Below are 56,118 nucleotides of genomic sequence, written 5' to 3'. Positions count from 1 at the left end.
TCCTCGCCCAGCTGGCCGTCGTCCGCCCCCTCCTCAACCGCAGGTCCGACCGGGTCCTCGCGGGGGAGGAGCTGCCCCGTTCGCACAGCCACCTGTGGTACGTGGCGCTGGAAGTCCTCAAGGCGGCCGGCCTGATCGCCCTCGGCGTCACCCTGCTCACGGCGTGACCCCCGGAGTACACCGGACCGGAACCCGAACGCCCGCCCACCCCGCCGAACGTCCCGCGCGCCGGGTTCGCCCGCCCCGCCGGGCACGCCGACCCGAGGCCCGTGCCCTGGTCGCCCGGGACCCGGATACCGAGCCGGCCGTCGTCGAACGGCTCACCCGTGAACACGGCCCCGAGACCGGGCGGCCCTGGCCCGCTCCCCCCGCGCCTCCCGGCCCCTCGGCTCACGGAACTCCCCGCCCACCCGGAACCCGCCACCCCGCCGCCGCGAACCCGGCCCCGCGCCCGCGGCCGGCCGGACTCGTGCAGACGCGCGGCCGGCTCGTACAGACGCGCGGCCGGGGCCCCTGGTGAGGGACCCCGGCCGCGCACAACACCCCTTTCTCAGCCCTCCTGCTGCACGGGCACCTTCTGCGACGGAGGCGCCACCACGCCGTTGAGCGAGGGCGAACCACCGTTCACCGGCTGCCCGTCGTCCCCCATCGTGGCGAGCAGCTTGCGGGCGAGGCCCAGCCCCGTGCCGCCCATCGTGAGCGCCTTGGCGAACAACTCGCCCATGCCGTCGGCGCCGTTGAGCAGCACCATGTTGTCCACGTTGCCGAACGCCGACGCGCCCGCCTGGACGATCTCCGGCCACTTCTCGGCGAGTTGCTGGGCGACGACCGCCTCCTGGTTCTCCGCGAGGGCCGCGGCCCGGGCCTTGATGGCCTCCGCCTCCGCCAGACCCTGGGCGCGGATCGCCTCGGCCTCCGCCAGGCCCTTCGCCTGCTGGGCGGCGGCCTCGGCCTCACCGGTGGCCCGGGTGGCGTCGGCGGTCGCCGCACCCCGGGTCTTGGTCGACTCGGCCTCGGCCGCGGCGGCGGCCTTCACCCGGGTCGCCTCGGCCGCCGCCGCCAGCTCCGTCTCCTTCGCCTTGGCCTGGGCCGCCGAGATCCGCGCGTCACGCTCGGCCTCGGCCAGCGTCCGCTTCTCGTACGCCTTGGCGTCCGCCGGCTTGCGGACGTCCGCCTGGAGCTGCTGCTCCCGCCGGTGCGCCTCCAGTTCGGCGACCCGTGTCTCCTGCACGACGACCTCCTGCCGGGCCGCCGCCGCGGCGAGCGGGCCGGCCTGCTGGGCCTTGGCCGCCGCCTTGTCCCGCTCGGCCTGGTAGCCGGCCTGGAGGATCTCGCTGTCCCGGGTGGCCTCCGCCATCCGCGCGAACGACTGCTGCTCGGCCTCCGTGGCCAGCCGGTTCGCCTCGGCCTGGGCGATGCGCGCGTCCCGCTGGACGGCCGCCGCGTGCGGCATCGCCAGGTTCTGGATGTACCCGGTCGGATCCTCGATCTCGTGGATCTGCAGCGAGTCCACGATCAGACCGAGCTTCTCCATCTCCGTACCGCAGGCCGCCCGGGTCTGCCCGGTCAGCTTCTCCCGGTCGCGGATCATGTCCTCGACCGTCAACCCGCCCACGATCGACCGCAGATGACCCGCGAAGACGTTGTGCACCCGCTCCGACATCAGCTTCTGCTGGTCGAGGAAACGGCGGGCCGCGTTCGCGATCGACACGAAGTCGTCGCCGACCTTGAAGATGACCACGCCCCGCACCTTCAGCGGGATGCCCTGGTGCGTCACGCAGTCCACGTGCAACTCGGTCTCGTTCAGGTCCAGCGACAGCTTGCGCACCGCCTGCACACCGGGCAGCACCAGCGTGCCGCGCCCGGTGACGATGCGGAAGCCCATGCCCTCCTCCAGGCCCTCGGTGCGGTGCGTGGACCCGGAGATGATGAGCGCCTCGTTCGGCTCGGCGACCCGCCACATCATCTTGAACAGACCGATCAACACGAGGACGGCAACGACAACCGCCCCCGCTACGACGCCGACAACCATCGGCATACGCCCCCTTTGCATGGTGCCCTCTCGGCACCGAACGAAGGGAGTGTGCGCCTGCGCCGAGCTGGGGTGAAGACGCCGGGTAATCCTTGTTGCAATCTTGACGCACGCCGCCCTCACCTGGGGCGACGCACGCTCAACTGTCGTACGCCGCCGTCACGTAGACCGTCCTCGGCGGCAGGTACTCCACCACCATCACGACCGTCCCGGTCGCCATCCGGCCCGTGCCGTCGGCCGGATAGGCGAGGAAGTGCTCCGCGCCGCCGCGCACCCGCACGATCACCTCGCCGACCAGACCGGGCCCGACCGTCCCCGTCACCCGCCCCATCAGCCCGACCATCGACGCGTCGTCCATGGCCCCCAGCGTACGGGCGGAACGCCGTCACGCGGCCGGAGTGCCGGCGTCCGCGCCGGCGCCGACCCCCTCCGGCGGCCACCGCTCGTGCCAGCGCAGCTCCGCCTCCATCTGCGCGGCCAGGGACACCAGGAGCGGCTCACTGCCGGCCGGGCCGAGCAGCTGGGCGCCCACCGGCAGTCCGGGGCCGGCGAACCCGGCGGGCACGCTCACCCCCGGCCAGCCGAGCACGTTCCACGGCCAGGCGTACGGGCAGGCGGCGATGATCGCCCGGTCCGTGGCCAGCCCGCCGAGCCCGGCCAGGGCACCGATCCGGGGCGGGGGCATGGCGGTGGTCGGGGCGAGGACCACGTCGTAGGAGTCGAAGAACGCGCCGATCCGCCGGTGCAGCACCGCCTCGGCGCGCCGGGCCGCCCGGAGCGGGGCACCGGCGAGCAGCCGGCCGAGCCGGGCCGCGCCCCGGGTGCGCGGATCGAGCAGCGCGGGATCCGGGGCCTCACGGACCCGCTCGGCGATCCCGGCGGTGGCCCGGGGCAGGAAGGCCAGCCCGATCTGCCCGTACGGCGGATCGGCCTGCTCCACAACGTGCCCCAGCCCGGCCAGCCGCTCGGCGAGTTCGACGACCCGGGAGCGGATCACCGGGTCGAGCGGGGCGGGTACGGCGGTGAACGGCGGCTTCAGCGACAGGGCGACGCGCAGCCGTCCCGGGTCGCGGCCGACCGCGTCCGCCACCGTCAGCGCAAGCGGCCGGTGCGGGTCCAGGTCGTGGTTGCCGCTCGCCGCGTCGAGCAGCACGGCCGCGTCGGCGACCGTACGGGCCAGGGTGCCGTTGACCGTGATGCCGTGGAAGGACTCGCCGCGCGGCCAGGTCGAGATGCGGCCGCGCTGCGGCTTGATGCCGATCAGGTGCGTCCAGGAGGCCGGGATGCGCACCGAACCGGCGCCGTCGGAGCCGAGGGCGGCCGGGACGAGCCCGGCGGCGACGGCGGCGGCCGAACCACCGGACGACCCGCCGGGCGTGTGCCCGGTGTTCCACGGGTTACGGGTCTCCCCGAACGCCGGCCCCTCCGTGAACGGCCACTGCCCCAGCTCGCACGTGTTCGTCTTGCCGACGATCACCGCGCCGGCCGCGCGCAGCCGCCGTACCGCCTCCGCGTCCGCGGCCACCGGGGGGAACTCGCCGCAGCAGCCGAACGCGGTCGGCTCACCGGCCACGTCCATGTCGTCCTTCACCGCCACCGGCACCCCGAGCAGCGGGCGCCGCACACCGGCGGCCAACTCCCGGTCCGCCGCGTCCGCTTCGGCGAGCGCGGCCTCGGCGCGCACGATCCGGAAGCAGTTCAGCGTCGCCTGCGCGGCCTCGATCCGCGCCAGCGTCCGCTCCACCACCTCCCGCGAGGTCACCTCCCCCTCGGCGAGCGCACGCCGGGTCTCCACGAGTCCTGCGGAACGGTCGGGCGTCATGGACGAGCACCTCCGGGAGACTCCGGGCACGATGTCTACCGAACGGTAACGTCGAAGCGGGGCGGGAGCGTGGTTTTCCCGGGGGTGTTTCCCGGGGGGCGGGGGTTCTTCCGGGGGACGGGGGGTGTTCCCCAGGGCAGGGGCGGTCACGTCCTATCCGGCGCATCAGGGGCGGACCCGGAGGCGCGTGAGAAGCCGCGCTCGGGCGAGGACCCGTCTTCGGGGCGGACGGCCGGCCGTGCAAGGACGTGAGGAGAGCGCGGTCCGCCTCGTCGATCCAGGACCGGGCGTGTCGTGGCCGGGTGTCCCGTGGGGCGTGTGGTGGGGGATCAGTCCAGGAGTCGTCGCAGCCAGGCCAGCCGGGCCTTGCGGGCCGTGCGGGACAGGGTCGCCTCCGGCGCGAGGGCGTCGAAGCCGTGGCAGCCGCCCGGCCAGACGTGGAGCTCCGCCTCGCCGCCGGCCTGCCAGATCCGGGACGCGTAGCCGACCACCTCGTCCCGGAAGGTCTCCGCCGAGCCCACGTCCAGGAACGCCGGGGGCAGGCCGGACAGGTCGGACGCGCGGGCCGGGGCCGCGTACGGGGAGACGTCGGGGCCGCCGCGGCGGTCGCCCAGCAGGGCCGTCCAGGCGGTCTCGTTCGCGGTACGGTCCCACACGCCCCGACCGGCCATCTGACGGCTGGAGACGCTGTCGTTGCGGTCGTCCAGCATCGGGCACATCAGCACCTGGCCGAGGAGACGCGGACCCCGCCGGTCCCGGGCCAGCAGGGCCAGCGCCGCGGTGAGGCCGCCGCCCGCGCTGGCGCCCGCGACGACGATCCGGTCCGGGTCGCCGCCGATCTCCCGCGCGTGCTCCGCGGTCCACACCAGCCCGGCGTACACGTCCTCGATCGGCGCCGGATGCGGATGCTCGGGCGCGAGCCGGTACTCCACCGACACCACGACCGCGCCCAGCTCACGCGCCCAGGCCAGCGGTTCGGTCACCCCGGCCCGGTTGGTGCCGGCCACCAGGCCGCCGCCGTGCACGTGGTACAGCACCGGCAGCGGGGCCCGGACGGCAGCGGCCGTCGGCCGGCACAGGAGGAGGGAGACACCGGGGGCGCCCCGCGGTCCCGGCACCGTACGGTCCTCCGCCTCGAACGCGCCGTCCATGGTCACGTCGACCAGCTCGACGGCCGCGCCGCGCCGGGCGGCCTCGACGTCGTCCGGCGTCAGTCCGGGCCCGATCACGCCCCGGAACGACTCCAGCACGGCGGCGAGTTCCGTATCGAACGGCGGGGGGACCAGGGACATGGCTCCTGCTGCTCCTTGCGTGGGTCGTCCGGGTCATGAGAGGCCATGAGCCGTCTACCCCTCAGCGTGCCGGTCAGCCCCAGGCCGGCCTGGAACGCGCTGCAGCGCGGGCAGCGGGCGCGACGAAGGGCCGGAGCCATGGCGGCTCCGGCCCTTCGCCGGGAACATACGGTGCCGGCCCCCACGGGGGCGGCGGCACGGCTCAGGCGGCGGCAACGCCCACGTTGCCGTGCAGACGCGCGACGACCTCGGTCAGCTGGGCGGCGACCTCGGCGTCGTCGACCGGGTGGGTCTCGGCGAAGCGGGTGACCGAGCCGGGGATGGACAGCTTGATGTCCTCGATCACCTTGCCGCCGGCGATGCCCACGGCCTTGCGGGCCTCGTCCTGCGCCCACACGCCGCCGTACTGGCCGAAGGCGGTGCCGATCACGGCGACGGGCTTGCCGCCGAAGGCGCCGGCGCCGTAGGGGCGCGACAGCCAGTCGATGGCGTTCTTCAGCACGGCCGGGATGGTGCCGTTGTACTCGGGGGAGAAGAGCAGGAAGGCGTCCGCGGCCTGGGCTGCCTCGCGCAGCTTGGCGGCGGCGGCCGGCACCTGGCCCTCGACGTCAACGTCCTCGTTGTAGAAGGGGATGTCGGCCAGGCCCTCGTACAGCTCGACCTCGGCGCCCTCCGGCGCGAGCTTCACGGCCGCCTCGGCGAGCTGGCGGTTGTGCGAACCGGCGCGAAGGCTGCCGACGAGCGCGAGGATGCGAACAGACATGGGAACTCCAAAGGGCTGAAACATCGCTGTCACGATCCGGACCGGGGTCCGTTTAAGTGTGTACCACCCTAACCGGACCGCGGTCCAGTTTTGTTCCGGATGCTTTACGCTGTCGACATGTCCAGCGCTCTGCCGCCCTTCCCGAAGCCTGAGGAGCCCGTCGACACGCCCCGGTTGCTGGAGGTCGGCCCGGCGTCCGAAGAGCCGCTCCTGCGTGCCGACGCCGCCCGCAACCGGGCCCGGCTGCTGGAGGCCGCCGCACGGCTGATCGCGGAGCACGGGGTGGCCGGGGTCACCATGGAGGCCGTGGCTGCGGCGGCCGACGTGGGCAAGGGCACCGTCTTCCGCCGCTTCGGCGACCGCACCGGGCTGCTGATGGCCCTGCTCGACCACTCGGCCAGGCAGCTCCAGGCCGACTTCCTCAGCGGACCCCCGCCCCTCGGTCCCGGTTCGCCGCCCCTGGAGCGGCTGCGGGCGTTCGGCGTGGCGGTGCTGTACCGCACGGCGGAGCAGCTGGACCTCCAGCTGGCCGCCCAGCCGGAGCCGACCCGCCGGTTCGCGCACCCCGCCGCCGGGTCGCTGCGCATGCACGTGACGATGCTGCTCCGCCAGATCGTCCCGGACGCCGACTGCGACCTGCTGGCCCACACCCTCCTGGCCTCGCTGGACCCCGCGCTGATCCACCACCTGACCCGACAGTGCGACATGCCCATGGAACGCCTGGAATCCGGCTGGCTGGACCTGGTCGCCCGGGTGACCGGCACGGAGGCGCGGGGCTAGGGCCTGTCTGACCATTCGCGTCTGCCGGGCGACGACGCGAATGGTCAGGCAGGCCCTAGGGAGGAGTCCGGGCCGGGCCGCGGCCCGGCCGGTCAGTCGCCCTGGCCGGTGAACATGTTCACCAGGCCCTGCGGCGCGTCCGCGCGGAACAGCAGGGACTGGCTGTGGGCCGAGTCCGCCGCGGAGGTCTCGGCGCGGGGGAACATCCGGGACTCGTAGGCGGCCAGCGCGGCCTCCGTGTCCCCGGGGTGCGCGGCCAGGGCCAGGCCCAGTTCGGCGCCGTCGATCAGGGCCAGGTTGGCGCCCTCGCCCGCGAACGGCGACATCAGGTGGGCCGCGTCGCCGAGCAGGGTCACCCCGGGCGCCCGCTTCCAGCGGTGCCCCGGCGGCAGGGCGTGGATGCGGCGGGGCACCAGGGCGCCGTCCGCGTCGGCGACCAGCGCCCGCAGGCTCTCGTCCCAGCCGTCGAACTCCTTCAGCACGGCCGCCTTCGCCGCCTCGGCGTCGGTGAAGTCGATGCCGTCCAGCCAGTCCTCCGGCGCCACCACGGCCACGTACACGTGCAGGCTGCCGTCGGTCTCCCGGTGGGCGAGCAAACCGCGGCCGGGGCCGAGCGCGAAGAACATGCCGCCCCCGACCACCTCCGCGCTCACCGGGTGCCGCGCATCCGCCTGCCGCAGGTCGGCCTCCACGAACGACACGCCGGTGTACGCGGGCCGGGCCGTGGAGACCAGCGGCCGCACGCGCGACCAGGCGCCGTCCGCGCCGACCAGCACGTCGGTGGTGAACTCGGTGCCGTCCACGAGCGTCACCCGGTGCCGGCCGCCGTCCAGCGGGCGTGCGCCGGTGACCTTGGCGCCCCAGCGGACCGTGCCGGCGGGCAGGGAGCGGAGCAGCAGGTCGCGCAGGTCGCCCCGGTCTATCTCGGGCCGGCCGCCGGAGCTGTCGTCGGGCTCGGCCAGCCGGACCGCGCCGTCCCGGTCGAGGACCCGTACGGCCTGGCCGCCGGAGTGCACCCGGGTCAGGAACTCCTCGTGCAGGCCGGCGGCCCGCAGCGCCTCCTGGCCGCTGTCGTCGTGGATGTCGAGCATGCCGCCCTGGACCCGGGCGTCCGCCGACGCGTCCAGGTCGAACAGCGCGGCCTCGATGCCGTGCACGTGCAGCACCCGGGCGAGCGTTAGCCCGCCGAGGCCCGCGCCGAGACGGCGACGGGGTGGTGGGGGAGGGAACCGGGGGTCGTCATGTGGCCTCCTGGCCGTCGGTCGGTACCGGGGCCGGTACGGCGGTCCGTTCGATGCCGTTGACCAGCGTCTGGAAGGCCCACGACAGGCGGGCCTCGGGCGTGCCGGACAGCAGCGCTCCGGCGCCGGCGGCGATGTGCGGATGGGTGGCGGCGGGCGCCTCGCGCAGGGCCCGGGCCGCCGCCTGCCAGTCGCCCTGGGGCTGCTCCCCGGCGTGCTCGGCGGCGGTCGCCGTGGCGTGCTGGAGCAGCAGGTCCACGCCCCAGGCCGCCTGGGCGAGCGGCACCCCGCCCGCCTGGAGCAGCCCCAGCAGGGTCTCGACCAGGCGCAGGTAGTGCGGGCCGCTCGGCCGGGCGGTCAGCGCCGAGCGGGCCAGGGTGGGGTGCTCCAGGAGCATGTGGGTGTAGCCGGTGAGCACCCCCTCCAGCCGCTCCCGCCAGGTGCCCCCGGCCGGTGCGGGGCCGACCGTGCCGAGCAGTTCGTCCAGGACGGCGGCGTGCAGTTCGTCGGTGTTGCGGACGTACACGTAGAGCGAGGCCGGGCCGGTGTCGAGTTCCTGCGCGAGCCGGCGCATCGTCACCTTGCGGAGCCCTTCCGCCCGCAGGATCGCGACGGCGGCGGAGATGATGCCCTCCCGGGTCAGGGCGGGCTTGGCGGGACGCTCCCGGCGGGAGCGGGGGGCAGCGGTCATGCCCGACACTGTAACGAACATGTTCGTCGCGAACAAGTTCGGAGCGAACGTGTTCGTCACCGGGTGTACAGGCGTCCTCTTTGTCAAACGATGAACCACCTTGCCCCGCACGCCCCCGGCCCCCGCCCCTCTGCCAAGATGCGGTCTGTCATGGTGCAGATACCGAACACGCCCACGAGTGCCGATGTGGCCCGCCTGGCCGGCGTCTCGCGCGCGACCGTCTCCTACGTCCTCAACAACACCGGCGCCGTACGGATCAGCGAACCGACCCGCCGGCGCGTGCACGAGGCCGCCCGCGAACTGGGGTACGTCCCCCACGCCGCCGCCCGCAGCCTGCGTGCCGGACGCAGCCGTATGGTCCTCATGCCCGCACCGGCGATCCCGGTGGGCCCCCTGTACAGCCGGTTCCTGAACGAACTCCAGTGGGCGCTGGGCCGTCTGGACTACACCGTCGTCCAGTACGGCAGCGTCGGTCTGCAGGGGGACGAGGCCGCCCGGGCCTGGGCGGAACTGCGGCCGGTCGCCGTCCTGGTGCCCGGTGCCGGTCTCGGCCCCGAAGGCGTCGCCGTCCTCAAGCGGTCCGGCGCCCGGGCCGTCGTCACTCTCGGTCCCGGCCGTGTGGAGGGAGCGCACGCCCTGCAGATGGACCACGACGCCGTCGGCCACTGCGCGGGCGCCCACCTGTACGCCCGGGGCCGGCGCCGGATCGGTGTCGTGCTGCCCGGGGAACCGGGACTGGAGGCGTACTCACGGCCCCGGCTCGCGGGCGTGCGCGAGGCGCTGCGGGGCACGGACGCCACCGTGACGGAACTGCCGCTCGCCTACACCGAGGAGGCCGCCGCCGCACTGGCCGCAGGCTGGTCCCGGTCCGGCCTCGACGCGGTGTTCGCCTACAACGACGAGTACGCGATGCTGCTCATGCGCGCCCTCCAGGACGAGGGCGTGCGCGTCCCCGAGGACGTCGCCGTCATCGGTGCCGACGACCTGATGCTGGGCCGGCTGCTGCGGCCCCGGCTGAGCACGGTCCGCATCGAACTGCCCTCGGGGCAGGACCTCGCCGAACTGGTCGACCGTGCCGTGCGCGACCCGGGCGGCGAGCCCGAGGTGCGCACCGTGCTGGGGGCCTCGGTGATCCGGCGGGAGTCCAGCTGATCCGGACCCGCACCCGGTGTCACCGCGGCCCCGCACGCGTTACTGCTGCTGCCCCTCCTGGGCCTGGCCCTGCTGGGCGGCGATGTCCTTGCGGACCTCGTCCATGTCCAGCTTGCGGGCCTGCCCGATGAGGTCGGCGAGCATGGGCGCGGGCAGGGCGCCCGGCTGGGCGTAGACCGCGACCTGGTCGCGCACGATCATCAGCGTCGGGATCGACTGGATGTCGAAGGCGGCGGCCAGCTCCGGCTGCGCCTCGGTGTCCACCTTGGCGAAGACCAGGTCGGGGTTCTCCTCGGCGGCCTTCTCGTAGACGGGCGCGAACGACCGGCACGGCCCGCACCAGGACGCCCAGAAGTCGATGAGAACGAACTCGTTCTCGGTGACCATCTGGTCGAAGTTCTCCTTGGTCAGCTCCACAGTGCTGCTCATGGCGTCTTTCCCTCTTCCTGGTGTGGGGTGTGCCGACGGCGGAAACACGGCCGCCCGGCCGCCTATTCCACCCGTGCACGCCCCTGTTCCGCGCGCGTACCCGTGTGGCCACGGCGCACACCACCCACCAGACTGACCCCATGACGGAAACGGAATCCATCGCTTACGACGTCGTGGTGATCGGGGGCGGTCCCGTGGGGGAGAACGTCGCCGACCGCACCCGCGCGGCCGGCCTCACCACGGCCCTCGTGGAGAGCGAACTGCTCGGCGGCGAATGCTCGTACTGGGCCTGTATGCCCAGCAAGGCCCTGCTCAGGCCGGTCATAGCCCAGGCCGACGCCCGCCGCCTGCCCGGCCTCGCCCAGGCCGTCCAGGGCCCGCTCGACGCCCCGGCCGTCCTGGCCCGGCGGAACTACTTCGCCGCCGACTGGAAGGACGACGGCCAGGTCGGCTGGCTGGAGGGCACCGGCACCGTCCTGTACCGCGGCCAGGGCCGGCTGGCCGGTCCCCGCACGGTCACGGTCACCGGCCCCGACGGCACGGTCACCACCCTCACCGCCCGGCACGCCGTCGCCGTGTCCACCGGCACCCGGGCCCAGCTGCCCGACCTGCCCGGACTCGCCGAGGTCAAGCCCTGGACCAGCCGTGAGGCCACCAGCGCCCAGGCGGTCCCGGGCCGGCTGATCGTCGTCGGCGGCGGTGTCGTCGCCACCGAGATGGCCACCGCCTGGCAGGCCCTCGGCTCCCGGGTCACCATGCTGGTGCGCGGCAAGGGCCTGCTGAACCGCATGGAGCCGTTCGCCGGCGAACTGGTCGCCGAGGCCCTCACCGAGGCGGGCGTCGACGTGCGCACCGGCACCTCGGTGGAGTCCGTCAGCCGGGAGAACGGCACGGTCGTGGCCGTCACCTCCGCAGGTGACCGGATCGAGGGCGACGAGATCCTCTTCGCCACCGGCCGCGTCCCGCACACCGACGACATCGGCCTGGAGACCGTCGGCCTGGAACCCGGCTCCTGGCTGGACGTCGACGACAGCCTGCGCGTGACCGGCACCGACTGGCTGTACGGGGTCGGCGACGTCAACCACCGCGCCCTCCTCACCCACCAGGGCAAGTACCAGGCCCGCGTCGCCGGTGCCGCCATCGCCGCCCGCGCCACCGGCGGCACGGTCGCGGAGGAACCCTGGGGCCCCCACGCCGCCACCGCCGACCACCACGCCGTACCCCAGGTCGTCTTCACCGACCCGGAGGCCGCCGCGGTCGGGCTCTCCCTCGCCGAGGCGGAACAGGCCGGCCACCGCGTCCGCGCCGTCGACGTGGAGTTCTCCTCCGTCGCGGGCGCCGGCCTGTACGGCGACGGCTACAAGGGCCGCGCCCGGATGGTCGTGGACCTGGAGGACGAGATCCTGCGCGGGGTCACCTTCGTCGGCCCCGGCGTCGGCGAACTCATCCACTCGGCCACCGTCGCGGTCGCCGGACACGTCCCGGTCAGCCGGCTCTGGCACGTCGTCCCGTCGTACCCGACGCTGAGCGAGGTGTGGCTGCGGCTGCTGGAGGCGTACCGGGACAACTGAGCGGCCGGCTACGGCAGTCCGAAGCCCAGGGCCTCGGCCGCCGCCTCCGGCGTCGGCTGGGCCCACAGGGCCAGCGCCGCCTCGTTGGTGGACAGCGATCGGAGCTCCGCGCGGTCCAGGTACAGGGTGCCGTCGAGGTGGTCCGTCTCGTGCTGGACGATCCGGGCCGGCCAGCCGGTGAACTCCTCGTCCAGCGCGCGGCCGTGTTCGTCCGCGCCGCGCAGCCGTACCCCGGCGTGCCGGGCCACCACCGCGACCCACCCCGGCACGCTCAGGCAGCCCTCGAAGAACGCGGCCCTGGCGGTGCCGAGGGGCTCGTACGAGGGATTGACCAGGACGCGGAACGGCTGCGGCACCCGGCCCCGGGCCACCGCCACCTCCTCGGGCACCTGCGCCGGGTCCTCGATGACCGCGATCCGCAGCGGCACACCGACCTGCGGGGCGGCGAGACCCACACCGGGGGCCGCGTGCATGGTGACGCGCAGGGCCTCGACGAACCGGGCGAGCAGCGCGGGGCCGAGCTGGCCGTCGTACGGCTCGGCGCCGCGCCGCAACACTGGTTGTCCGGCCGCGACGATGGGCAGGGGGCCGCCGGCGGCGAGGAGTTCCTCGACCCGCTCGGCGAGCGGTGCGTGATCACGGGGAGGTGCCATCGCGTCAGCATGCCACGCCCGCACGCCGCCCCCTGTGGCCCAGGTCACCAACACCCTGGGGAACCCGGCCCTTTCGCGGTCCGGCTACTGGACGGCCCTCGCTTTTTTCGCCCGAGCCCCGGAGAACCCCGCCGATGACCACCGCTCCTGCGGCCACCCCGGCCGAGGTGTCGCGCGCCGCCGCCCGCGGCCGCTGGTGTTGCGCCTGCACTTCTACGCCGGCGTGCTCGTCGCGCCCTTCCTGCCCGCCGCCGCCGTCACCGGCCTGCTGTACGTCACCGACACACCGCGGTGCGCCGGCCTCGCGCTGCTCGCGCCCACCCTGACCCTGCTCATCGTCCGGGGCCACCGCGTGTGGCGGCAGCGCGGCCGGGGCACCGCCTTCGGCCGGACGGTCCCGCGCGGCGCCCGGGCGGTCGTGCCGCCGTACCTCCTCGTGCCGGCCCTCGCGGCCGTCGCCGTGCTCGGCTGGTTCGTGCCGCCGCTCGGCGTGCCGCCGGCCTGTCTCCTCGCCGTCGACGTCCTCCTCGGCGAGATCGCGCACCGGTGCGGGCGCCGCGCCTGCGGGAGTGTCAGTGGCGTGAAGTAGCGTGGAACGGCAGGTGAGCGAAGCCGGATGACGGGGGAGGAGCCACGGATGACGAGGGAAGACGGCCGGGTCCGGCGGCGCGGTCAGGGAGAGCTGGAGGGACAGGTCCTCGGCGCGCTGCGCGAGGCGGACGGACCGGTCACCGCGGCCTGGGTGCAGCAGCGCCTCGGCGGCGACCTCGCCTACACCACCGTCGTCACCATCCTGACCCGGTTGCTCGCCAAGGACGTCGTCTCCCGCGAACGGCACGGGCGGTCCTTCCTGTGGACGCCCACGGCCGACGTGGCCCGGCTGGCCGCGCTGCGCATGCGCCGCCTGCTGGACGGCGAACGGGACCGCGAGGCGGTCCTGGCCAGCTTCGTCACCGCCCTGCCGCCCGGGGACGAACAGGTGCTGCGGGCCCTGCTCGACATCCCCGGCCCGGACGCCGGCGGCACGGAGGGCTGACCGCTCATGGGGGTCTTCGTCTTCCTGCCGCTGGTGCTGCCGCTGTCCGCGTGGCCGGTCGCCCGCCTCGCCGAGACCCGGCTGCACCCGCGCACCGCCACCCGGCTGCTGACCGCGGTCGCCGTCGTCATGGCCGGGTGCAGCACGCTCTGCCTGGCGCTGCTCATGGTGGTCGGCACCGCCCAACTGCCCGGCAACCCGCTGCCGGACGGCTGGTCCGACCCGGAGGTGCGGGCGGCCGTCCCGCACGACGAGGTGGCCGGCCGGGCCGCCATCCCCGCGCTCGCCGTCGTCGCCGCCGCCTGCGCCCGCACCCTGTGGCGGCACCGCCGCGTCACCCGCCGCGCCCACCGCGCGCTCACCGGGGTGCCGGGGTCCACGGTCGCGGTCCTCCCCGACGGCACGCCGTACGCGTACGCCCTCTCCGGGGGCCGCGGCCCCAGCGGGGGCCGGGGACGGATCGTCGTCAGCACAGCGCTGCTGGCCGGGCTGGCGCCCGCCGAGCGGCGCGCCCTGTTCGCCCACGAGCGCGCCCATCTGAGCGCCCGTCACCACCGCCACCTGCTCGCCGCGCACCTCGCGGCCCGCGCCAACCCGTTCCTGAGACCGCTGCGCACCGCCGTCGACTACACCGCCGAGCGGTGGGCGGACGAGGAGGCGGCCCGCGCGGTCGGCGACCGGCGCACGGTCGCCCGCGCCATCGGCAAGGCGGCCCTGCTGTCCCCGCGCACACCGGTGCCGACCGTGCCCGCGCTCGCGGCGACCGGACCCGTGCCGCGCCGGGTGGCCGCGCTGCTGGCCCCCGCCCCCACGGTCCGTACCTGGCCGTCGGCGTTCACCTCGGTGGGCCTGGCCGCCTGGGGCGCCGCCGCCGGGGCGCTGGTCTCGGCGATGTCGTCGGCGAACTCCGCCGTCACCTTGTTCCTGATCCTGCACGCCGCGACACCGCTGTGACGAGGCAGGGGCCCGGCGGCTGCGTCCGGACCGCGTGGGCCGGTGCCGGTCGGATCCGGGGAGCCCCGGAGGGACGGCCGGGGCGCCGCCGCCGGGGTGACGGCGGCTCCGCCGCTGCCGTGGGCCGGCCGGCTGCGTGTCCGCCCGCTCGGTGAGCGGGGCGAGCACTTGGCCGGCCACCACCCGGTCCTCCTCGGAGAGGCCCGCGTACAGCCGGGCGGAGACCGTCGCGGCCCCGGTGGCGCTGGTGAACACGCGGGAGGCGTACCGGCCGACATGGCCGGGAGGCGTCTACAGCGCGGCTGCGTCCGGACCGCGTGGGCCGGTGCCGGTCGGATCCGGGGAGCCCCGGAGGGGACGGCCGGGGCGCCGCCGCCGGGATGACGCCGGCTCCGCCGCTGCCGTGGGCCGGCCGGCTCCGCGTCCGCCCGCTCGGTGAGCGGGGCGAGCACTTGGCCGGCCACCGCCCGGTCCTTCTCGGAGAGGCCCGCGTACAGGCCGGGCGGAGACCGTCGCGGCCCCGGTGGCGCTGGTGAACACGCGGGAGGCGTCTACCGCGCAGGGTGTGCCGCGTGTCTCGTGACCGGTGCGCGTGCCGGGCGCCAGGTGGCGACCAGGGCCGCCGCCAGCAGCAGCTCGGCGATGTCACCGCCGTAGTACATGATCTCGGCAGCACCCTGGACCTGGGGGACCGGAGCGTCGACGGTCACCCAGAAGCCGCCGTACATCAGTTGCGCGACGCTAGCGTGCACCGCGATGGCGCAGCCCAGGCAGACCAGCCGGGCGCGCACACCGGGGCGGCCCGGGGCGGGGTCGGGTCCGGCGACGGCGTGCGCGAACAGACAGCCCGCCAGCAGGAAGTGCGCGTGCAGCAGCCAGTGTCCGGCCGGACGGGCCGTGAGGGCGTCGTAGAGCGGGGTGAAGTACAGCGGCACGAGGCTGCCGGCGGACAGCAGCAGACCGGTCACGGGGTGGGCGAGCAGACGGGCCGGGGCGCTGTGCAGGAACGCGGTGAGACGGCGGGCACGGGGTGCCGGCAGGGCGCGCAGCACCAGGGTCATCGGGGCGCCGAGCACCAGGGCGAGCGGCGCGTACATGCCGATGAGCATGTGCTGGACCATGTGGCCGCGGAAGTCACGGTGGGCGAGGGCGGCGACGGGCGGCAGCAGCGCGGCCGCCAGCAGGAGCAGGCCCGCGCAGAAACCGGCCGTGCGCCAGGGGCTCCAGCCCCGGACGGGGTTCCGGCGGCGGACCCGGCGCGCCAGCAGCAGATAGCCGCCCGCGCACACCAGCAGCGCCAGGACGGGGAGCAGGACCTCCCACGCGCCGCCGCCCTCCGCGTGGTGCATGTGCGGCCGCATGTGCGTGCCGTCGGGCATCAGACGGCGTGTCCCGGCCGTGCGGCGCGGGGCGCGGCCGGATCGAAGGGCCGGGCGCCGCGCCGCAGGAGCAGGCCGCCCGCCAGCAGCAGCGCGCCGAGCACGAGGAAGCCGATGTCCCACCACACCTGGTAGGGGCCGCCGTGGACGTGGTGGATGCCGAGGACGTGATGGTCGAGGACGCCCTCCACGAGGTTGAACAGGCCCCAGCCGGACAGCACCCAGCCCCAGAGCACCCGCGAGGCCCACACCTGGCGCCGGCCGGTGGTCACCCGGGCGTACAGGACGGCGAGGCCGCCGAGGACGGCGAGCCAGCAGACGGTGTGGAAGACCCCGTCCCAGACGGTGTTCATCTCCAGCCCGGAGACGGTGTGGGGGTCGTAGTACTTCACCCCGATGTGGTCGTGGTCGGTGCTGGTCAGCATGTGGTGCCACTGGAGGAGCTGGTGCAGCAGGATGCCGTCGACGAATCCGCCGAGCCCCACCCCCAGCAGCAGGCCGGGCAGCCGGAGGCTGGGCGGCGTGTTCTCGGCTCCGGTCTCGCGCACGGTCGCTCCTCGTCTCGGTCGGTCCCCCGGTCGGTCCCCCGCTCGGGCGCGTACGGCGGCGGCTGCCCTACGAGAGCTACCAGCTCCCCGGCTCCACCGCTGCGGCACGCTCGGCCATCTGTGCGGACGCGGGCGGCACGGGGCCGGAACCGGCCTGCCGGACCACGTCCTCTCATGCCGTCCGCCCGCCAGGGGTACCCGCCCGCCACGGGAGGAACCCGGCACGCCCGCGACGGTGCGGGCGCCTGTGACGGCTCGGACGGAAGGGCGGCGGAACCCATGCCCGCTACCACCGACACACCCACCGACGACACGGTCGACCTGCACTTCCTCGGCAACGCGACCGTCCTGCTGCGCTACGGGCCGCTGACCCTGCTCACCGACCCGAACTTCCTGCACCTCGGCCAGTACGCCTACCTCGGCAACGGCCTGCTGAGCCGGCGCCTGACCGAGCCCGCCCTGCAACCGGAGGACCTGCCCCGCCTCGACGGGATCGTGCTGTCCCACCTGCACGGGGACCACTGGGACCGCCGGGCCCGGCGCCACCTGGACCCCTCGGTCCCGGTGCTGAGCACCCCGCACGCCGCGCGCCGCCTGAAGGTGCTGCACGGGCGCGAGCGGGTGGCCGGACTGCGCACCTGGCGGGGGCTCACCCTCCGGCAGGGCCCGGTCCAGGCCACGGTCACGGCGCTGCCCGGACGGCACGCCGGACATCCGGTGCTGCGGCGGCTGCTGCCCCCGGTGATGGGCAGCATGATCGAGCTGGGTCCCGCGGGCGGCCCGCCGCGGCTCCGGCTGTACGTCTCCGGCGACACCCTGCCCTACGACGGCCTCGACGAGATCACCCGCCGCTTCCCGGCCGCCGACCTGGCCGTCCTGCACCTGGGCGGCACCACGCTGCCCGGCGGTTTCCTGGTCACCATGGACGGCCGGCAGGGTGCGGAACTGGCCCGGCGCCTCGGCCCCCGCGCCGTCCTGCCCGTGCACTACGAGGAGTACACGGTGATGCGCTCGCCCCTGTCCGCCTTCCTGGCCGAGGCCGGCCGGCTCGGTCTCGGCGACCGGATCGTGCACTGCCCGCGCGGGCGCCACGCCCGGCTCGCGACCGAGCCGGGAGCGGCGCCCGTCGTCGGCTGACCGGCGCTCCGGAGTGTCAGGGGCGCGGGCTCAGCGGGTCACCCAGTCACCTCGTCACCTCGTGGCGCGCGTCCGGGACGCAGTGCGTCATGGTGAGACCCTCGACGTCCCGCGGCGGGTTCTTGCCGAGGTTCGCCAGCCGCTCCTTGTCCTCCTCGGTGAGGTCCTGGCTGGCCAGCGGCTCCAGGTCGGCGACGTCCTCCGGACGGATGCCGAGGACCTCGCCGACGCGCAGCCCCAGGTCGTTCTCCACCAGCAGGAAGTGCCAGACCATCCGCTCCTGAATGGAACGGTCGCACCGGGAGAGCTGACCGGCCAGGTTCCGCACCAGGTCGTCGCGCTCCCACTGCTCCATCAGCAGGTACCGCTGGCCCGCCTGGAGGTAGTCGTTGGTACGGGGGATGCGCTTGCGGGTGAGCCGGCCGTGGATCTCCGGGCCCTGCTCGTCGTGCGCCGGGTACTCCGCCTCGCGCAGGCCGCCCCGGATCGACGGCTCGTAGTTGACGCTTCGATTCTCCCCGCCGCCGTCGACGTGGTACGTCATCAGCCCGTCGCGCTGGTTGGTGCGCACGTGTGCGTTCTTCGCCTGGTTGACCGGCAGTTGGAGGTAGTTCGGGCCGACCCGGTAGCGCTGGGTGTCGCTGTAGGAGAAGGTCCGGCCGACCAGCATCTTGTCGTCGGAGAAGTCCAGGCCGTCGACGAGCACACCGGTGCCGAAGGAGATCTGCTCGTTCTCCGCGAAGAAGTTCTCCGGCATCCGGTCCAGCACCATCCGGCCCACCGGCTTGGGCGGGAAGTCCTGCTCCGGCCAGGTCTTGGTGTCGTCCAGCGGGTCGAAGTCGAGTTCCGGGTGCTCGTGGTCCTCCATGACCTGCACGAGCAGCTCCCACTCGGGGTACTCGCCCCGCTCGACGGCCTCGTACAGGTCCCTGGTGGCGTGGCCGAGGGAGCCGGCCTGGACGTTGGCCGCGTCCTCCTCGGTCATCGACCGCACGCCCTGCCTGGGCATCCAGTGGTACTTGACGAGCACGGTGTGGCCCTCGGCGTTCACCCACTTGTAGGTGTTGACGCCGAAGCCCTGCATGTGGCGGTAGCCGGCGGGGATGCCGCGCGGGCTGAACAGGTTGACCAGCATGTGCATGGCCTCCGGCGTCTGCGACATGAAGTCGAAGATCCGGTTCGGCTTCTGCTCGAAGTCCACCGGGTCCGGCTTCAGGGCGTGGATGACGTCCGGGAACTTGATGGCGTCCCGGATGAAGAAGACGCCGAGGTTGTTGCCGACCAGGTCCCAGTTGCCGTCCTCGGTGTAGAACTTCACGGCGAAGCCGCGCGGGTCGCGCGCCGCCTCCGAGGAGTCACGGCCGCCGATGACGGTGGAGAAGCGGACGGCGACGTCGGTGCGCTTGCCGCGCTCCTGGAACAGCTTCGCGCGCGTGTAGCGGGCGATCGGCTCGTCGCCCCAGGCGCCGTACGCCTCGAAGAAGCCGTACGCCGTCACGCCGCGCGCGTGCACCACCCGTTCGGGGATGCGTTCGCGGTCGAAGTGGCTGATCTTCTCGAGGAACTGGTAGTTCTCCAGCGTCGCGGGCCCACGGGCGCCGACGGTGCGCTGGTTCTGGTTGTCGTGGACGGGGTGGCCCTGCCGGTTGGTCAGGATCCTCCGGTCGTCCCCGGAGGCGGGACCGGTGCCTGCTGCGTCTGTCATGTCGAGGGCTCCTGGAAACGGGAGAGGCGGTACGACAAGCGTCGCCACGAACACCGGCCGAGTACCCGAAGGCGCGCGGCCATGCCCGTGCCGAACCCCCGTACGGCTCTCGGGCGCGAAAGGGGCGCGGACACGCCGACCGGACCGCCGTATAGGGCAAAAGGCTGAAAAACCATAACTTGCATGTTTACAGCGGCGTTTCCTCCGGTGCGGGTGAGTGCCCGCAACCGTGTCTGGAAGGGCTGGGAACCGATGAAACGGGCTACCCGAAACAGTGTGATCGCCATCGCCGCCGCGTCCGGCGCGATGGCAGTGGCGGGACCGGTGTACGCCGACTCCGCCGCGGACGGTTCCGCGGGCGGCTCGCCCGGGCTGATCTCGGGCAACGGCATCCAGTTGCCGGTGCACCTCCCGGTGAACGTCTGCGGGAACACCGTGAACGTGGCGGGGCTGCTCAACCCTGCCATGGGCAACACGTGCGCCAACGAGGGCGGCGGCCACGCCGGGGGGAAGGAGCAGCCCGCGGCGCCGAGCGGGGCGACGGCCCACGCCCGCACCCAGGACTCGCCGGGCCTGGTCTCGGGCAACGGCATCCAGTTGCCGGTCGACCTGCCCGTCAACGTCAGCGGCAACAGCGTGAACGTGGTCGGTGTCGGCAACCCCGTCTTCGGCAACACCTCCGTGAACGCCCCGGGCCACCCCGAGGAGCCCGGCCGGACCACCCCGCCCAAGCCGCCCACGCGGGTCACCCCGCCGCCGGTGCGTTCCGAGCCCCCGCGGCCCCAGGAACCGCCCGCCACCCACCCGGCGCCCCGGCCGACCCCGCCCGTCGTACGGCACCAGCCGCCCGGCACCCTGGCGCACACCGGAACGGAGACCACGTGGGCGGCGGCCGCCGCGAGCGTGGTCTCACTGATGGGCGGCACGGTGCTGTACCGCCGCTTCCGCACGACGAGGCCCGGCCCGGGGGCCTGAGCGCGGACGCCGCGGGGCACCCTGGCCGGGCGCCCGGCCGGGCCCGCCCGACGCGGAAGGGCCCGCTGCCGCCAACGGCCGTCCCCGGCCACGCCCGGACCGGTGACGGCCGGGCGGGGCCGGGGCTGTCCGTGCCGTGCGCCGCGCGGTCGGACGGCCGGCGGGTGGTGCTGTCCGGCCCGTGCGCTCGGGCGCTCCGGGGACCGTGGCCCCGCCGCCCGCGACGGCCGACGCCCCCGCGGGCCGGTTCACCAGCCGGTGAGCAGGAGGTGGTTCAGCAGGAGTGCGAGCGCCGCCTGGGCGGTGAGCCAGCCGCGTGGGCGGGTGAGGAGCGCGCACGCCGGGAGCAGCCACATCGCGAAGGGCAGCCAGATGCGTTCCGTCTCCGCCTTGCTCATGCCGGACAGGTCGGCGGCCAGCAGGGCGACCAGGGCCCCCGCGACCAGGAGGGCGAGCCGGGACTCGGCGGAGGCGGCCGTGCGGCTGCGGGCGAGGGACACGCCCGTCCGCCGTATCCCCGCCGCCGTGGCCAGACCGGTGATCAGCACCGTGCAGGCCAGGTCGGCCCACACCCAGTAGCCGTAGGGGCGGATGCCGCCGACGCCCTGGTAGTAGCGCGTCACCAGCAGCCGGTACCCCTCCCACCAGTCGAACCCGGCCAGCGTGAACACCGCCGGGACGACCGCCGCCCCGGCCAGGAAGAGGACGATCAGGAGCGGTCGCGGCCGGCGCCGTCCCGCCACCAGCACCGCCGCCCCGATCAGCGCGAAGAGCGTCAGGCCGTACGAGAGGTAGCAGGTCAGGCCGTACAGCAGCCCGCTGCCCGCCGCCCAGGCCACGGACCGCCCGGTGACCGCCAGGGCCAGCAGGGCCACCGACCAGGCGGCGACCGCGGCGAAGTAGCCGTCGGCCGAGACCCCCACCCACACGGCGGCCGGGGCCAGGGCGAGGAACGGAGCCGCCCGCCGGGCCAGGCGCTCGTCGGCCAGCGCCCGCACCGCCACCAGTACCGCCACGCAGGCGGTCGCGCCGACGGTGACGCACCAGGCACCGGCCCAGCCGCCGCCGCGCAGCCCGGCCCGGTCCAGCAGGACGAAGGTGACGGTGGCCGCCGGGGGGTGCCCGGCGACGTGCGCGGGCCAGGGGCCGGGGGAGCCGCTGACGATGTGGTGGGTGAAGTCGCGCAGCGCGACCGGGAGGTCGTGGAAGCGGCCGAGCACCGTCAGGTACTCGTTGCGGGTGGTGAGCCGCCCGGCCACGCCCCGCCGCCAGCCGTCGACCAGCGCCAGCGACCACGTCCAGGCCAGCGCCGCGGCCCAGGCCGCGAGGAGCAGCCCCCGCCACGGCAGCCGTGCGGCGACGGCGGGCCCGTACACCACCACGGCGGCCGCCACCAGGACGGCGGCCGGGGTGCCCGGGCCCACGTGCGGGTCCCACTCGGCGAGCAGCGGCGGCCAGTGCACGAACAGGGTGCGCCGGGTGTCCTGGATGTGCCGGCCGACCAGCACGGCGACGAGGACGAGCAGGGCGGCGGCCGACGCGGCGCGGAGATCGGCGCGCAGGCCGGCGTACCGGTCACGCGGGGGAGGCTGGGTCACACCGGAACGCTAGGGCGGCGACCGGGCGAACGAGCGGACCGGCGGGCCGACGTCAGCGTTTCGTCATGGGTCGCACCCCTGGTCCGGGGTGTCTCCGGCCTACCGTCGGAACATGCGAGACGACGACCCGCGGCTCCCCTCCTCGCCCGGATTCTGGCGCAGCCCGCTGCGCGGTCCGTGGTTCACCTCGGTGCTCGGCGTCGTGCTGCTGGTGGGCATCACGGTGCTGTTCGTGACGGGTCTGGTGTCCTACGCCGCCTACAACCCGGACCTCGCACGGGTGAACGACCAGACGCCGGACAAGGGGATCCTGGGCTTCTACCTCTTCGCCTGGCCGACGGACCCGTACTGGCTGTACCGGCTCACCCAGGGTCTGCACGTGACCCTCGGGATCACCCTGATCCCGGTGCTGCTGGCCAAGCTCTGGTCGGTCGTGCCGAGGCTGTTCGCCCTGCCCCCGGCCCGCTCGCTCGCGCACGCCCTGGAGCGGATCTCCCTCCTCCTCCTCGTCGGCGGCGGGCTGTTCGAGTTCACCACCGGCGTCCTGAACGTCCAGCTCGACTACGTCTTCCCCGGCTCCTTCTACCCGCTGCACTTCTACGGCGCCTGGGTGTTCTTCGCCGCGTTCGCGGCGCACGCGGCGCTGAAGCTGCCGACCGCCGTACAGAGCCTGCGCCGACGGCGCGAGGGGCGGGGGGAGCCGGTGTCCCGCGCGCCGGAGCCGGGGGAGCTGGTGTCCCCCCGCCCGCTGCCGCCGACGGTGTCCCGGCGCGGGGCGCTGTGGTTCGTCGGGGGTGCCTCGCTGCTGCTCCTCGTCACCACCGCCGGCCAGAGCATCGGGGGCGTGCTGCGGCGCACCGCCCTCCTCGCCCCGCACGGCGGAGCCGATCCCGGCGGCGGGCCGAACGGCTTCCAGATCAACAAGACGGCCGCGTACGCCGGGATCGACGCGGCGGAGACCGGCGAGGAGGCATGGCGGCTCGTCGTCACGGGGCGCACCGGAACGGTCCGCCTCAGCCGCGCCCAGCTGCTGCGCATGCCGCTGCACAGCTCGGCGCTGCCCATCGCCTGCGTCGAGGGCTGGTCGACGGACGACCAGTGGTGGCGTGGCGTGCGGCTGCGCGACCTCGCGGCGCTCGTCGGGTACGACGGCGACCCGCCGGACCTGTTCGTGGAGTCGCTCCAGCGGCGCGGGGCCTTCCGCCGGGCCGCCCTGCGCGCCAACCAGGTGGCCGACCCGCGCTCCCTGCTCGCCCTGTACGTCAACGGCGAGGAGCTGTCCTCCGACCACGGCCGTCCGGCGCGGATCATCGTGCCCGCGGCGCCCGGGGTGCTGAACACCAAGTGGGTGGCCCGGCTGACCTTCGGAGAGCTGTGATGCGCCCGCGCCCCACCCTCGGCAGCCCCTTGCAGATCCTGCTGCTGGCCTGCTCGTTCGCGCTGGCCGGCTATGCCGGCGTACGGCTGTTCGCGGGCGACTGGCAGGCCGTCGCCGTGTGGCTGGTCGGCGCGGCCCTGCTGCACGATCTCGTGCTGCTGCCGCTGTACGCGGTCGCGGACCGGGCGGTCGTCCGCGCCCTCGGCGCCACCGGGCGGCGGGAGGGGACCATGTACGTCCGGGTCCCGGCCGCGCTGTCCGGACTGCTGCTGCTCGTGTGGTTCCCGCTGATCACCGGCATGGTGGACCGGCCCTACCGGTCCGCCACCGGTCTGTCGGCCGACGGGTTCCTCGCCCGCTGGCTGCTGATCAGCGCGGTGCTGTTCGCCGGTTCGGCGCTGCTGCTCGCGCTGCGGGGACCGTGGCTGCGCAGGGCGGCGAAACGGCGCCGGCCGGTCGTCCACTGACCGACGGTCCGCCAGCCCGCCCGGCCCGCGTACCGCAGCAGGGCCGGCGTACCGAGCCGCGCCCACGGAAAGGCACCGTCGCCGCCGGCCTCCGAGCCGGGGCCGCCGGCCCCCACGCCGCGGCCGTCCGTCTCCGGGCCGTCGCCGCCCGTCTCCGCGTCGGTGCCGTTGACGACCCGTACCTCGGACCGTTCGTCGACGTCCACCGCGGCCGTCTCGGCGATCAGCAGGCCGCCCGGCCGCAGCAGCCGGGCCACCCGGTCCAGCAGGGCGTGCGGGTCGCCCCCGATGCCGACGTTGCCGTCCATGAGGAGCACGGTGCCCCAGCGCCCCTCACCGGGCAGCGGCTCGAACACCGAGCGCCGCAGCGCCTGGCCGCCGAGCCGCACGGTGTGGCCGACGGCGGCCTCGCTGACGTCGATGCCGAGGACGGTACGGCCCCGGGCGGCGAGCTCCGCCACCAGCCGCCCCGGTCCGCAGCCGACGTCGAGCACGGCGCCCTCGCACCGGTCCAGCACCGCCCGGTCGACCGGGTCCGCCCGCGCGCACCAGCGCTCGACCTCCAGCGGCAGCAGCCAGCCGTCGGTCCGGCGCAGGAACAGCGGGCCGCGCCCGGTGCGCAGGGCGGCGGCGTAGGGACCGGCCCCGCCCCAGGGGACGGCCGGCGGGGTGCTCATCGCCCGGTCCCCGTCCCGGTGGTGTGCGCGGTGCACCGGGCCAGCCGGGCGGCGAACCGGCCGTGCGGCGCCCGGGCGGCGACCGCCACCGCGTCGGCGGCCGTGTCCACGTCCCGCAGCCGGGGCAGTGCGCGCACCCGCAGCCCCGCGGCCACCAGCCGCCGCCGCTGGACGGCACCCGTCCACGGCGTCGACATGGGCACGCCCCGCAGCAGGGCCGGGTCCGGCTCGGCCAGGCCCAGCGCCCAGAAGCCGCCGTCCTCCGCGGGACCGAAGCACGCGTCGTACCCCGCGAAGTCCACGGTGAGCAGCTCCGGGGTCACCTGCGGGGTGTCCATGCCGATGAGCAGGGCGGGACCGGCGCACCGCGCGAACGCGTCGGCCAGCCGCAGGTCCAGCCCGCCCGCGCACTGCGGTACGACGTCGAAGCCGGGCGGCAGCCAGGGGCCGGGGTTCCCGTCCAGCACCAGGACGCGCCGGGTCGCGGGGGCCGCCGCGACGGCCCGCAGGGTGTCGGCGAGCGCGGCCTCGGCGAGCGCCGCCGCCTCCGCCGGGCTGAACGGCGGGGTGAGCCGCGTCTTGACGCGCCCCGGCAGGGGTTCCTTGGCGATCACGAGCAGCGTGGTCACGGTGCGGTCCTCCCGCCGGCCGGCGGCTCGGCCAGGACACGGCTCATGTCCCGCACCGCCTGCCAGGTGCCGCGCCAGGTGCCCGTGACCTTGGAGGCGCCGGCGCGCGGCAGGTACGGCACGTCGTGCTCGGCGATCCGCCAGCCCGCGTCGGCCGCGCGCACCACCATCTGGAGCGGATAGCCGCTGCGCCGGTCGCTCAGGCCGAGCGCGAGCAGCGGCTCCCGGCGGGCGGCGCGCAGCGGGCCGAGGTCGTGCAGCCGCAGCCCGGTGCGGCGGCGCAGCAGCCGCGCGAGCGCGAAGTTGCCGGCCCGGGCGTGCGCGGGCCAGGCGCGCGGGGTCCGCGCCCGCCGCCGGCCCAGGACCAGGTCGGCCCGGCCGTCGAGGACGTCCCGGACGAAGGGGACGAGGTGCCCGGGGTCGAGGGAGGCGTCGCAGTCGCAGAAGCAGACGACGTCGGCGGTGGCGGCGGTCAGCCCGGCGTGGCAGGCGGCGCCGAAACCGCGCCGCGACTCGTGCACGACGGTCGCGCCGAGGGCGCGGGCGATGTCCGCCGAGCCGTCGGTGGAGCCGTTGTCGACCACGAGGGCGCGCCAGCCCGCCGGAATCCTGGCGAGCACCCAGGGCAGGGCCTCCGCCTCGTCCAGGCAGGGCAGCACCACGTCCACACTCGCCGCCGATGAGGGGGATGAGGGGGTCACGCCGTTCACCCTACGAATGCGAACCGGGCATATCGGGCCGACGCTGCTTACGAAACGCGGACGTCCGGGCCGGGACCGGGCCAGGGGCGCGACGCCCGCCGCGGCCCGGTGCCAGGCTGGAGGCATGCAGCAGCCGCACCTGACCGCCGGGCGCCCGGCCATGGACGGGACCGCACCCGGCCCCGCCGCACCGGACCCCGTGTCCGTCCCCGGTACCGCCCGGATCCTGGTCGTGGACGACGACGCGACCGTCGCCGAGATCGTCGCCGGATACCTCGGCCGCGCCGGCTACGTGGTCGACCGCGCCGCCGACGGCCCGGCCGCCCTCACCCGTGCCGCCGCGCACTGGCCGGACCTGGTGGTGCTGGACCTGATGCTGCCCGGCATGGACGGACTGGAGGTCTGCCGGCGGCTGCGCGCACGGGCCCCCGTCCCCGTCGTCATGCTCACCGCCCGCGGTGACGAGGACGACCGCGTCACGGGCCTGGAGGTCGGCGCCGACGACTACGTGACCAAGCCGTTCAGCCCCCGCGAACTGGTCCTCAGGGTCCGGTCGGTGCTCCGCCGCGCGCTGCCCGGCACGGGCACCGGTCCGCTGGCCGCGGCCGGTGTCACCGTCGACCCGGCCGCCCGCCGCGCCACCCGGAACGGCAGCGAACTCGCGCTCACCCTGCGGGAGTTCGACCTCCTCGCCTTCTTCCTGCGGCACCCCGGCAGGGCCTACAGCCGGGAGGACCTGATGCGCGAGGTGTGGGGCTGGGACTTCGGCGACCTGTCCACGGTGACCGTCCACATCCGCCGGCTGCGCGGCAAGGTCGAGGACGACCCCGCCCGGCCGCGCCTGATCCAGACCGTGTGGGGCGTCGGCTACCGCTTCGAGCCGGGCGGCGCGGAAGGAGAGGGCTGACGTGCGCGACACCGTCCTCATCGCCCTGCTCGCCTTCGGCGGGGCCGCCGTCACGGGCCTGGCCGGGGCCGCCGCGCTGCGCATGCTGCGGCGCCGCTCGCTCACCGTTTCCCTCGCCGTGATCGCGGCGGTCGGCGTGGGCGGCGTGCTGGCCGGCACCCTCGCCGTCGCCCGGGCGATGTTCCTGTCCCCCCACGACCTGAGCGTGGTCACGACGGTCGTCGCCATGGCGGCCGTGGTCTCCCTGGCCACCGCGCTGGTACTGGGCCGCTGGGTCGTCGCCCGCAGCCATGAACTCGCCATGGCGGCACGCTCGTTCGGCGAGGCCGGCGACTTCGCCGCCCCCGAGGGCCCGGCCACCGCCGAACTGGCCGCACTGAGCCGCGAACTGGCGGCCACCAGCGCGAGACTCGCCGAGTCCCGGGAACGGGAACGCCTGCTGGAGACCTCGCGCCGGGAACTCGTCGCCTGGATCTCCCACGACCTGCGCACCCCGCTCGCCGGTCTGCGCGCCATGTCGGAGGCCCTGGAGGACGGCGTCGCCGACGACCCCGGCCGCTATCTGAAGCAGATCCGCACCGAGGTCGAACGCCTCAACGACATGGTCGGCGACCTCTTCGAACTCTCCCGCATCCACGCCGGCACGCTCCCGCTGAGCCCGGCCCGGATCTCGCTGCACGACCTCGTCGGCGACGCCCTCGCGGGAGCCGACCCGCTCGCCCGCGCCCACGGCGTACGGCTGGTCGGCGACCGGGTGGAGCCGGTCCCGGTCGAGGTCGACGCCAAGGAGATGAGCCGCGTCCTGGGCAACCTGCTGGTCAACGCCATCCGCCGGACGCCCGCCGACGGCACCGTCGCCGTCGCCGCCGGGCGCTCGCCCGACGGTGTGGTGCTCTCCGTGACGGACGGCTGCGGCGGCATCCCGGAGGAGGATCTGCCCCGCGTGTTCGACACCGGCTGGCGCGGCACCCACGCCCGCACCCCGCCGGCCGGCGCGGGTCTGGGCCTCGCCATCGTGTGCGGCATCGTGGAGGCCCACCGGGGCCGGGCCACCGTACGGAACATCCCCGGCGGCTGCCGCTTCGAGGTCACGCTCCCGGCGGCCCCCTGAAGAGGGCCCCCTTCGGGGCCGTCACCGCGAAGCAGCGAACTCGCGCATGCCCTCCTCGAAGCCGACCTGCGGCTTCCAGCCCAGTTCGGCCCGCAGCCGGGAGGAGTCGGCGGTGATGTGCCGTACGTCGCCCAGCCGGTACTCGCCGGTGACGACCGGCGCGGGACCGCCGTGGGCGCCGGCCAGCGCGCGGGCCATCTCCCCGACGGTGTGCGGCTCGCCGCTGCCGGTGTTGTACGCGGTCAGCGCACCCGGCGCGGACCCCGCCTCCAGCGCCACCACGTTGGCCGCGGCCACGTCCCGCACATGCACGAAGTCCCGGCGCTGCCGCCCGTCCTCGAAGACGCGGGGCGCCTCACCCCGGGCGAGCGCGGACCGGAAGAAGGAGGCGACGCCGGCGTACGGGGTGTCGCGGGGCATCCGGGGTCCGTACACGTTGTGGTAGCGCAGCGACACGGCCCAGCCGCCGGTCGACCGGGCCCAGGCGGCGGCCAGGTGCTCCTGCGCCAGCTTGGTCGTGGCGTACACGTTGCGCGGGTCGGCCGGCGCGTCCTCACCGACCAGCCCGGGCGTCAGCTCCGCGCCGCACACCGGGCAGCGCGGCTCGAACCGGCCCGCGTCCAGATCGGCGACGGCCCGCGGGCCCGGCCGTACGACCCCGTCGCGCGGGCACACGTACCGTCCCTCGCCGTACACGACCATCGACCCGGCCAGCACCAGGCGCCGTACCCCGGCCCCGGCCATGGCGGCGAGGAGTACGGCGGTGCCCAGGTCGTTGCGGGAGACGTACTCCGCCGCGTCCGCGAACCCCGTTCCGAGCCCGACCATCGCGGCCTGGTGACAGACGGCGTCCACCCCGGCCACGGCCCGCGCGACCGCCACCGGATCACGCACGTCGGCGGCCGGGTCCGTGCGCACGTCGAACACGGCCGCCTCGTGCCCGCGCGCCGCGAGCGCCGCGCACACATGTGACCCGATGAATCCGGCGCCGCCGGTGACCAGTACCCGCATGCCCTAACGCTAGGCCCGCGCCCGCACCGGGCCGGGAGGCCGCGCCCGCACGTCACGACTCCGTAAGACGGGCGCGGCGCGTCCGCCGGGAACCCGGGTCAGCCCCGCTGCGCGGCGATCATCGCCTTGTACCAGTGGTAGCTGTCCTTCGGCGTGCGTCGCTGGGTGTCGTAGTCGACCCGGACGATCCCGAAGCGCTTGTCGTAGCCGAGGGCCCACTCGAAGTTGTCCAGCAGCGACCAGACGTAGTAACCCCGGACGTCGACGCCGGCGTCCATCGCGGCGCGCAGCGCGGTGAGGTGGTCGCGCAGGTAGGCCACCCGGTCGGTGTCGTGCACCGCGCCGTCCGCGGAGAGCGTGTCGTCCTCCGCCGAGCCGTTCTCCGTGATGTGGACCGGCGGCAGCGCGTCCCCGTACCGCTCCTTGAGCTGGACCAGCAGGTCGGTGAAGGAGCCGGGGTCCACCGGCCAGCCCATCGCCGTGTGCCGCACGTCCGGCAGCCCGGCCTCCGTGTAGCGGTTGTCCGTGGCCACCCGCCGGGCCGGGTCGGCCTCGCGGTGCGGGGCGTCGGCGACCACGATGGGCCGGTAGTAGTTGACGCCGAGGAAGTCCAGCGGGCGCGAGATCAGTTCCAGGTCGCCGTCCCGCCGGAAGTCCGCCCCAGTGATCAGCTCGCCCCAGGTCTCCTCCTCGGTGGCCGGGTAGCGGCCCGCGAGGATCGGCTCGGTCCACACCAGGTTGTGCTGGGTGTCGGCGCGGACCACGGCCGCGCGGTCGGCGGGGGAGTCGCCGGCCGGCAGGTTGCGGTCGAGGTTGAGGGTGATGCCGACCTCGCGCACCCCGGCCGCCCGCAGCGCCCCGACCGCCAGGCCGTGGCCGACCAGCAGGTGGTGGGCGGCGGCCAGCGCGCCCCGGCCCTCCTGGGCGCCGGGCGCGTGCCGGCCCACGGAGTAGCCGAGGAACGCGCTGCACCACGGCTCGTTGAGGGTGATCCAGCGCGGCACCCGGTCGCCCAGGTGTCCGGCCACGACGGCCGTGTACTCGGCGAACCGCTCCGCCGTCTCCCGCACCCGCCAGCCGCCCCGGTCCTCGAGGGCCTGCGGCAGGTCCCAGTGGTAGAGGGTGGCGGCCGGTTCGATGCCGGCGGCGAGCAGCTCGTCGACGAGGCGGGAGTAGAAGTCCAGCCCCTTCGGGTTCACCGGGCCGGTGCCGTCGGGCACGATCCGCGGCCAGGCGATGGAGAAGCGGTACGAGTCCACGCCCAGGTCGCGCAGCAGCGCCACGTCCTCCCGGTAGCGGTGGTAGTGGTCACAGGCCACGTCTCCGGTGTCGCCGTTGGCCGTCCGGCCCGGCGTGTGGCTGTAGGTGTCCCAGATCGACGGCCCGCGGCCGTCCTCCCGGGCCGCGCCCTCGATCTGGTACGAGGCGGTCGCGGCGCCGAAGACGAAGCCGGGCGGGAACCCGGGGAAGCCGGTGGCGTCGGGGAAGTCAGTCATGGAGGCCGTTTCCAGGGGTGCGCAGGGGCGGGTCACTTGACGGAGCCGCCGGTGATGCCGGCGGCGATGTACTTCTGGGCGAGCACGAGCAGGATCGCCGCCGGCACCGCGGACAGCACGGAGGCGGCCATCACCGAGCCCCAGTCGCCGACGTGGGCGCCGATGTACTGGTAGATGCCCAGCGTGACCGGCTTGACGTCGTCGGTCGTGTTCAGCGTGAGCGCGAACATGAAGTCGCTCCACGAGAAGAGGAAGGCGAACAGCCCCGACGTGATCAGCGAGTTGCGGCTCATCGGCAGGACGACCCGCAGGAACGTCCGCACCGGCCCGGCACCGTCCATCTGCGCGGCCTCGATCACCTCGCCCGGGATCGACACCATGAAGGACCGCATCAGCACGATCGAGAACGGGATGCCGAGCGAGGCGTCCGCCAGCATCAGGCCGAAGTAGGAGTTGACCAGGCCGAGGTCGACGTACGAGTTGTAGAGCGCGTTGGCGATGACGATGCCCGGCACCATCTGGGTGATCAGCGTGCCGAAGACGATCGTCCGGGAGCCGCGCAGGCCGAACCGGGCCAGCCCGTAGGCCGCCGGGGCGGAGACCGCGAGGCAGATGGCGACCGCCCCGAGCGAGACGGCCAGCGAGGTCAGCAGGTGACCGCCCTGGTCGTCCAGGGCCTTGGAGAAGCCGGACAGGTCCAGGCTGCCGGGCACCGGGTCGACCTGGAGCAGACCCGAGGCGGGCTGCAGGGCGGTGTTGAGCATCCAGTACAGCGGGAACAGCATCACGCACAGGATGAGCACACCGGCGATGGTGGAACCCCAGCGGCGCCCGGATGTCGTGGGCGTGCGAGCGGCCATGGACGTCACTTCCCCTCGGTGCGGTTGGCCCGCAGGTAGAACACGGCGAAGACCGCGGAGACAAGGATGAGTACGTTGCCGACGACCGCGCCCGCGCCGAAGTCCAGCCGTACGAAGGAGTTCTGGTAGGTCAGCGTGCCCAGGGTCTGGGTGGCGTCGGCCGGGCCGCCGTCGGTGAGCGCGAGGATCAGGTCGAGGATCTTCACCGTCGACATGAAGCCGAGCACGAGGACGACCGTGATCACCGGCTTGAGCTGCGGCAGGGTGATGGAGCGGAAGGTCCGCCAGGCCGAGGCGCCGTCCAGGGCGGCCGCCTCGTACAGCTCCTTGGGGATCTCCTGGAGACCGCCGTAGAGGATGACCATGTTGAACGGGATGCCGATCCAGATGTTGACCAGGATCACCGACAGCAGGGCCATGCCGGGGCTGGTCAGCCACGGGGTGTGACCGCCGAGGCCGAGCGTGTCCAGGAACGAGTTCAGGACGCCCGTGTCCTGGTCGAGGATGCGGCGCCACACGATGCCGGACACCACCATGGGCACCAGCCAGGGCAGCAGGATCAGCGACCGCAGGACACCGTTCAGCGGGAAGCGGCGGCTGAAGAACACCGCGAGCGCGAGCCCGATGCAGAACTGGCCGAGCAGCGACCCGGCGGTGAAGACCAGGGTGTGCCAGAGCGCCTTGCCGAACAGCGGGTCCCGGAACACGTTCGACCAGTTGTCGGCGCCGTTGAAGGGCGCGTCGCCGGTGAAGAACGTCTTCGGTGTGAAGTGCTGGAAGCTCATCACGACGTTGCGGACCAGCGGGTAGCCGAAGAACAGCAGCATGAAGACGACCGCGGGGGCGACGAACCCCCACTGGGCCAGTCTGCGGCGGCGGCGCAGCCGGGCCGGGTCCGGCGCGGTGGCCGTCCGGGACGCCGTCCCGGGCGCCTGGGCGGTGACGATGGACGTGGTCATGGTGGCTTACCTCAGTTCCCGCTCGTGGCCCGCTGCTGGGCGCGCTTCAGGGCGGCCTCGCTGGACTGGCCGGTCAGGGCGGACTGGAAGGCGCTCTGGAGGGCGAGCGACACGCTCGGCCAGCCGGCGCCGAGCTTGGCGGTACGGGACCGGGCGGCGGCGACCTGGTCGGCCAGCGCGTCCAGTTCGGGCACCCGCTTGCGCCACACGGCGGCGGCCTTGGCGTTGGCCGGGACCATCCAGCTGTTGAGCGCGTAGGTCAGCTGCTCCTTCCGACTGGCCAGACAGGCGACGATCCGGCCCGCCCGCTTCTCCCGCGCCGTGTCACCGGTGTTGGGCACGGTGAGCACGGCACCGCCGAGCGGGCCGACGGAGGCCGCGCCCGGGCGGGGGACCGGGATCTTCGCGATGCCCCAGTGCAGCGACTTCTTGGTGTTGAGCGTCTCGACCTGCCAGGGGCCGTTGATCATCATCGCCGCGTTGCCGGCCATGAACTGGTCGTTGACGTCCGCCTGTGTCCAGCTGACCGTCGACTTCGACAGCGAGCCGTCCGCCAGCAGGGTCTTCCAGTAGTCGAGCGCGCCGGCGACCTGCGGGCTGTCCAGCTTCGTCTCGTCGCCGCCGTTGGACCACATGAACGGCGTGAACTGGAAGACGCCGTCCTCCGCGCCGCCCGCGCTGAGCGCCAGCCCGTACCGCTTGCCGCCGGTGAGCTTCTTCGCGGCCTCGCGCAGCTCGTCCCAGGTGGTGGGGACCTGCACGCCGGCCCGGTCGAGGACGTCCTTGTTGTAGAACAGCGCCAGGGTGTTCACCGACCGGGCCGCGCCGTAGTACGTGCCCTTGTACGAGCCGAAGTTCACGATGCCCTGGGGGATGTCCCGGGTGCTCAGGCCGAGCGTCCTGAGGTCGACCAGGCCGCCCGCCTCGGCGAACGTCGGCATCTCCGAGGCGTCGAACTGGACGATGTCGGGCAGCGACTTCGAGGACGCCATGCGCAGTGCCTTCGTCATCACCTGCGCGGCCGGGACGCTCTGCTGCTTGATGGTGACGCCGAGCTGCTTGCCGCAGCGGCCCATCGCCTCGGCGTCCCAGCGGTGGTAGGTCTCGTCGGTCGACGAGTTCATCACGGTGAAGACGTCGCCGTCACGCTGCTGACCGCATCCGGTCAGGGCCGCCCCGGCGACCAGGACCGACACGGCGGTGAGTGGTGCCACGGCCCTGCGGGAGCGTCCCCGGCGCCGGGCGACCGGGGACCTCTCAGGAATGCGATTGAAGCGCTTCGACATGCTGCGGCCCTTGCTGTCGTGTGCCCGGCTTCGTCGCCGGGTCTTTTGTTTGGCCTGATGACTAATACGTCAATCCCGTGTGTCACGCTAGACCCCCACACGTGTTCGTCCAGCTACGCAGCGCGGTCGCACGCGATTACCCAAAGGAGAAACTCCAGGTCACAGTGGTGATTGCGGTGCGCAGCACACCCGACAACGATTTCTTCTGTGTACGATCAACCCGCCGGGCGACAGCCTCCGCCGTCCCCGCCGAACAGCCCCGCTCCCCCGAGGAAGACCATGAAGTTCACCAACGGGTTCTGGCGCATCCGCGACGGTGTGCAGGTCGCGTACGCCACCGAGGCGCGTGACGTGCGCGTCGAATCGAAGCGCTTCACCGCCTATGCCTCGGTGCAGAAGGTGACCCGCAGAGGGGACACGCTCAACGCGCCGCTCCTCACCGTCGACTGCTTCTCGCCCGCCGAGGGCGTCATCGGCGTGCGGGTCACCCACCACGCCGGCAAACGCCGTCCAGGACCGGACTTCGCCCTCGCGGCCGAGCCCGGCGGGGCGGGCGAGGTCCGCCGGGACGGCGCCGTCACCGAGCTGACCAGCGGCCCGCTGACCTTGCGCCTGGACCGGGCCGCCCCGTGGTCGCTGACCTTCCACGACGCGGACGGGCGGGAGCTGACCCGGGCGGGCCGCAAGGGCACCGCGTTCGCCACCACCGACGACGGCGCCCACCACGTCCTCACCCAGCTCGCGCTCGGCGTCGGCGAGCAGATCTACGGCCTCGGCGAGCGCTTCACGCCGTTCGTCAAGAACGGCCAGGTGGTCGACATCTGGCAGGCCGACGGCGGCACCAGCAGCGAGCAGGCCTACAAGAACATCCCCTTCTACCTCTCCTCACGCGGCTACGGCGTCTTCGTCAACCACCCCGGCGCGGTCTCCTTCGAGGTCGGCTCCGAGGCCGTCGGACAGGTGCAGTTCAGCGTCGAGGACCAGACGCTGGAGTACTACGTCGTCGCCGGCCCCACCCCCAAGGACGTCCTCACCCGGTACACCGGCCTCACCGGCCGCCCGGCGCTGCCGCCCGCCTGGTCCTTCGGTCTGTGGCTGACCACGTCCTTCACCACGGACTACGACGAGCAGACGGTGACGTCCTTCGTGGACGGCATGGCCGAGCGCGGCATCCCGCTGTCCGTCTTCCACTTCGACTGCTTCTGGATGCGCGAGTACCAGTGGTGCGACTTCGAGTGGGACCCCGAGGTCTTCCCCGACCCCGAGGGGATGCTCGCCCGGCTCAAGGCCAGGGGCCTGAAGATCAGCGCCTGGATCAACCCGTACATCGCGCAGAAGTCCCCGCTGTTCGAGGAGGCCGCCGCGCTCGGCCACCTGGTGCGCCGGCCGGACGGCGACGTGTGGCAGTGGGACTTGTGGCAGGCCGGCATGGGCCTGGTCGACTTCACCAGCCCCGACGCCCGCGCCTGGTTCCAGTCCAAGCTGAAGCCCCTGCTCGACCAGGGCGTGGACTGCTTCAAGACGGACTTCGGCGAGCGCGTCCCCACCGACGTCGTCTGGCACGACGGCTCCGACCCGGAGCGGATGCACAACTACTACACCCACCTGTACAACCAGACCGTGTTCGAACTCCTCGAGAAGGAGCGCGGACAGGGCGAGGCCGTGCTCTTCGCGCGCTCCGCGACGGCGGGCGGCCAGCAGTACCCCGTGCACTGGGGCGGCGACTGCTGGTCGTCCTTCGAGGCCATGTCCGAATCGCTCCGGGGCGGCCTGTCCCTGTCGCTGAGCGGTTTCGGGTTCTGGAGCCACGACATCGGAGGCTTCGAGGGCACCCCCGACCCGGCGGTCTTCAAGCGCTGGCTGGCCTTCGGCCTGCTGTCCTCCCACAGCCGGCTGCACGGATCGTCGTCCTACCGGGTGCCGTGGGCGTTCGGTGAGGAGGCCGTCGACGTCGCCCGGCGGTTCACCCTGCTCAAGCACCGCCTCATGCCCTACCTGTACGGCGCCTCCGCCGAGGCCCACCGCACCGGCGTCCCCGTGATGCGGCCGATGGTCCTGGAGTTCCCGCACGACCCGGCCTGCCGCCCGCTCGACCGCCAGTACATGCTGGGCGCCGGCCTCCTGGTCGCCCCGGTGTTCAGCGAGGACGGCGAGGTGGAGGTCTACCTCCCCGAGGGCACCTGGACCCACCTCCTCAGCGGCGAGCGGGTCACCGGCCCGGTGTGGCGCACCGAACGGCACGGCTACGACAGCCTCCCGCTCTACGTCCGCGAGGGCGCCGTACTGCCGCTGGCCGCCGACGACCAGCGCCCCGACGGCGACTGGCTCGACGACCTGGTGCTGCTGGTCCACCCGTCGGACGCGCAGACGTACACCCGCCAGGTGAGCGTCCCCGACCTGACGGGGGCACCGGCCGCGGTGTTCCACGTCCGCCGCGACGGCGACCTGCTGCGTGTCTCCGTGGACGGCACCGACCGCCCCTTCACCGTGCGCGTGGCCGGCGCGGCGAGCGCCACCGGCACGGGGGAGGTGACGGTCCCGCTGCGCTGAGCGGCGCGCCACGGGCGAATACACGGCGGCGGTGACCCGGCCGGCGGCCACCGCCGCAGGTTCGCTCCGGGCGCTCGAAAGGCTCCGAGCGGGCGACGAGCGGCAGCCCTGGCGGGGGCCCGGCACAGCGGAGGGCGGTGCTGGTCGCCGTGGGCGCGGGCGCCGCCGCCGCGCCGTCCGCCAGGGGCAGCGGCACGTCCTTCATGCCGGGGATCGAGGCGCCGAAGGCGTTCGACCTGACGCGTTCGTGACTGAGGCCGGCCGGGGCGCGCAGGCCGCGAGCGCGGGGAGCCCGTTCCGGGCCGCCGTGAGCGGGGACGCCACGATGGCGTACGCGACCGTCGCCTGCGCGGTGCCGGCCGGCGAACTCAGCGACGCCGGGAAGACGGCGCTGCGGCACGCCGTCGACCGGGCACGCGACAGCGGCACGACGGTCGAGGCGGGCGGCAGCGCGCCGGCCACCCGGCCGTCCGCGGGCGGGGCCTCCGGGATGATCGGCATGGCCGTCGCCGCCGTGGTGCTGGTGACGACCTTCGGCTCGCCGGCGGCCGCCGGCCTCCCGCTGCTCACGGCCATCGCCGGGGTGGGCGTCGGCCTGGCCGCCGGCACGGCACTCTCCAGCACGGTCGGCCTGTCGGAGACGTCCGGGACGCTGGCGTCCGTGCTCGGCCTCGCGGTCGGCATCGGCTAGGCGCTGTTCGCCGTCTCCCGCTGCCGCGAGGACCGGGCCGAGGAGCACGCCCCGCAGGAGGCGGCGGGCCTCGCCGCCGGTACCGCGGGGTCGGCCGTCGTCTTGGCCGGCCTCACGGTCGTCACAGCCCTGGCCAGCCTGTCGGTGAGCGGTGCACGGTGCTGACGAAGACGGGCCTGTGCGCCGCGGGCGCGGCCGTCACCGGCGTCCTGGTCGCCTTGACCCTCGTCCCGGCCCTCCTGGGGTTCCGGCCGCGTGCGGTCCTCTCCCGCCGGGCCCGCGGGGCGGCCCTGCCGGGCGCCGCCGCGTCAACCGGCCAGGTCACCGACGCGGGTTGACCAGTCGTTACCAGAGGAGCGTCACCGTCGTCCCCTTCGGTTCCAGCTTCTTCGCGGACCGCTTCCGTCTTTTGTTGACCATTCAGTCAGGTGCCGGACCGGCCGTCGGGATGCCGGGGACGGACGGGTGGAAATAGGATGGCCGTAGCGACGGTGCACGGAATCGCGCGTCCACGGCAGTGGCCTGGAGGCGCACGATGAGCGACCCCGTCGACATCGACGCCGGCCGGCCCTTCCGTCCCGCGGGGACCCGAGCTGCTCGCGCGGGCGCACCCGCACCGTCCCGGCTGCCCGTGCGACGCCTGCCGGGGACGGCGCGAACTCCTGGATTCCGGCCCGGCGTTCCGGGACGCGCGGACCCGAAGGTCCCGAGCGGAGGCGGAGGTGCTTGAAGATGCCGTATCAGACGGCGGTCACCGTCCGGGCCGCCCTGCCGCCGGACCGGGTCGCCGAGGTGCGGGAACTGCTGCGCGAGGCCGGGCGGAAGACCACGGCCGGTGAGCTGTTCCCCTTCGCCGAGATACCGGGCGTGCACTTCGCGCGCGTCGTCCTCGTGCCCGGCGGACCCGGCGGCGCCACGGCGGACATGCCGCCCAGCGTCGTGTACATGAGCGAGGTGGACGGGCCCGCGGAGGCGCACCTCGCCGATCTCGTCCGCACGGCGCGCGACGGCCTGGACCGGGTGTTCGGGCACTGCGCCGGATATCCGGCAGGCGGCTCCCCGGACGCCGCGCGGACCGACTGGCTGCGTGCCCATGCGGTGCCGTGCGCCGCGTTCTACGTCAACACCGTCGGCAGGGGGCGGCAGCAGATCGCACAGGAGGCCCTGCTGCGCGAGGTGATCGAGGACTTCCTGGACCGGAACGGGCCGGCTCTGGCCGGCAGGAGCCCCGTGGAGATCAGGGCCGCCGTCCAGGAGTACGTCGCAGGCCGCGAGGACCTCGCCTGGGCGCGCACCGGGCCCCCGCCGCCCCCGCTCGGGTGGCGGATCCGCCGGGCCGCCCACCTGGTCGGGGTTCCGCTGGCCGCCCTGGCGCTGCTGCCGCCGCTCGTGGCCGCCCTGCCGGTCTGGGCCGTCCTGCTCAGGCGGCACGAACGCCGTGACGTCCCCGACCGCGCCCGTCCGGGCCACGACCGCATCCGCGAACTCGCGGGCTGCGAGGACTTCGTGGCGCAGAACCCGTTCACCGCCGTCGGCTCGGTCAAGGCCGGCCCGTTCCGGCGGCTCACGCTCACCGCCGTCCTGTTCGCCGTGGACTACGGCGTCCGTCACCTCTTCGACCGGGGGAACCTCGCCGGGGTCAAGACCATCCACTTCGCCCGCTGGCTGTTCACCGACGGGAAACGGCGGGTGATCTTCGCCAGCGACTACGACGGCAGCCTCGAAAGCTACATGGACGACTTCATCGACAAGGTGGCCTGGGGACTCAACGCCGTCTTCAGCAACGGCCGCGGCTATCCGCGCACGCGGTGGCTCGTGCTGGACGGCGCCAGGGACGAGCAGGCCTTCAAGGACTACCTGCGGTGCCACCAGGTGCCCACGCAGGTCTGGTACTCCGCGTACGACACCTCGACCGCGCACGACCTGGAGATCAACGCCCGCATCCGGGCGGGCCTCTTCGGGCAGCTCGGCCCCGCCGAGACGGAGGCCTGGCTGGCCCTGTTCTGAAGGGCTCGAAGGAAGGGTGACACCATGACGCCGCCGCTGGAACTCGACGACATCCAGGGCCTGGTCACCCGCGGCTACCGCACCCTGGCCTCGGCCTGCTTCCTGGTGCTCGCCACCGCCGGGCCGGCGCCCGGCGCCCGTGCCGCACTGGGGCGGCTGGCGCCCCGCGTGCCGAACAGCCGCTCCGATCCGGCGGACACCGCCGTCCACGTGGCCCTCACCTCGGACGGCCTGCGGCGCCTGGGACTGGACACACCGGAACGGGACGGATTTCCGTACGAGTTCGTCGCAGGCATGACCGAACCCGACCGCAGCCGCTTCCTCGGGGACGTCGGGGAGAGCGCTCCCCGGCACTGGAGGTGGGGCGGCCCGGCCGGCCCGCCGGTGCACGTCCTGGTGATGCTCTACGCGCGCGACGGGCAGCGGCTGCGGCGACTGGAGGCCGAGATCCGCCGCGAGGTCCTGGTCCCCGGCGCGTTCACCGAGACCGTACGGCTGGGCACCGCCGAGCTGACCGACCAGGAGCCCTTCGGCTTCCGCGACGGCATCTCCCAGCCCCTCGTCGAAGGTCTGCCCAAGGCCGCGGCGGCAGCCGGCGACGGCGACACGGAGCCCGGACAGCAGGTCGTCCGCGCCGGGGAGTTCCTCCTCGGCTACCCCAACGAGTACGGGCTGCTGACGGACCGCCCGCTGCTGCCGCCCCGCCGCGACCCCCTCGGCCTGCTGCCCCGCGCCCCCGAGGGCGGCGCGGACCTCGGGCGCAACGGCAGCTACCTCGTCTTCCGGCAGCTCCACCAGGACGTCGAAGCCTTCCGGGACTACCTCGAAGCGGAGACACGCCGTCCCGACGGCAGCAGCGACCCCGCCGCACAGGAGGCGCTCGCCGCGCGCATGGTGGGACGCTGGCCCGGCGGCGCCCCCCTGGTCCGGGCGCCCGACCACGACGACCCCGCACTGGCCACGGACAACGGCTTCGGCTACCACGCCACGGATCCGGCCGGTCTGCGCTGCCCGCTCGGCGCCCACATCCGCCGCGCCAACCCCCGCGACTCCCTCGACCCGCGCCCCGGTTCCGCCGACTCGGTCGCCGTCGGACGCCGCCACCGGCTGCTCCGCCGCGGCCGGCCCTACGGCCCCGACGGAACGGGGGACAACCCGGACGCACGCGGACTGCACTTCCTCGCACTGAACGCCAACATCTCCCGCCAGTTCGAGTTCATCCAGCACACCTGGCTCGACAACCCGAACTTCAACGGACTCCACGACGGCCCCGACCCGATCGTCGCGCCGCGCCAGGAACGCCGCGCGACCTTCACCGAGCAGGGCAGGCCCTTCCGCACCCGCCACGCCGGCCTCCCGCAGTTCGTCACCGTGCGGGGCGGCGCCTACTTCTTCCTGCCGGGTCTGAAGGCGCTGCACTACCTCTGCACGGCCGCACCCGGGGACGGCCGGCAGTGAACGCCGGGCAGCGCCTCAACGACGCGGTCCTCGGATGCGTCCTGCTGGAGCGCCGCGTCGACCCCTACGTGCGCCCGCTGTTCGACCGGACGCTGCTGCGACCCCTCCAGGCCGCCGTGCAGTGGTGCGTCAACGTACGCCGCCGGGACGAACACCTGGGCCTCGCCGAAGAGCGGGCCGTGCCGGACGAGGCGGCCGTCGCCGAGGCCATCGCACAGCAGATGGCCCGCTTCGTCCGGCGCCAGTACCGGCCGGGTCAGGCCCAGCGGGCCGGCAACACCAAGACCCACGGGGTCGTCCACGCGGACTTCACCGTCCGCGACGACCTGCCCGCACGGCTGCGGCACGGCGTGTTCCGCACCCCCGCCACCTACCGCGCCTGGGTCCGCTTCGCCGGTCCCGGCCCCCTCGCACCGCCCGACATCAAGGACAACGGCGTCCTCAGCATCGGCGTCAAACTCCTCGGCGTCGACGGCGAGAAGCTGCTCGACGACGAGCGGTGGACCCAGGACTTCACCGGCATCAGCGCGCCGGCCTTCACCACGCCCGACGTCGTCGAGAACCTCCGGCTGCAACGGCACGTCTTCGCGGGCACCCCGGTCCTGTACTTCCTCGACCCCTCCCACCCGCACCTCTGCGACATGATCATGCAGGGGCTCTACGCGAGGACCCAGACCAGCCCGCTGGAGGCCCGCTACTGGAGCTGCGCACCGTACCTGCTCGGGGAGGGCCAGGCCATGCAGTACTCCCTCGTGCCCCGCGAGGCGACCCGCAGCCGGGTGCCCCGCCGCCCGCCCGACGACTACCTGCGGCAGGCCCTGGCCGCCGCACTGCGGGAACGCGACGTCTGCTTCGACTTCCTCGTCCAGGTGCAGACGGACGCCCACCGCATGCCCGTCGAGAACGCGTCCGTCGTCTGGCCCGAACGCCTCTCGCCGTTCGTGCCGGTGGCCACCCTGCGTCTGCACCGGCAGGAGTGCGATCCGGCCGACCAGTTCGCCCGCGCCGACCGGCTGTCCTTCAACCCCTGGCACGCCCTGCCCGAACACCGGCCGCTGGGCAACCAGAACCGGGCCCGCCGCACGATCTACCTGCGGCTCGCGCGGCTCAGGCAGACCATGAACGGCACGCCGCACCAGGAGCCCGGAGAGGAGGAATGACGGACCGGCGGCCACCCGCGGCCCCGACGCGCACATCAGGACCGCTTCCCCTATCGTGGGAGACGAGGGCGCGAACATCCCCCGGATGCACGCCTGGAAGGGACCTGAGATGGACGTGCGGACGGCCGCGCGCCGTTCTCTGGCCGTCATCCGACTGGTGAACGGCGCCGCGGCGCTGCTGACCCCGCGAGTGATGGCCCGCCGTCTGGGCGCGGACCCCCGGCAGCCCGCCCTGGTCTACGTGCTCCGCATGTTCGGGGTGCGCACCGTGGTCATCGGCGCCCAACTGCTCTGCCCCGCGAGCGCGGACGACCGCGACCGCCTGCTGCGGACCGGCACGCTCATCCACGCCAGCGACGCCCTCGCGGCCGCCTGCGCCGGACGCGAGGGCCTGCTGCCGCGCCGCATGGCCACCGCGGCCACGGCGATCTCGACGGTCAACGTCGCCCTGACACTCGTCGCCCGGGGGTGGCCGTGCCGGCTGCCGGACGTCCGCTGACGCCGCAGCCGCTGCGCCGGGCCTCCCGGGACGGGACGCCGGAAGGAATCCCCTCATGAGCACAGCACCACAAGGCCGGGCGCCGTGGTTCGTGCGGCTGCACGACCGGCTGGCGGTCGCCGTCGACCAGAGGGTCGGCTGGCAGCGCCTGCCCAAACCCCTCGGTCTGCTGACCCTCGTCGGCCTGCGGGACAACCTGCGCCGCAAGAACCTCTTCGACACCGGCTCCTACCCGTCGTACGACCTGCCGGACGTCGGCCCCCCGCACGCGCGGAACGCCACGGAGCGCACGGCCGACGGGACGTACAACGACCTGACCGACCTCCGCATGGGCATGGCCCGTTCGCGCTTCGGCCGCAACGTGCCACCGGACCGGGCCTTTCCCGAACCCGAGCCACGCCTGCTCTCCCCGAGCCCCCGCGAGGTGAGCCGGGCCCTGCTGACCCGGAACGCGTTCGTCCCGGCCGAGTCCGTCAACGCCCTGGTCGCCGCCTGGCTCCAGTTCATGGTCAGGGACTGGGTCAGCCACGGGCAGGGCACCATGGACCGCCCCTGGCACATCGAGCTGACCGACGACGACCCGTGGCCCGCACCGCCGATGCTCATCCCGCGGACCATCCCCGACCCCACCCGCCCCGACGGCACCGACGCTCTGCCGCCGACCTTCCTCAACGAGAACTCGCCCTGGTGGGACGCGTCCCAGCTGTACGGGAACAACCTGGACGAACAGCGGTCGCTGCGCACCGGCCAGGGCGGCAGGCTCCGGGTCCCCGACGGGCCGCTGTTCCCGGACGACCCGGACAAGGACCCGGCGGCGATCCCCGGCTTCTGGGTCGGACTGGCCATGATGCACCTGGTCTTCCTGCTGGAGCACAACGCGATCTGCGGGGCGTTGCACGACGCCTGCCCGACCTGGTCCGACGAGGAGCTCTTCCAGCGGGCACGGCTCGTCAACGCGGCGCTCATCGCCAAGATCCACACCGTGGAGTGGACCCCCGCCGTCATCAGCCACCCGACGACCGTCACCGCCCTGAACGCCAACTGGTACGGCCTGCTGGGCCGGCGCCTGCACAGGCTGCTCGGCCGTGTCAGCGGCAGCGAGGTGCTCAGCGGCATCGTGGGCGGGCGCACGGACCACTTCGGCGTCCCGTACTCGCTCACCGAGGAGTTCGTCGCCGTCTACCGCATGCACCCCCTCATCCCGGACGACTGGAGCTTCCGGTCGGCCGCCGACGACTCGCTGCTGCAGGAGGCCGGCTTCCGCGAACTGACGGGGTGGCACGCGTACGAGATCCTCGGCAAGCACACCCTGAGCGACCTGCTGTACTCCTTCGGCACCTCGCACCCGGGCCTGGTGACCCTGCACAACTACCCGCGGGCCCTCCAGGAGTTCCAGCGGCCCGACGGCAAGCTCATGGACCTCGGGGCCGTCGACATCCTGCGTTCGCGCGAGGTGGGGGTGCCCCGCTACAACGAGTTCCGCCGCCAGCTCCACCTCCGCCCCGCCGAGGACTTCGACACCCTCACGGACAACCCCGTCTGGGCCGAGGAGATGCGCCGCGTCTACGGCGGGGACATCGAGCGCGTCGACCTCTCGGTGGGCCTGTTCGCCGAGTCCCGCCCCCAGGGCTTCGCGTTCAGCGACACCGCCTTCCGCGTCTTCGTCCTGATGGCCTCCCGCCGGCTCAACAGCGACCGGTTCCTCACCAGGGACTACACACCGCAGGTGTACACCCAGGCCGGTCTGGACTGGATCGAGGACAACACCATGACCAGCGTGCTGCTCCGGCACTTCCCGGGGCTGCGGGCGTCCCTGCGGTCGGTGGACAACGCCTTCGCCCCGTGGACCGCGGCCGGGAGCCCGAGGTGAGACACGAGGTGCGGCACGAGGTGGATGACGACGCGACGCGCGGCCCGCAGGCCCCACCGGAGGACGAGGGCCCCGGCACGCTGTCGCGTGTGCGCGGCTGCGTCCTGGCCGTCGTGGCCGTCGCCGTCGTCGGCGCGGGGCTGTGGATCCGCCACCTCGCCCCCGCCGTCGACGACGTGGGGCTGCAACTGGCCGGCACAGCGCGTGCGGCGCGCACCCTCGTCGGCGGCCGGACGGCCGACTTCCGTACGGCGCTGACGGCCGACCTCGTCCTCACAGGGGCCCACACCGCCGGCACGGTGCTCGTGTTCTGGCTGAGCGGCCGCACCATAGCGATGCGCATGCGACACCGCTGCCTGGTCGTGTACGGGATCGGCGCTGCCGTCGCGGCGTGCGTGTGCGCCGTGACCGAGAAACTGCTGCTTCTGCACGGGCTGAACGGCGCGGACTGGGCGTTCGCCTGGGCGGCGGGCTTCGCGACGGTCAAGTGGCTGCTGCTCGTCCTCACCGTACCGGTCGCCGCCGTCCTCGTCGTGATCGTCCTCAAACGGGCCGCGTTCCACGGCCGCGCCCGGCGCCGGTTCGACAGGGAGCGCGCACACCGCCGGACATGCGTCTGCGGGAACGGGCACCTCGGCGCCACGGCCCCCTCCGGCCCCGACGTCGTCCCGCCCTGGCCCGTGATGGTGTGGGGCCGGACGCGCTGGCCGGGGACAGCGCGCGCAGGCTCCTCACGCTCCGGCGAGGCGCGTTCCAGGGAGACACGCTGGGAGAACGGCAGCCGGGTGCCGCCCGGCCGGGAACAGGGCGGCCTCGGCTTCTGCGTCTCGGGCGGCGGCATCCGCTCGGCCTGCGTCACCCTGGGCGCGCTGCAGGCCCTGCGCCCCCAGCTGCGCCGGGCCCGGTACCTGGTGTCGGTCTCCGGGGGCGGCTACACCGCGGGTGCCCTGCAACTGGCGCTGGCCGGGACGGACCGGCGCCGGGGCGACGACCGGTACCGGACCCGTACCCGCGACGTCTTCATGCCCGGCACGCCGGAAGAGGACCACACCCGCCGGCACTCCAAGTACGTCGCGGAGGGCACCGGTCAATGGCTGGCCGCCATCGGAGCCGTCCTACGGGGCCTGCTGGCCTCCCTGGGGCTGCTCACCGCGACCCTGCTGGTCCTGGGGCTGGCCCTGAGCTGGGGCTACCACCTCGTTCCGCTGGCGGACCCGGCCCGGCTCCCGGGCTTCCGGGCGCCCGCGCTGTGGGCCGTTCTGGCCCTGCTGTGCGGCGCGGCCGTGTTCTGGTTCCTGTGGCTGGTGTCCCTGTTCCTCGCCGTACGGTCCCTGTCGGGCGTGCTGAAGAGCGCCTTCCTCACGTTCGTGTGGGCGGGCCTGCTGCTGGCCGTCGTGGTGGTGATCCTCCCCGCGCTGGAGTGGGCGACGGCGCGTCTGTGGACGCTCCACGGCCCGGGGACCGCGGTGAGCGGCGGAGTCGTGGGGCTGCTCACCTACCTGACCGTGCTGGCCGGTACCACCTGGCGGCGCGTCGAGTCCACCGAGCGCACCGTCCGGTCCGCCCGGCGCACACGGCTGGTGCGCGCCGTGCCCGTGGTCGGCAAGTACCTGATGGTGTGGGTGGTCCTCGTCGTGGTGGCAGTGGCCTCCCTGCTCGTCCTGGGCTGGGCGATCCACGTCGGGCGGACCTGGCCCGGGGCGGTCCAGATCGGCCTCCCCGTCGTCCTGTGCGCGGTCGCGCTGAGCCTCGACCAGACGTGGACGAGTCTCCACCCCTTCTACCGGGCCCGGCTGGCCACGGCCTTCGCCGTCCGCCGCGAGACCGACGAGGACGGTGCACAGCTGGCGGTCCCCTACGACTTCGACGAGCCGACCCCGCTCGCCTGCTACGGCAGGCGGCACCCGGGCTTCCCCCAGGTCGTCTTCGCGGCGGCGGCCAACCTGTCCGGCGACGACCGCACACCGCCGGGGCGGCACGCGGTGTCGTTCACCCTGTCGTACGACTACGTCGGCGGTCCGGACGTCGGGTACGCCCGGACGGACGTCCTGTGGAACCGCACCGGACCCGTCATCCGCAAGGACCTGACCGTCGAGTCGGCCGTCGCCGTCTCCGGCGCGGCCTTCGCCTCGGCCATGGGGCGTCAGGCACGCGCGTTCCAGACGCTGTTCGCGCTCTCCAACGCCCGGCTCGGCACCTGGCTCCCCAACCCCGGTGTGCTGGACTCCCTCTGGGACGAGCAGGCCGACTGGGGGCTGCCCCCGATGCCCGGCATCCGCCGCCTGCCGTACCTGCTGCGGGAAGTGTCCGGCCGCTATCCGCTGGACGACCGGATGCTGCTGGTCACGGACGGCGGGCACTACGAGAACCTCGGCCTGGTCGAGCTGCTCCGGCACGGCGTCGACACCGCCGTGTGCGTGGACGCCAGCGGGGGCTCCGGGGCCTTCGCCGCCGCTCTGGGCGAGGCGATGGCGCTGGCCAAGGAGGAACTCGGGGTCGAGATCAGGATCGCGCGCGAGGAGTGGGAGAAGCTCGTTCCCGGCAGCGCGCCTCCCCTCGCACCGCGGCCGCCCCTGCCGCCGCAGCCACCCCAGCCGGGCCAGCCGGCACCGGTACCTTCGCCGAGCCCCCTGGCCGCCCTGGACCTGCGGCTCTCGGCCGACGCGGTGGTCGTGGGCGAGATCGTCTATCCGCGGCCACGGGTGGACGAACACGGCCGAAAACTGGGGACGAAGGGGGAGCTGATCGTGGCCCGGGCCACGCTGACCCCCGACATGCCCTACGCACTCCTCGCATACGCCCAGGCCGACCACGCGTTTCCCCACGACGGCACCAGCGACCAGTGGTTCGACAGCCGGCGCTTCGACGCCTACCAGGCACTCGGCCACTGGATCGGTGAGCGGGTCGCGCACCTGCTCCCGGCGGAGAGCTGCCCACCCCCGGCCGGGTACCGGGGTGACGGAAGTCCGCGTGCCCGCCGGCCGGCGGGAACCGGTGCGTGAGGGGTGTCCCGGCCGCGCTGTTCGGGGCGGGGCCCCGGATCGCCGTCCCGCCTGACGGCTCCCGGCCGGTCCGCGCTCGACACCCTGATGGCCCACACCTTGCTGAGCGGCACAGCCACTGCGCACATCGGAGGCGGCCCCCACCGACAACCCCGGTACGTCGGCGGGACCGGCCCCGGAGGTCAACCTGCACCCGAGCGGGGAGCGCCTCCGGCCGGGCGACACCGCTCCCCGGTGTGCCGTTGCCGGACGCGCCGGGCGGATTCCTCCGCCGACGCGGGCCGGCACGGCGGACTTCCGCACCGGTCAGCGGCGGGGGGCCAGCACCTGGGACAGGACGTCGTGCACGTAGGTGTTGGCGTGCTTGCCCGAGAACCGGCTCGCGAGCGGGCCGCCGGCCGTCACGGGAACGTCGACACTGGTGTGGCCGGAAGTCGTCCAGTCGATGGTGAACGTCCGGTCACTGCCGTGGATCGTGAACGGGCCGTCCTCGGCGGAGACACCGGTGCCGGACTCGTCCGTCGCGTCGTTCTCCTCGACGGCGAGGCCGCCGGTCTCGTGGTCGCCGGTGACCACGAGGAGGGTGTCCGGGTGGGTCGCCTGGTAGGCGCGGGCGACGGCGACGGCCTTCTCCAGCTGCTGCATCGACTGAAGGACGCGCGTGCCGTTGTTGCTGTGCGCGAACTCGTCGACGCCCTCTTCCTCGACCATGAGGAAGAAGCCCTTCTTGTTCTTGTCCAGCGTCTTCAGTGCCTTGCTGGTCATCGTGGCGAGGTCGACGACCGGGGCGTAGACGTCGCCCTGGCCCTCGGGGCGCTGCTGGAACATCTCCTCGTTGCCGAACAGGCCGAGCAACTTGCCGCCGGCGGCCTTGTCCAGGTCCTTCGCGGTGGTGACGTACTTGTAGCCGGAGCGCTGGGCCTTGGCGATCAGGTTGCCCTTGGTGCCGCGGCTGCCCTCGCTGGTGTCCTCGGCGGGCTTGTCGGGGAAGGCGCCCGCGGTGCCGGCCGGCAGCCACCAGTCCTCGCCGCCGCCCAGGATCACGTCCGGCTTGCTGACGTCGAGGTACTGGCGGGCGATCTCGTCCTGCTTGCCGCGGTCGGCGGTGTTGGCGAAGAAGGCCGCGGGCGAGGCGTCGGTGACCTGTGCGGTGGTGACCAGGCCGGTGGCCTTGCCCGCCGCCTTGGCCTGGGCCCCGAGCGTGGGGAGCGGGTTGCCGTCGGTGTCGACGCTGATCGCGCCGTTGTACGTCTTCTGGCCCGTGGCCCATGCGGTGGCGGCCGCCGCGGAGTCGGTGACCACCGCCTTGGGGTCGTCCGGCGTGGTGGTCAGCTGACCCGAGACCGGCAGCCGATCCATCGTCAGCCGGCCCTGAAGCCCGGCGAGATGCAGTCGTGCCGCCTCACGGGCGGCGGCACCCATGCCGTCGCCGTTGATGAAGATGACGTTCTTCGCGGCAGGGGCCTTCGCCTTCGCCGCGCTCTGCGGAGCGCTGGCGGACGCGCCCGGCGTGGGGTTGAGCACCATGGTCGCCACCACGGCCGCGGACGCCGCCGCGACAGGCGCCGCCCAACGCAGACCACGCACGTTTCTGTTCACAAAACTCTCCCATGGGGATCGCAAAGTCCTTCCTTTGCAATCTAATGGGGAGATGATCGGCCACAGCCGAACCACAAGTGACGTCTGCGCCAACAGTCCGCGTCCGTAGGACGGTGTACGAGACCAGCCTTGCCGCCGCGCCCGTAGTGAGGGGCACCGGGCGACGGGTCAACCCGCGGAGTGGGCCGCCGTGCTGATGACCTTGGCCACCGCGTCCGGGTGTGAGATGAGGGTGAGGTGTGACCCGCCCTTGAAGACGGTCGTCCTCGCGTGGGCGCGCCGAGCCATGCGCTGTTCCGACTGCGGGGTGATGATCCGGTCGCCCGTGCTGATGAAGTACCAGGACGGGATCGTCTTCCAGGCGGCGTGCTTCGACGGCGTGTCGAACGCGGCCGTCGAGGCGGCTCGCTGCGTCGCCCACAGGTTCTCGGCCTGGTCGGTGGGCAGGTCATTGGCGAAGTCCTTGACGAATACATTTTTCTTCAGGTACAGGTTCTTCGCCCCGGACGGCGCCTGAGGGTATGCCGCGCTGTCGAACAGCGTGCTGGGCGGCGCGTTCAGCGCCGACGTGGAACCGCTCAGGGATCCGTTGGTCTCCCCGACGGCGGGCGCGGCGGCGTCCACGTACACCAGCGCCTTGACGTTCTTGACCTGCGCGGCGGCGTTGGTGATGACACTGCCCCCGTAGGAGTGGCCGACGAGGACCACCGGACCCCGCACCGTCTTGAGGAAGTCGGCGATCGTCTGTGAGTCGGTGGTCAGGTTCTGCAGGGGATTGGCGACGGCACGTACCTGGTACCCCTCACCGCGGAGGATCTTGACCTCGCCGTTCCAGCTGGAGGCGTCGGCCCAGGCGCCGTGAACCAGCACGATGATGGGTTTGGCGGCGGCCGGGGAGGCGGTCGCCGGCAGGCCCGCGGCGGAGGCGTGCGCCGGGAGGAGCGCGGAGACGGCGAACGAGACGCCGGCCGCGGCGGCCGCGTAACGGAACGAGTGCGTTCGGTGCATACCCATACCCACAGTTCTTCAGCAGGGAGGTGACCGCGGCACCGGCTACGAGGGGAGCGACGGCCGGCTGTGCGGTGTCATCCGGGATCCCCGGGCACCTGCGGCCACGGGCCTGGCACTGCACGGCCCACACGCCCAATGTGCCACGCGCCGCACCGCCTCGCACTCGGGAGCGGCAGACCATGCGGCCGGGTCTGCCGCAAGACCGGCGCGGACGGCGGCCAGTGTCCCAACGCCCCCGCCCGCCCACGGCGTTGCGTACCGCGGCCATGTCACCCCGGGCGTACTCACGGTCGCCGGGCGCTCGGGGACGGCTGGGGCGTGGACGGGCTCACCGGACTCGGGACGGGGGTCGGCGTGCCGGCCGGCGGATGCGGGGAGCGGGCCGGCTCGACCGGGCGGGCCGGTTCGCGGCGCACCGAGAGGAACACCAGCGCGACCACGGCGGCCAGGACCAGCATCCCCACCACCGCCCGGCGCACCGGCACCCGCCGGGACCGCACCGGCCCGGCCGGCGGGCGCAGGGGGCGCAGGTCGGCCGGCCCGACGCGCTGTGCCCGCGCGGCCAGTGCGGCCCGCAACCGCTCCTCCACCGGCGTCGCCGTGCTCCCCGTACCGGACTCGTTCATCGCAGCCCCTCCAGACGCCGGCCCAGGGCGTCCAGCGCCCTGCTGGCCGTGGACTTGACGGCGCCGCGCGACAGCCCGAGCGTCGCCGCGATCTCCGCCTCGGTCAGATGCGACCAGTAGCGCAGCACCAGAACCTCCCGCTGCCGCCGGGTCAGCGTGCCCAGCGCCGCCAGCACCTCCCGGTGGTCCTCGTGCAGCAGCACGTCCTCCTCGGGAGCGGGCGCGTGTCCCTCGGGGGCGGGGGTGTGCGCACGTGCGGTCCTGCGCCGCCGCAGCACCGAGCGGGCCGCGTTGACGACGCTGGTCCGCAGGTACGCCTCCGGGTCGTCCAGCCGCGCGAGCCGGTGCCCGTGCCGCCGGAACAGCGCGGTGAACGCGTCCTGTACGACGTCCTCGGCCGTGGGCAGGTCGTCCACCAGCAGCACCGCCAGGCGCACCAGGGACAGCCTGCGGTGGTGGTAGAGCTCCTCGATGCCCGGTGGCCGCCCGGCGTCCACGGCGGTCCGGGTGCCGGTACGGGGCCCGGTGCCGGGCGCGGCCGGTGCCGTACCCGTGCGGATGCGGGCGAGGACGCGGGCCCGCAGTGCTGCTGCCGGGCGCCGCCAGGACGCGGGCCGCTCCCAGGGCGGGGCCGTCGCCGGTGGTGTCGCTGTCGTCATGGATCTCCCGGGCCCGGGTGCGGGGGAGCCGCCGCGCGACGGCTCCCCCGCACCGGCCCTGCCTCAGTGCTGCTGCGGAACCGGCGCCGGCGTGGCGTGGCGGTGGTGCGGTACGGGCGCCGGACGCGCGTGCTCCGGAGCGGGGGCCGGGTGCCGGGGCGCGGGAGCGGCGGTGGACGGCACCGGGCTCGGCGCGGCCGGTCCGGGCACGGAGGGCACCGGGGAAGGAGTGGCCGTGGCGGGGACCGGGGAAGGCGTGGCGGGCGCCGGTGCGGGGCTCGCCGTGCGTACGGGGGAGGGGACGGGGGACGGGGTCCCCGTGCGCACCGGCGACGGCACCGGGGAGGGGGTGGCGGCACTCTGGGAGCGGGCCGTGGGATGGGCGGCGCGGCTGCCGGCCGGGGCCGGGCCGTCGCCCTGGGCCGCCTGGGCGGTCAGGGTGCCGGCGACGGCCAGGGCGGCGCCCACGGCGGAGACCCCCAGGGCGGCGCGCAGCCGGTGGGTGCGGTTCGGGCGCGGGGCACGGTGTACGGACATGTGTTCCTTCGGTCGCTCGGGGTCGGACAACTGGACGAGGTGGAGGCCTCCACCCCGACAGACGTCCGACCCCGGGCGAGGTTGCGGGTGACCTCCGGCGAATTCTCCGCGACCCGTTTCCGCGACCCGTTTCCGCGGCCTGGTCCCTCAGCCCAGCCGCTTCAGCAGCTCCTCGGCGACCGGGGCCGAGGAGGCCGGGTTCTGGCCGGTGATCAGGTTGCGGTCCACCACGACGTGCGGCGCCCACGGCTCACCCGCCCGCACCTCGACCCCCGCCTCGGTCAGCCGGTCCTGGAGCAGCCACCTGGCCTGTCCGGCGAGGCCGCCCTGGGTCTCCTCCTCGTTGGTGAAGGCCGCCGCGCGGTAGCCGGCGAAGGCCTTGCCGCCGTCGGAGCGGACCGCGGCGAGCAGGGCGGCCGGACCGTGGCAGACCACGGCCAGCGGCTTGCCCGAGTCCAGGGCCGCCACCAGTAGCCGGCCCGACTCGGCGTCCACGGCCAGGTCCTCCATGGGGCCGTGCCCGCCCGGGTAGAACACGGCGGCGAAGTCGGCGAGGTCCACCTCCGCGAGCTTCACCGGCGTCCGCAGCTCGGTCATCTCCTCCAGCCCGCGGGTGATCTCGTCGGCCCTCTCCTGACCGCCGTTGACCTCGGCGGCCAGGCTCGCCCGGTCCACCGGCGGCACCACACCGCCCGGCGTGGCGACGACGACCTCGTGACCGGCGGCCTTGACGGCCCGGTAGGGGACCACGGCCTCCTCGGCCCAGAAGCCGGTCGGGTGCGCGGTGCCGTCGGCGAGCGTCCAGTGATCGGCGCCGGTCATCACGAACAGGATCTTCGACATGGGGTTCTTCCTCCAGAAGGCTTGCGTCCACGGGCGGTCCGGGGCCGCGGGGGCGGCGGGCCGGGCCCGCGGGAACGAACGTAGGCGAGACGACCCATAGGCATCCAATGAAGCACCCAATAGCTGACATTGGGTTTCCTATGGCAGCGGGGGAATGCCCGGCAGCCATACTCGGATCCGTGGAGACCGCTTCCCTCGCTTCCCTCGACCTGAACCTGCTGCGCACCTTCCTCGCGGTGTACCGCTCCGGCTCCTTCACCGGCGCCGCCCGGCTGCTCGGACTGTCACAGCCCACGGTGACGACACAGATGCGCGCGCTGGAGCGGCAGACCGGCCGGGAGCTGTTCGAACGCCTGCCGCGCGGGGTCACGCCGACCCCGGTGGCCGACGAGCTGGCGGCCCGGATCGCCGCGCCCCTGGACGAGCTGGCCGCCGTCGCCGGGCCGACCCCGCCGGCCGGCACCCGCGCCGATCCCGTGCATCTGGCCGGCCCGGCGGAACTCCTGTGCACCAGGGTCCTGCCGGCCCTCGCTCCGCTGATCACCGGAGGCGTACGGCTGCGGGTGGCGACCGGGCTGACCGATCCGCTGCTGGACGAACTGCGGGCCGGCCGCCACGATCTGGTGATCGCCACCACCCGCCCACGCGGCCGTACGGTGCACGCCGTCCCGCTCACCGACGAGGAGTTCGTACTGGTCGCTGCCCCGGTCTGGGCGGAGCGGCTGACGGGACGCGGCCCTGCGCGGGAGACCGATGCCGAGGGGGCCAACGGGCCGGAGACCGAGGGACGCGGGCCCGCCGCGCGGAGTGCCGAAGGTCAGGGGTCTGCCGTGCGGAATACCGAGGGTCTAGGGTCCGCCGTGCGGGGCGCCGAGGCCCACGGGCCCGCCGCGCGGGACGCCGAGGGGTTCGCGGTCGCCGCGCCGGGCTCCTTCGACCCCGCCGTGCTGCACGACGTTCCGCTCGTCACCTATGCCGAGGACCTGCCGATCGCCCGCCGGTACTGGCGGCACGTCTTCGGCCGGCGTCTGTCGCGTACCGCCGCCGTGACCGTCCCCGATCTGCGCGGGGTGCTCGCGGCCGTGGCCGCCGGCGCCGGGTTCAGCGTGCTGCCCCGCTACCTGTGCCAGGACCTCCTGGCGTCCGGCGCGCTCGTCGCGCTGCTGGAACCGGAGGACCCGCCGATCAACACCGGCTTCCTCGTCCAGCGCCCCGGTGCCTCCGACAACCCCGACGTGGCCCGCGTCCGCGCCCTCCTGCTGCGGGCGGCGCGCAGTTGGTAGCCGGTGGGCCGCTGCCGTGCGTGGCGGCGCCGAACAGCACCGCCGCGGCGGGCATCTGCGTCCCGCCTCCGCCTGGATGGCGGTGCCGGGTCGCGGGGCCGACGATGGTGCCGTGGGGTACGGCCGCCGCCGCCGCAGCGCCGGTGCCGTCCGAGGCCGCCGGGGGACGGTGGCCGGCCCCGGCCGCGGTCAGCGGCCGGAAGGGAGGACACCGTCATCCTGGAAGTGAAGACGGTCGAGAAGCCGGACGAACGGCGTGACTTCCCCCGCGGCCACATCGAAGCGCTCCACCTGACCGGGCTGGACTTCGCGGTGGGCACGTTCGAACCCGGGTGGCGCTGGTCGGAGAGCGTGGCGCCGATCGCGGGCACCGCGAGCTGCATGGTCCATCACAACGGGTACGTGGTGCGGGGGAGGCTGCACCTCCGCATGGACGACGGCGGTGAGAGCGAGGTCGGCCCCGGCGACGTCTTCGTCTGCCCGCCCGGCCACGACGCCTGGGTGGTCGGCGACGAACAGGTCGTGGTGTACGACTTCGCCGGGACGATGGCGAACGAGTACGCGAAGGGTTAGCCGGCGCCGGTTCCGTCCGCTGGCCCCCTCGCCCCGCCGGGCCGCCCCGGGAGCGGTCCGGCGGGGTCGCTCTACGCGTCGAAGGCCCGCGCCTCCTCCTCCGCGAAGGCGAGCGTGTCCGCGTGGCCGAACAGGCCCGGGAGGCCGCCGGTGTGGACGAAGACCGTCCGCTCGCCCGGGCGTACGGTGCCGTCCCGCACCGCCGCGTGCAGGCCGGCCAGGGCGCGGCCGGTGTAGACGGGGTCGAGGACCAGGCCCTCGGTGCGGGCGGCGAGGCGGAGGGCGTCCCGTACCGGGGCGGTGAGGACCGGGTAGCCGGCGCCCACCTGGTCCCGGCGGATCCGCAGGGTGTCCGGCGTGACCGCCTCCGCCGTGAGCGGCGCGGCGAACTCCGCGACCGCCGCGGCCGGGTCGGCCAGCGCGCCCACGTCGACGCCGAGTACCGACCCGCTGCCCAGGGCCGCGACCAGCCCGGCCATCGTGCCGCCCGAGCCGAGGGCCACGACCGCCGTGCGCAGGTCCGGCAGTTGCTCGCGCAGTTCGGTGCCGCAGCGTATGTACCCCCTGGCCCCCAGCGTGCTGGAGCCGCCGAACGGGATCAGTGCCGGGCGGGCGCCGCCGGACCGCAGACGCGCGCAGACCTCGGCCGCCGCCGCGTCCAGCCCGGCCTGGTCCACGTCGCCGGCCCAGGCGAGCCGCGCCCCGAACAGGCCGTTCAGGGTGAGGTTCCCGGAGCGGGAGGCGCCGGGGCTGCCGCGCAGGACGAGGACGACGTCCAGCCCCAGCCGGGCGCCCGCGGCGGCGGTCAGCCGGGCGTGGTTGCTCTGCGGGGCACCGGTGGTGACGAGCGTGTCCGCGCTCTCGGCGAGGGCCGCGCCCACCGTCCACTCCAGCTTGCGGATCTTGTTGCCGCCGGCGCCCAGGCCGGTCAGGTCGTCCCGCTTCACCCACAGGTCCTCCGGTCCGAGCCCGAGCGCGGCGGCGAGCCGGGGCGCCGGTTCCAGAGGGGTCGGGAAGGTGCCCAGCGGTACGGGCGGGTGGGTCATGGTGGTGTCCTTGAGTCGGTGTCGGTGTCGGTGTCGGTGTCGGGGCCAGTCGATCACGGACGGACGCCCGGCGTCGTGACCGAGGCGAGTCCGTTGCCAGGAGCAGGTCGGCCGAAACCGTGGCCACGTCCGCCCTCACACCGGCAGCAGGCCCGCGATCAGCGCGCTGAGCTGGGCGGCCGTGCGGCACTCGTGCATCTCGACCAGCTCGGCGTAGGCGGGCGCGGCCGAGTCGCCGGTGCCCCAGCGGTCGCGCGGCTCGGGGTTGAGCCAGTAGACGCGCCGGGCCCGCCGGGCCAGCTCGCGCACGGCGGGGAGGTTCGGGTCGCTCATGTTCGTCCGGGCGTCACCGAGGACGAACACCGTCGTACGCGGCCCCACCGCAGCGCCGTACCGCTCGGCGAACTCGCCCAGCGCCACGCCGTAGTCACTGCTGCCGTGCCAGCCGGTGAGCGTGGCCTCGGCGCGGATGCGGGCGCCGAGCCCGTCGGGGTCGGCGCGGCCGTGGTCGAGCAGGCCGGTGACCTCGTCGAGCCGGTTGACGAACGCGAACACGCGCACCTTGCCGAACTGGTCGTGCAGCGCCTGCACCAGGAGCATGGTGAAGTCCGAGAACCCGGACACCGAGCCCGACACGTCGCACAGCAGCACCAGTTCGGGCCGGGCCGGGCGGCGCCGCCGCAGCACCGGCCGCATCGGCACGCCCCCCGTGGACAGCGAGGAGCGCAGGGTGCGGCGCAGGTCGATCGTGCCGCGCGCGGCCCGGCGGCGGCGCGCGGCGAGCCGGGTGGCCAGCTTCCGCGCCAACGGCTGGACCGCGCGGCGGAGTTCGGTGAGCTGGTCCCGGTTCGCGATCAGGAAGTCGACCCGGTCGGCGGTCGGCCGCACAGCCCGCCGGGCGATCTCGTCCCGCCCCCGCCGCTCGGCCACCCGGCGCCGGGCCTCCGCCCCCACCAGCCGCCGGAACTCCTCGATGCGGCGCCGGATCTCGTCGTCCAGCAGCCGGTCCGCGAACCCGGTGCCGCCGCTGCCGTCCCGGCCCCGGACGTCGGCCCGCACCCGGGCCAGCAGGGTCTGGGGCCGCAGCCGGTCCAGGGTCTGGTACGCCGACCAGCCGTCCGAGCCGGGTGCACTCCCGTACCCGCCCAGGCCGTCGACCGCCTCCGCCGCCAGCCGGGCCATCATCGCCCGGTCGTCGGCGGCCAGCGCCTCGGCCAGCCGGTCGCGCAGGGCGTCCCGGTCCCGGGGGGCGTCCTCGGGACCGCCGACTCCGCGCGGGAAGTAGAGGTCGAAGGCCGAGTCGAACAGGGCCCGTTGGCCCGGTCCGTGGAGCAGCGTCGCCGCCAGCCCCTCGCGCAGGCGCTCCCGGTCCGCGAGGCCCAGCGCCTCCACCGCCCGGGCCGCGTCCACGGTCTCCCCGGTGCCGATCCGGACCCCGTGCGCGCGCAGCGCCGCGGCCAGGCC

General features: G+C 74.3%; 48 protein-coding genes and 3 pseudogenes (2 of these 51 only partly in view). 22 read left to right on the top strand and 29 right to left on the bottom strand.

Annotated elements, in window-relative coordinates:
* On the top strand, positions 1-167 hold the 3' portion of the coding sequence (locus AB0947_RS05645; RefSeq protein ID WP_366748967.1) for a hypothetical protein. The gene continues 262 nt to the left of window position 1, outside the view; the window shows 167 of its 429 coding nt (coding positions 263-429); the start codon falls outside the window, past its left edge; its stop codon occupies positions 165-167.
* 383 nt (positions 168-550) lie between these two features.
* Here AB0947_RS05645 and AB0947_RS05640 read toward each other — a convergent pair whose 3' ends face one another.
* The 5 genes from AB0947_RS05640 to AB0947_RS05620 all read right to left on the bottom strand — a co-directional run bounded on the left by AB0947_RS05640 (position 551) and on the right by AB0947_RS05620 (position 5,909).
* Positions 551-2,038, bottom strand: a complete 1,488-nt coding sequence (locus AB0947_RS05640) for an SPFH domain-containing protein (RefSeq protein WP_366748966.1) — start codon at positions 2,036-2,038, stop codon at positions 551-553.
* Between the two features lie 133 nt (positions 2,039-2,171).
* Positions 2,172-2,390, bottom strand: a complete 219-nt coding sequence (locus AB0947_RS05635; protein ID WP_366748965.1) for a hypothetical protein — start codon at positions 2,388-2,390, stop codon at positions 2,172-2,174.
* 27 nt (positions 2,391-2,417) lie between these two features.
* Entirely contained in the window at positions 2,418-3,854 is a 1,437-nt protein-coding gene (locus AB0947_RS05630; RefSeq protein ID WP_366748964.1) for an amidase, read from the bottom strand.
* A 329-nt stretch (positions 3,855-4,183) separates the two neighbouring features.
* Positions 4,184-5,146 (bottom strand): alpha/beta hydrolase, encoded by a 963-nt coding sequence (locus tag AB0947_RS05625; protein ID WP_366748963.1) that lies wholly within the window; start codon positions 5,144-5,146, stop codon positions 4,184-4,186.
* 202 nt (positions 5,147-5,348) lie between these two features.
* On the bottom strand, positions 5,349-5,909 hold the full coding sequence (locus tag AB0947_RS05620; protein ID WP_366748962.1) for an NAD(P)H-dependent oxidoreductase: 561 nt from the start codon (positions 5,907-5,909) through the stop codon (positions 5,349-5,351).
* Positions 5,910-6,008: 99 nt separating this feature from the next.
* Here AB0947_RS05620 and AB0947_RS05615 point away from each other — a divergent pair, with 99 nt between their 5' ends.
* Positions 6,009-6,689, top strand: a complete 681-nt coding sequence (locus AB0947_RS05615) for a helix-turn-helix domain-containing protein (RefSeq protein WP_366748961.1) — start codon at positions 6,009-6,011, stop codon at positions 6,687-6,689.
* Positions 6,690-6,781: 92 nt separating this feature from the next.
* Here the strand turns inward: AB0947_RS05615 and AB0947_RS05610 are convergent.
* Positions 6,782-7,932, bottom strand: a pseudogene (locus AB0947_RS05610) (NAD(P)/FAD-dependent oxidoreductase).
* Positions 7,929-8,621, bottom strand: coding sequence for a TetR/AcrR family transcriptional regulator (locus AB0947_RS05605; protein WP_366748960.1), 693 nt, complete (start codon positions 8,619-8,621; stop codon positions 7,929-7,931). The pseudogene AB0947_RS05610 and the gene AB0947_RS05605 overlap by 4 nt, the downstream one beginning before the upstream one ends.
* 150 nt (positions 8,622-8,771) lie before the next feature.
* Here AB0947_RS05605 and AB0947_RS05600 point away from each other — a divergent pair, with 150 nt between their 5' ends.
* A complete protein-coding gene (locus AB0947_RS05600; RefSeq protein ID WP_366748959.1) occupies positions 8,772-9,773 on the top strand; it encodes a LacI family DNA-binding transcriptional regulator in 1,002 nt (333 codons plus the stop codon).
* Positions 9,774-9,812: 39 nt separating this feature from the next.
* Here AB0947_RS05600 and trxA read toward each other — a convergent pair whose 3' ends face one another.
* On the bottom strand, positions 9,813-10,202 hold the full coding sequence (trxA, locus tag AB0947_RS05595) for a thioredoxin (protein ID WP_366748958.1): 390 nt from the start codon (positions 10,200-10,202) through the stop codon (positions 9,813-9,815).
* A 140-nt stretch (positions 10,203-10,342) separates the two neighbouring features.
* Here trxA and AB0947_RS05590 point away from each other — a divergent pair, with 140 nt between their 5' ends.
* Positions 10,343-11,773 carry an NAD(P)/FAD-dependent oxidoreductase gene (locus AB0947_RS05590; protein ID WP_366748957.1) on the top strand — a complete coding sequence of 477 codons (1,431 nt, stop codon included), beginning with the start codon at positions 10,343-10,345 and terminating at the stop codon, positions 11,771-11,773.
* A gap of 8 nt (positions 11,774-11,781) precedes the next feature.
* Here AB0947_RS05590 and AB0947_RS05585 read toward each other — a convergent pair whose 3' ends face one another.
* On the bottom strand, positions 11,782-12,426 hold the full coding sequence (locus AB0947_RS05585) for a peptide deformylase (protein ID WP_366748956.1): 645 nt from the start codon (positions 12,424-12,426) through the stop codon (positions 11,782-11,784).
* A 301-nt stretch (positions 12,427-12,727) separates the two neighbouring features.
* On the opposite strand from AB0947_RS05585, the pseudogene AB0947_RS05580 reads away from it, so the two are divergent.
* The 3 genes and pseudogenes from AB0947_RS05580 to AB0947_RS05570 form a co-directional block, all read left to right on the top strand.
* Positions 12,728-13,015, top strand: a pseudogene (locus AB0947_RS05580) (PepSY domain-containing protein); the annotation flags it as partial.
* 48 nt (positions 13,016-13,063) lie between these two features.
* Entirely contained in the window at positions 13,064-13,462 is a 399-nt protein-coding gene (locus tag AB0947_RS05575; RefSeq protein ID WP_366748955.1) for a BlaI/MecI/CopY family transcriptional regulator, read from the top strand.
* 6 nt (positions 13,463-13,468) lie between these two features.
* Positions 13,469-14,416, top strand: coding sequence for a M56 family metallopeptidase (locus AB0947_RS05570; RefSeq protein ID WP_366748954.1), 948 nt, complete (start codon positions 13,469-13,471; stop codon positions 14,414-14,416).
* A 551-nt stretch (positions 14,417-14,967) separates the two neighbouring features.
* Here the strand turns inward: AB0947_RS05570 and AB0947_RS05565 are convergent.
* Positions 14,968-15,795, bottom strand: a complete 828-nt coding sequence (locus tag AB0947_RS05565; RefSeq protein WP_366748953.1) for a cytochrome c oxidase assembly protein — start codon at positions 15,793-15,795, stop codon at positions 14,968-14,970.
* Positions 15,795-16,343: a DUF2243 domain-containing protein gene (locus AB0947_RS05560; RefSeq protein ID WP_366748952.1), complete on the bottom strand. Its 549-nt coding sequence runs from the start codon at positions 16,341-16,343 to the stop codon at positions 15,795-15,797. The genes AB0947_RS05565 and AB0947_RS05560 overlap by 1 nt, the downstream gene beginning before the upstream one ends.
* Positions 16,344-16,622: 279 nt before the next feature.
* Here AB0947_RS05560 and AB0947_RS05555 point away from each other — a divergent pair, with 279 nt between their 5' ends.
* Entirely contained in the window at positions 16,623-17,480 is an 858-nt protein-coding gene (locus AB0947_RS05555; RefSeq protein WP_366748951.1) for an MBL fold metallo-hydrolase, read from the top strand.
* A gap of 46 nt (positions 17,481-17,526) precedes the next feature.
* Here AB0947_RS05555 and AB0947_RS05550 read toward each other — a convergent pair whose 3' ends face one another.
* A complete protein-coding gene (locus AB0947_RS05550; RefSeq protein ID WP_366748950.1) occupies positions 17,527-19,185 on the bottom strand; it encodes a catalase in 1,659 nt (552 codons plus the stop codon).
* 276 nt (positions 19,186-19,461) lie between these two features.
* Here AB0947_RS05550 and AB0947_RS05545 point away from each other — a divergent pair, with 276 nt between their 5' ends.
* Entirely contained in the window at positions 19,462-20,160 is a 699-nt protein-coding gene (locus AB0947_RS05545) for a chaplin (RefSeq protein WP_366748949.1), read from the top strand.
* 248 nt (positions 20,161-20,408) lie between these two features.
* Here AB0947_RS05545 and AB0947_RS05540 read toward each other — a convergent pair whose 3' ends face one another.
* Positions 20,409-21,758: a hypothetical protein gene (locus AB0947_RS05540; RefSeq protein ID WP_366748948.1), complete on the bottom strand. Its 1,350-nt coding sequence runs from the start codon at positions 21,756-21,758 to the stop codon at positions 20,409-20,411.
* Positions 21,759-21,870: 112 nt separating this feature from the next.
* On the opposite strand from AB0947_RS05540, the gene AB0947_RS05535 reads away from it, so the two are divergent.
* Positions 21,871-23,136 carry a molybdopterin-dependent oxidoreductase gene (locus AB0947_RS05535; protein WP_366748947.1) on the top strand — a complete coding sequence of 422 codons (1,266 nt, stop codon included), beginning with the start codon at positions 21,871-21,873 and terminating at the stop codon, positions 23,134-23,136.
* Between the two features lie 313 nt (positions 23,137-23,449).
* Here the strand turns inward: AB0947_RS05535 and AB0947_RS05530 are convergent, their stop codons facing one another.
* The 3 genes from AB0947_RS05530 to AB0947_RS05520 are packed head-to-tail and all read right to left on the bottom strand — an operon-like array spanning position 23,450 to position 25,610.
* Complete coding sequence (locus AB0947_RS05530; RefSeq protein ID WP_366748946.1) at positions 23,450-24,280, bottom strand: class I SAM-dependent methyltransferase; 831 nt, start codon at positions 24,278-24,280, stop codon at positions 23,450-23,452.
* Complete coding sequence (locus tag AB0947_RS05525) at positions 24,277-24,909, bottom strand: DUF2064 domain-containing protein (protein ID WP_366748945.1); 633 nt, start codon at positions 24,907-24,909, stop codon at positions 24,277-24,279. The genes AB0947_RS05530 and AB0947_RS05525 overlap by 4 nt, the downstream gene beginning before the upstream one ends.
* Positions 24,906-25,610: a glycosyltransferase family 2 protein gene (locus tag AB0947_RS05520; RefSeq protein WP_366748944.1), complete on the bottom strand. Its 705-nt coding sequence runs from the start codon at positions 25,608-25,610 to the stop codon at positions 24,906-24,908. Before AB0947_RS05520 ends, AB0947_RS05525 begins: the two co-directional genes overlap by 4 nt.
* 160 nt (positions 25,611-25,770) lie before the next feature.
* Here AB0947_RS05520 and AB0947_RS05515 point away from each other — a divergent pair, with 160 nt between their 5' ends.
* Together AB0947_RS05515 and AB0947_RS05510 are read left to right on the top strand one after the other, a co-directional pair.
* Positions 25,771-26,517 (top strand): response regulator transcription factor, encoded by a 747-nt coding sequence (locus AB0947_RS05515; protein WP_366749179.1) that lies wholly within the window; start codon positions 25,771-25,773, stop codon positions 26,515-26,517.
* A 1-nt stretch (position 26,518) separates the two neighbouring features.
* Positions 26,519-27,628 carry a HAMP domain-containing sensor histidine kinase gene (locus AB0947_RS05510; RefSeq protein WP_366748943.1) on the top strand — a complete coding sequence of 370 codons (1,110 nt, stop codon included), beginning with the start codon at positions 26,519-26,521 and terminating at the stop codon, positions 27,626-27,628.
* A gap of 21 nt (positions 27,629-27,649) precedes the next feature.
* On the opposite strand, the gene AB0947_RS05505 is transcribed toward AB0947_RS05510, so the two are convergent.
* The 5 genes from AB0947_RS05505 to AB0947_RS05485 form a co-directional block, all read right to left on the bottom strand.
* Positions 27,650-28,639 (bottom strand): NAD-dependent epimerase/dehydratase family protein, encoded by a 990-nt coding sequence (locus AB0947_RS05505; RefSeq protein ID WP_366748942.1) that lies wholly within the window; start codon positions 28,637-28,639, stop codon positions 27,650-27,652.
* Between the two features lie 98 nt (positions 28,640-28,737).
* On the bottom strand, positions 28,738-30,135 hold the full coding sequence (locus tag AB0947_RS05500) for a GH1 family beta-glucosidase (protein ID WP_366748941.1): 1,398 nt from the start codon (positions 30,133-30,135) through the stop codon (positions 28,738-28,740).
* Between the two features lie 32 nt (positions 30,136-30,167).
* Positions 30,168-30,995 carry a carbohydrate ABC transporter permease gene (locus AB0947_RS05495; protein ID WP_366748940.1) on the bottom strand — a complete coding sequence of 276 codons (828 nt, stop codon included), beginning with the start codon at positions 30,993-30,995 and terminating at the stop codon, positions 30,168-30,170.
* 5 nt (positions 30,996-31,000) lie between these two features.
* Positions 31,001-31,954 (bottom strand): sugar ABC transporter permease, encoded by a 954-nt coding sequence (locus AB0947_RS05490; RefSeq protein ID WP_366748939.1) that lies wholly within the window; start codon positions 31,952-31,954, stop codon positions 31,001-31,003.
* An 11-nt stretch (positions 31,955-31,965) separates the two neighbouring features.
* The gene (locus tag AB0947_RS05485) at positions 31,966-33,240 is read right to left on the bottom strand and encodes a sugar ABC transporter substrate-binding protein (RefSeq protein ID WP_366748938.1); all 1,275 of its coding nucleotides are present in this window, start codon (positions 33,238-33,240) and stop codon (positions 31,966-31,968) included.
* A gap of 279 nt (positions 33,241-33,519) precedes the next feature.
* On the opposite strand from AB0947_RS05485, the gene yicI reads away from it, so the two are divergent.
* From yicI to AB0947_RS05445, 8 genes and pseudogenes are all read left to right on the top strand, one after another.
* A complete protein-coding gene (yicI, locus tag AB0947_RS05480) occupies positions 33,520-35,790 on the top strand; it encodes an alpha-xylosidase (protein WP_366748937.1) in 2,271 nt (756 codons plus the stop codon).
* Positions 35,791-35,927: 137 nt separating this feature from the next.
* Positions 35,928-36,762: pseudogene (locus tag AB0947_RS05475) on the top strand (MMPL family transporter); the annotation flags it as partial.
* 451 nt (positions 36,763-37,213) lie between these two features.
* Positions 37,214-38,488, top strand: coding sequence for a hypothetical protein (locus AB0947_RS05470; protein WP_366748936.1), 1,275 nt, complete (start codon positions 37,214-37,216; stop codon positions 38,486-38,488).
* A 24-nt stretch (positions 38,489-38,512) separates the two neighbouring features.
* Positions 38,513-39,946, top strand: coding sequence for a peroxidase (locus AB0947_RS05465; protein ID WP_366748935.1), 1,434 nt, complete (start codon positions 38,513-38,515; stop codon positions 39,944-39,946).
* Positions 39,943-41,106 (top strand): catalase family protein, encoded by a 1,164-nt coding sequence (locus AB0947_RS05460; protein ID WP_366748934.1) that lies wholly within the window; start codon positions 39,943-39,945, stop codon positions 41,104-41,106. Before AB0947_RS05465 ends, AB0947_RS05460 begins: the two co-directional genes overlap by 4 nt.
* Positions 41,107-41,215: 109 nt before the next feature.
* A complete protein-coding gene (locus tag AB0947_RS05455) occupies positions 41,216-41,605 on the top strand; it encodes a hypothetical protein (RefSeq protein ID WP_366748933.1) in 390 nt (129 codons plus the stop codon).
* 55 nt (positions 41,606-41,660) lie between these two features.
* Positions 41,661-43,475 carry a peroxidase family protein gene (locus AB0947_RS05450; RefSeq protein ID WP_366748932.1) on the top strand — a complete coding sequence of 605 codons (1,815 nt, stop codon included), beginning with the start codon at positions 41,661-41,663 and terminating at the stop codon, positions 43,473-43,475.
* On the top strand, positions 43,472-46,477 hold the full coding sequence (locus tag AB0947_RS05445; protein WP_366748931.1) for a hypothetical protein: 3,006 nt from the start codon (positions 43,472-43,474) through the stop codon (positions 46,475-46,477). Before AB0947_RS05450 ends, AB0947_RS05445 begins: the two co-directional genes overlap by 4 nt.
* 306 nt (positions 46,478-46,783) lie before the next feature.
* On the opposite strand, the gene AB0947_RS05440 is transcribed toward AB0947_RS05445, so the two are convergent.
* From AB0947_RS05440 to AB0947_RS05415, 6 genes are all read right to left on the bottom strand, one after another.
* Complete coding sequence (locus AB0947_RS05440) at positions 46,784-48,076, bottom strand: alkaline phosphatase (protein ID WP_366748930.1); 1,293 nt, start codon at positions 48,074-48,076, stop codon at positions 46,784-46,786.
* A gap of 168 nt (positions 48,077-48,244) precedes the next feature.
* A complete protein-coding gene (locus AB0947_RS05435; protein ID WP_366748929.1) occupies positions 48,245-49,090 on the bottom strand; it encodes an alpha/beta hydrolase in 846 nt (281 codons plus the stop codon).
* Between the two features lie 281 nt (positions 49,091-49,371).
* A complete protein-coding gene (locus AB0947_RS05430; RefSeq protein ID WP_366748928.1) occupies positions 49,372-49,713 on the bottom strand; it encodes a hypothetical protein in 342 nt (113 codons plus the stop codon).
* Positions 49,710-50,372, bottom strand: coding sequence for a SigE family RNA polymerase sigma factor (locus AB0947_RS05425; protein WP_366748927.1), 663 nt, complete (start codon positions 50,370-50,372; stop codon positions 49,710-49,712). The genes AB0947_RS05430 and AB0947_RS05425 overlap by 4 nt, the downstream gene beginning before the upstream one ends.
* Before the next feature lie 63 nt (positions 50,373-50,435).
* Positions 50,436-50,909, bottom strand: a complete 474-nt coding sequence (locus AB0947_RS05420; protein WP_366748926.1) for a hypothetical protein — start codon at positions 50,907-50,909, stop codon at positions 50,436-50,438.
* A 147-nt stretch (positions 50,910-51,056) separates the two neighbouring features.
* Positions 51,057-51,752, bottom strand: coding sequence for a type 1 glutamine amidotransferase domain-containing protein (locus AB0947_RS05415; RefSeq protein ID WP_366748925.1), 696 nt, complete (start codon positions 51,750-51,752; stop codon positions 51,057-51,059).
* Positions 51,753-51,892: 140 nt separating this feature from the next.
* Between AB0947_RS05415 and AB0947_RS05410 the strand changes: the two genes are divergently transcribed.
* Both AB0947_RS05410 and AB0947_RS05405 read left to right on the top strand, forming a co-directional pair.
* Positions 51,893-53,035, top strand: coding sequence for a LysR family transcriptional regulator (locus tag AB0947_RS05410; protein ID WP_366748924.1), 1,143 nt, complete (start codon positions 51,893-51,895; stop codon positions 53,033-53,035).
* A 216-nt stretch (positions 53,036-53,251) separates the two neighbouring features.
* Positions 53,252-53,608: a cupin domain-containing protein gene (locus tag AB0947_RS05405; RefSeq protein ID WP_366749178.1), complete on the top strand. Its 357-nt coding sequence runs from the start codon at positions 53,252-53,254 to the stop codon at positions 53,606-53,608.
* A 71-nt stretch (positions 53,609-53,679) separates the two neighbouring features.
* On the opposite strand, the gene AB0947_RS05400 is transcribed toward AB0947_RS05405, so the two are convergent.
* Positions 53,680-54,654, bottom strand: coding sequence for a D-cysteine desulfhydrase family protein (locus AB0947_RS05400; RefSeq protein WP_366748923.1), 975 nt, complete (start codon positions 54,652-54,654; stop codon positions 53,680-53,682).
* A 135-nt stretch (positions 54,655-54,789) separates the two neighbouring features.
* Positions 54,790-56,118: the 3' portion of a VWA domain-containing protein gene (locus AB0947_RS05395; RefSeq protein WP_366748922.1), read on the bottom strand. The gene runs 27 nt beyond the window's last position; only the last 1,329 of its 1,356 coding nucleotides appear in the window; its start codon lies beyond the right edge, outside the window; it ends in the stop codon at positions 54,790-54,792.

The sequence above is a fragment of the Streptomyces sp. NPDC047841 genome (genome assembly GCF_040704085.1).
Classification (GTDB): domain Bacteria; phylum Actinomycetota; class Actinomycetes; order Streptomycetales; family Streptomycetaceae; genus Streptomyces; species Streptomyces argyrophylli.
The sequence above is the reverse complement of the archived record's forward strand: the minus strand, read 5'-3'. Positions and strand labels throughout refer to the sequence as shown.

What these genes read in the sequence shown, in the direction of transcription:
- AB0947_RS05410 (WP_366748924.1), top strand. Translation starts at nt 51,893, where the DNA reads ATGGCAGCGGGGGAATGCCCGGCAGCCATACTCGGATCCGTGGAGACC.
- AB0947_RS05605 (WP_366748960.1), bottom strand. Translation starts at nt 8,621, where the DNA reads ATGACCGCTGCCCCCCGCTCCCGCCGGGAGCGTCCCGCCAAGCCCGCC.
- AB0947_RS05435 (WP_366748929.1), bottom strand. Translation starts at nt 49,090, where the DNA reads ATGGGTATGCACCGAACGCACTCGTTCCGTTACGCGGCCGCCGCGGCC.
- AB0947_RS05575 (WP_366748955.1), top strand. Translation starts at nt 13,064, where the DNA reads ATGACGAGGGAAGACGGCCGGGTCCGGCGGCGCGGTCAGGGAGAGCTG.
- AB0947_RS05585 (WP_366748956.1), bottom strand. Translation starts at nt 12,426, where the DNA reads ATGGCACCTCCCCGTGATCACGCACCGCTCGCCGAGCGGGTCGAGGAA.
- AB0947_RS05600 (WP_366748959.1), top strand. Translation starts at nt 8,772, where the DNA reads ATGGTGCAGATACCGAACACGCCCACGAGTGCCGATGTGGCCCGCCTG.
- AB0947_RS05495 (WP_366748940.1), bottom strand. Translation starts at nt 30,995, where the DNA reads ATGGCCGCTCGCACGCCCACGACATCCGGGCGCCGCTGGGGTTCCACC.
- AB0947_RS05515 (WP_366749179.1), top strand. Translation starts at nt 25,771, where the DNA reads ATGGACGGGACCGCACCCGGCCCCGCCGCACCGGACCCCGTGTCCGTC.
- AB0947_RS05590 (WP_366748957.1), top strand. Translation starts at nt 10,343, where the DNA reads ATGACGGAAACGGAATCCATCGCTTACGACGTCGTGGTGATCGGGGGC.
- AB0947_RS05490 (WP_366748939.1), bottom strand. Translation starts at nt 31,954, where the DNA reads ATGACCACGTCCATCGTCACCGCCCAGGCGCCCGGGACGGCGTCCCGG.
- AB0947_RS05530 (WP_366748946.1), bottom strand. Translation starts at nt 24,280, where the DNA reads ATGAGCACCCCGCCGGCCGTCCCCTGGGGCGGGGCCGGTCCCTACGCC.
- yicI (WP_366748937.1), top strand. Translation starts at nt 33,520, where the DNA reads ATGAAGTTCACCAACGGGTTCTGGCGCATCCGCGACGGTGTGCAGGTC.
- AB0947_RS05570 (WP_366748954.1), top strand. Translation starts at nt 13,469, where the DNA reads ATGGGGGTCTTCGTCTTCCTGCCGCTGGTGCTGCCGCTGTCCGCGTGG.
- AB0947_RS05450 (WP_366748932.1), top strand. Translation starts at nt 41,661, where the DNA reads ATGAGCACAGCACCACAAGGCCGGGCGCCGTGGTTCGTGCGGCTGCAC.
- AB0947_RS05420 (WP_366748926.1), bottom strand. Translation starts at nt 50,909, where the DNA reads ATGTCCGTACACCGTGCCCCGCGCCCGAACCGCACCCACCGGCTGCGC.
- AB0947_RS05485 (WP_366748938.1), bottom strand. Translation starts at nt 33,240, where the DNA reads ATGTCGAAGCGCTTCAATCGCATTCCTGAGAGGTCCCCGGTCGCCCGG.
- AB0947_RS05400 (WP_366748923.1), bottom strand. Translation starts at nt 54,654, where the DNA reads ATGACCCACCCGCCCGTACCGCTGGGCACCTTCCCGACCCCTCTGGAA.
- AB0947_RS05425 (WP_366748927.1), bottom strand. Translation starts at nt 50,372, where the DNA reads ATGACGACAGCGACACCACCGGCGACGGCCCCGCCCTGGGAGCGGCCC.
- AB0947_RS05455 (WP_366748933.1), top strand. Translation starts at nt 41,216, where the DNA reads ATGGACGTGCGGACGGCCGCGCGCCGTTCTCTGGCCGTCATCCGACTG.
- AB0947_RS05550 (WP_366748950.1), bottom strand. Translation starts at nt 19,185, where the DNA reads ATGACAGACGCAGCAGGCACCGGTCCCGCCTCCGGGGACGACCGGAGG.
- AB0947_RS05630 (WP_366748964.1), bottom strand. Translation starts at nt 3,854, where the DNA reads ATGACGCCCGACCGTTCCGCAGGACTCGTGGAGACCCGGCGTGCGCTC.
- AB0947_RS05615 (WP_366748961.1), top strand. Translation starts at nt 6,009, where the DNA reads ATGCTTTACGCTGTCGACATGTCCAGCGCTCTGCCGCCCTTCCCGAAG.
- trxA (WP_366748958.1), bottom strand. Translation starts at nt 10,202, where the DNA reads ATGAGCAGCACTGTGGAGCTGACCAAGGAGAACTTCGACCAGATGGTC.
- AB0947_RS05565 (WP_366748953.1), bottom strand. Translation starts at nt 15,795, where the DNA reads ATGCCCGACGGCACGCACATGCGGCCGCACATGCACCACGCGGAGGGC.
- AB0947_RS05620 (WP_366748962.1), bottom strand. Translation starts at nt 5,909, where the DNA reads ATGTCTGTTCGCATCCTCGCGCTCGTCGGCAGCCTTCGCGCCGGTTCG.
- AB0947_RS05635 (WP_366748965.1), bottom strand. Translation starts at nt 2,390, where the DNA reads ATGGACGACGCGTCGATGGTCGGGCTGATGGGGCGGGTGACGGGGACG.
- AB0947_RS05415 (WP_366748925.1), bottom strand. Translation starts at nt 51,752, where the DNA reads ATGTCGAAGATCCTGTTCGTGATGACCGGCGCCGATCACTGGACGCTC.
- AB0947_RS05505 (WP_366748942.1), bottom strand. Translation starts at nt 28,639, where the DNA reads ATGCGGGTACTGGTCACCGGCGGCGCCGGATTCATCGGGTCACATGTG.
- AB0947_RS05535 (WP_366748947.1), top strand. Translation starts at nt 21,871, where the DNA reads ATGCGAGACGACGACCCGCGGCTCCCCTCCTCGCCCGGATTCTGGCGC.
- AB0947_RS05500 (WP_366748941.1), bottom strand. Translation starts at nt 30,135, where the DNA reads ATGACTGACTTCCCCGACGCCACCGGCTTCCCCGGGTTCCCGCCCGGC.
- AB0947_RS05430 (WP_366748928.1), bottom strand. Translation starts at nt 49,713, where the DNA reads ATGAACGAGTCCGGTACGGGGAGCACGGCGACGCCGGTGGAGGAGCGG.
- AB0947_RS05470 (WP_366748936.1), top strand. Translation starts at nt 37,214, where the DNA reads ATGCCGTATCAGACGGCGGTCACCGTCCGGGCCGCCCTGCCGCCGGAC.
- AB0947_RS05640 (WP_366748966.1), bottom strand. Translation starts at nt 2,038, where the DNA reads ATGCCGATGGTTGTCGGCGTCGTAGCGGGGGCGGTTGTCGTTGCCGTC.
- AB0947_RS05465 (WP_366748935.1), top strand. Translation starts at nt 38,513, where the DNA reads ATGACGCCGCCGCTGGAACTCGACGACATCCAGGGCCTGGTCACCCGC.
- AB0947_RS05625 (WP_366748963.1), bottom strand. Translation starts at nt 5,146, where the DNA reads ATGTCCCTGGTCCCCCCGCCGTTCGATACGGAACTCGCCGCCGTGCTG.
- AB0947_RS05555 (WP_366748951.1), top strand. Translation starts at nt 16,623, where the DNA reads ATGCCCGCTACCACCGACACACCCACCGACGACACGGTCGACCTGCAC.